At 61.6% G+C, this 43,397-nt stretch carries 43 protein-coding genes and 1 pseudogene; 19 read left to right on the forward strand and 25 right to left on the reverse strand.

All coding sequences use genetic code 11. From position 1 onward, the window contains the following. From Y708_RS30710 to Y708_RS0102435, 3 genes are all read left to right on the forward strand, one after another. Positions 1–136: alpha-isopropylmalate synthase regulatory domain-containing protein (locus Y708_RS30710; protein ID WP_035775014.1), on the forward strand; the 136-nt coding region annotated here is incomplete at its 5' end. A 78-nt stretch (positions 137–214) separates the two neighbouring features. Beyond that, the gene (gene recO / locus Y708_RS0102430) at positions 215–964 is read left to right on the forward strand and encodes a DNA repair protein RecO (RefSeq protein WP_028278682.1); all 750 of its coding nucleotides are present in this window, start codon (positions 215–217) and stop codon (positions 962–964) included. Continuing rightward, positions 961–1,755, forward strand: coding sequence for an isoprenyl transferase (locus Y708_RS0102435; protein WP_028278683.1), 795 nt, complete (start codon positions 961–963; stop codon positions 1,753–1,755). Before recO ends, Y708_RS0102435 begins: the two co-directional genes overlap by 4 nt. Here Y708_RS0102435 and Y708_RS0102440 read toward each other — a convergent pair. Further along, positions 1,737–2,789 carry an alpha/beta hydrolase gene (locus tag Y708_RS0102440; RefSeq protein WP_035775015.1) on the reverse strand — a complete coding sequence of 351 codons (1,053 nt, stop codon included), beginning with the start codon at positions 2,787–2,789 and terminating at the stop codon, positions 1,737–1,739. The two genes, Y708_RS0102435 and Y708_RS0102440, sit on opposite strands and share 19 nt — an antisense overlap. A 62-nt stretch (positions 2,790–2,851) precedes the next feature. On the opposite strand from Y708_RS0102440, the gene Y708_RS0102445 reads away from it, so the two are divergent. Then, complete coding sequence (locus Y708_RS0102445) at positions 2,852–3,940, forward strand: quinone-dependent dihydroorotate dehydrogenase (RefSeq protein ID WP_028278685.1); 1,089 nt, start codon at positions 2,852–2,854, stop codon at positions 3,938–3,940. An 85-nt stretch (positions 3,941–4,025) separates the two neighbouring features. Here the strand turns inward: Y708_RS0102445 and Y708_RS0102450 are convergent, their stop codons facing one another. Continuing rightward, positions 4,026–4,613: a DUF3043 domain-containing protein gene (locus tag Y708_RS0102450; protein ID WP_028278686.1), complete on the reverse strand. Its 588-nt coding sequence runs from the start codon at positions 4,611–4,613 to the stop codon at positions 4,026–4,028. 105 nt (positions 4,614–4,718) lie between these two features. Here Y708_RS0102450 and Y708_RS0102455 point away from each other — a divergent pair, with 105 nt between their 5' ends. The 6 genes from Y708_RS0102455 to Y708_RS0102480 all read left to right on the forward strand — a co-directional run bounded on the left by Y708_RS0102455 (position 4,719) and on the right by Y708_RS0102480 (position 10,838). Then, positions 4,719–6,122, forward strand: coding sequence for a dipeptidase (locus tag Y708_RS0102455; RefSeq protein ID WP_028278687.1), 1,404 nt, complete (start codon positions 4,719–4,721; stop codon positions 6,120–6,122). Positions 6,123–6,323: 201 nt separating this feature from the next. Beyond that, positions 6,324–6,716: a HesB/IscA family protein gene (locus Y708_RS0102460; RefSeq protein ID WP_028278688.1), complete on the forward strand. Its 393-nt coding sequence runs from the start codon at positions 6,324–6,326 to the stop codon at positions 6,714–6,716. Positions 6,717–6,902: 186 nt separating this feature from the next. After that, on the forward strand, positions 6,903–7,754 hold the full coding sequence (gene coxB / locus Y708_RS0102465; RefSeq protein ID WP_028278689.1) for an aa3-type cytochrome oxidase subunit II: 852 nt from the start codon (positions 6,903–6,905) through the stop codon (positions 7,752–7,754). Between the two features lie 18 nt (positions 7,755–7,772). Beyond that, positions 7,773–9,497, forward strand: coding sequence for an aa3-type cytochrome oxidase subunit I (ctaD, locus tag Y708_RS0102470; RefSeq protein ID WP_028278690.1), 1,725 nt, complete (start codon positions 7,773–7,775; stop codon positions 9,495–9,497). 2 nt (positions 9,498–9,499) lie between these two features. Next, on the forward strand, positions 9,500–9,901 hold the full coding sequence (locus Y708_RS0102475; RefSeq protein ID WP_028278691.1) for a cytochrome c oxidase subunit 4: 402 nt from the start codon (positions 9,500–9,502) through the stop codon (positions 9,899–9,901). 145 nt (positions 9,902–10,046) lie between these two features. Further along, positions 10,047–10,838: a GntR family transcriptional regulator gene (locus Y708_RS0102480; RefSeq protein ID WP_028278692.1), complete on the forward strand. Its 792-nt coding sequence runs from the start codon at positions 10,047–10,049 to the stop codon at positions 10,836–10,838. A gap of 90 nt (positions 10,839–10,928) precedes the next feature. On the opposite strand, the gene Y708_RS0102485 is transcribed toward Y708_RS0102480, so the two are convergent. The 4 genes from Y708_RS0102485 to Y708_RS0102500 all read right to left on the reverse strand — a co-directional run bounded on the left by Y708_RS0102485 (position 10,929) and on the right by Y708_RS0102500 (position 15,253). Then, complete coding sequence (locus tag Y708_RS0102485; RefSeq protein WP_028278693.1) at positions 10,929–12,614, reverse strand: cytochrome bc1 complex cytochrome b subunit; 1,686 nt, start codon at positions 12,612–12,614, stop codon at positions 10,929–10,931. Between the two features lies 1 nt (position 12,615). Further along, complete coding sequence (locus Y708_RS0102490; protein ID WP_028278694.1) at positions 12,616–13,641, reverse strand: cytochrome bc1 complex Rieske iron-sulfur subunit; 1,026 nt, start codon at positions 13,639–13,641, stop codon at positions 12,616–12,618. 67 nt (positions 13,642–13,708) lie between these two features. Continuing rightward, positions 13,709–14,503: a cytochrome bc1 complex diheme cytochrome c subunit gene (locus Y708_RS0102495; RefSeq protein WP_028278695.1), complete on the reverse strand. Its 795-nt coding sequence runs from the start codon at positions 14,501–14,503 to the stop codon at positions 13,709–13,711. A gap of 111 nt (positions 14,504–14,614) precedes the next feature. Beyond that, on the reverse strand, positions 14,615–15,253 hold the full coding sequence (locus Y708_RS0102500) for an aa3-type cytochrome oxidase subunit III (RefSeq protein WP_035775016.1): 639 nt from the start codon (positions 15,251–15,253) through the stop codon (positions 14,615–14,617). A 149-nt stretch (positions 15,254–15,402) separates the two neighbouring features. Between Y708_RS0102500 and trpD the strand changes: the two genes are divergently transcribed. Continuing rightward, positions 15,403–16,461, forward strand: a complete 1,059-nt coding sequence (gene trpD / locus Y708_RS0102505) for an anthranilate phosphoribosyltransferase (RefSeq protein WP_051478474.1) — start codon at positions 15,403–15,405, stop codon at positions 16,459–16,461. Positions 16,462–16,505: 44 nt separating this feature from the next. Here the strand turns inward: trpD and Y708_RS0102510 are convergent, their stop codons facing one another. Continuing rightward, entirely contained in the window at positions 16,506–17,231 is a 726-nt protein-coding gene (locus Y708_RS0102510) for a copper homeostasis protein CutC (RefSeq protein WP_028278698.1), read from the reverse strand. After that, a complete protein-coding gene (locus tag Y708_RS0102515) occupies positions 17,232–17,513 on the reverse strand; it encodes an Lrp/AsnC family transcriptional regulator (RefSeq protein WP_028278699.1) in 282 nt (93 codons plus the stop codon). 549 nt (positions 17,514–18,062) lie between these two features. On the opposite strand from Y708_RS0102515, the gene Y708_RS0102520 reads away from it, so the two are divergent. Further along, a complete protein-coding gene (locus tag Y708_RS0102520) occupies positions 18,063–18,335 on the forward strand; it encodes a DUF2277 domain-containing protein (RefSeq protein ID WP_028278700.1) in 273 nt (90 codons plus the stop codon). Between the two features lie 37 nt (positions 18,336–18,372). On the opposite strand, the gene Y708_RS0102525 is transcribed toward Y708_RS0102520, so the two are convergent. Next, positions 18,373–18,981 carry a LysE/ArgO family amino acid transporter gene (locus tag Y708_RS0102525; RefSeq protein WP_155853636.1) on the reverse strand — a complete coding sequence of 203 codons (609 nt, stop codon included), beginning with the start codon at positions 18,979–18,981 and terminating at the stop codon, positions 18,373–18,375. Between the two features lie 68 nt (positions 18,982–19,049). Between Y708_RS0102525 and Y708_RS0102530 the strand changes: the two genes are divergently transcribed. Beyond that, positions 19,050–19,949 carry a LysR family transcriptional regulator ArgP gene (locus Y708_RS0102530; protein ID WP_028278702.1) on the forward strand — a complete coding sequence of 300 codons (900 nt, stop codon included), beginning with the start codon at positions 19,050–19,052 and terminating at the stop codon, positions 19,947–19,949. Between the two features lie 98 nt (positions 19,950–20,047). Then, on the forward strand, positions 20,048–20,467 hold the full coding sequence (locus tag Y708_RS0102535; protein ID WP_028278703.1) for a VOC family protein: 420 nt from the start codon (positions 20,048–20,050) through the stop codon (positions 20,465–20,467). Between the two features lie 368 nt (positions 20,468–20,835). Here the strand turns inward: Y708_RS0102535 and Y708_RS0102540 are convergent, their stop codons facing one another. Beyond that, positions 20,836–23,226, reverse strand: coding sequence for an ATP-binding cassette domain-containing protein (locus tag Y708_RS0102540; RefSeq protein ID WP_028278704.1), 2,391 nt, complete (start codon positions 23,224–23,226; stop codon positions 20,836–20,838). A 122-nt stretch (positions 23,227–23,348) separates the two neighbouring features. Here Y708_RS0102540 and Y708_RS0102545 point away from each other — a divergent pair, with 122 nt between their 5' ends. Next, the gene (locus tag Y708_RS0102545) at positions 23,349–23,978 is read left to right on the forward strand and encodes a peptide deformylase (protein WP_028278705.1); all 630 of its coding nucleotides are present in this window, start codon (positions 23,349–23,351) and stop codon (positions 23,976–23,978) included. On the opposite strand, the gene Y708_RS0102550 is transcribed toward Y708_RS0102545, so the two are convergent. Beyond that, positions 23,975–25,981, reverse strand: coding sequence for a S9 family peptidase (locus tag Y708_RS0102550; RefSeq protein WP_081746432.1), 2,007 nt, complete (start codon positions 25,979–25,981; stop codon positions 23,975–23,977). The genes Y708_RS0102545 and Y708_RS0102550 overlap by 4 nt on opposite strands. 81 nt (positions 25,982–26,062) lie before the next feature. On the opposite strand from Y708_RS0102550, the gene Y708_RS0102555 reads away from it, so the two are divergent. The 4 genes from Y708_RS0102555 (at position 26,063) to Y708_RS0102570 (ending at position 29,101) form a co-directional block, all read left to right on the forward strand. Beyond that, on the forward strand, positions 26,063–26,896 hold the full coding sequence (locus Y708_RS0102555; protein WP_028278707.1) for a putative RNA methyltransferase: 834 nt from the start codon (positions 26,063–26,065) through the stop codon (positions 26,894–26,896). Positions 26,897–27,034: 138 nt separating this feature from the next. Further along, positions 27,035–27,514, forward strand: coding sequence for an NfeD family protein (locus Y708_RS22410; RefSeq protein WP_035775096.1), 480 nt, complete (start codon positions 27,035–27,037; stop codon positions 27,512–27,514). 47 nt (positions 27,515–27,561) lie between these two features. Beyond that, positions 27,562–28,497: an SPFH domain-containing protein gene (locus Y708_RS22415; protein WP_051478476.1), complete on the forward strand. Its 936-nt coding sequence runs from the start codon at positions 27,562–27,564 to the stop codon at positions 28,495–28,497. 256 nt (positions 28,498–28,753) lie between these two features. Beyond that, positions 28,754–29,101: an RNA polymerase-binding protein RbpA gene (locus tag Y708_RS0102570; RefSeq protein WP_028278708.1), complete on the forward strand. Its 348-nt coding sequence runs from the start codon at positions 28,754–28,756 to the stop codon at positions 29,099–29,101. A 71-nt stretch (positions 29,102–29,172) separates the two neighbouring features. Here Y708_RS0102570 and Y708_RS0102575 read toward each other — a convergent pair whose 3' ends face one another. The 14 genes and pseudogenes from Y708_RS0102575 to Y708_RS30295 all read right to left on the reverse strand — a co-directional run. Beyond that, positions 29,173–29,895 (reverse strand): polyprenol monophosphomannose synthase, encoded by a 723-nt coding sequence (locus tag Y708_RS0102575; protein WP_028278709.1) that lies wholly within the window; start codon positions 29,893–29,895, stop codon positions 29,173–29,175. A 449-nt stretch (positions 29,896–30,344) separates the two neighbouring features. Beyond that, on the reverse strand, positions 30,345–31,970 hold the full coding sequence (locus Y708_RS0102580; protein WP_028278710.1) for an amidohydrolase: 1,626 nt from the start codon (positions 31,968–31,970) through the stop codon (positions 30,345–30,347). A 27-nt stretch (positions 31,971–31,997) separates the two neighbouring features. Then, complete coding sequence (locus Y708_RS0102585) at positions 31,998–34,811, reverse strand: DEAD/DEAH box helicase (protein ID WP_028278711.1); 2,814 nt, start codon at positions 34,809–34,811, stop codon at positions 31,998–32,000. Positions 34,812–34,862: 51 nt separating this feature from the next. Continuing rightward, positions 34,863–35,648 carry a twin-arginine translocase subunit TatC gene (tatC, locus tag Y708_RS0102590; protein WP_028278712.1) on the reverse strand — a complete coding sequence of 262 codons (786 nt, stop codon included), beginning with the start codon at positions 35,646–35,648 and terminating at the stop codon, positions 34,863–34,865. Positions 35,649–35,695: 47 nt separating this feature from the next. Then, positions 35,696–35,995 carry a Sec-independent protein translocase subunit TatA gene (gene tatA, locus Y708_RS0102595; RefSeq protein ID WP_028278713.1) on the reverse strand — a complete coding sequence of 100 codons (300 nt, stop codon included), beginning with the start codon at positions 35,993–35,995 and terminating at the stop codon, positions 35,696–35,698. A 37-nt stretch (positions 35,996–36,032) separates the two neighbouring features. Further along, a complete protein-coding gene (locus tag Y708_RS0102600) occupies positions 36,033–36,368 on the reverse strand; it encodes a hypothetical protein (protein WP_028278714.1) in 336 nt (111 codons plus the stop codon). A gap of 57 nt (positions 36,369–36,425) precedes the next feature. Beyond that, complete coding sequence (locus Y708_RS0102605; protein ID WP_028278715.1) at positions 36,426–38,405, reverse strand: helix-turn-helix transcriptional regulator; 1,980 nt, start codon at positions 38,403–38,405, stop codon at positions 36,426–36,428. 104 nt (positions 38,406–38,509) lie between these two features. Further along, positions 38,510–38,905, reverse strand: a complete 396-nt coding sequence (locus tag Y708_RS0102610; protein ID WP_028278716.1) for an FKBP-type peptidyl-prolyl cis-trans isomerase — start codon at positions 38,903–38,905, stop codon at positions 38,510–38,512. 8 nt (positions 38,906–38,913) lie between these two features. After that, positions 38,914–39,876: an FKBP-type peptidyl-prolyl cis-trans isomerase gene (locus tag Y708_RS31390; RefSeq protein ID WP_028278717.1), complete on the reverse strand. Its 963-nt coding sequence runs from the start codon at positions 39,874–39,876 to the stop codon at positions 38,914–38,916. A 129-nt stretch (positions 39,877–40,005) separates the two neighbouring features. Further along, the gene (gene pafA / locus Y708_RS0102620) at positions 40,006–41,367 is read right to left on the reverse strand and encodes a Pup--protein ligase (protein ID WP_028278718.1); all 1,362 of its coding nucleotides are present in this window, start codon (positions 41,365–41,367) and stop codon (positions 40,006–40,008) included. Positions 41,368–41,371: 4 nt separating this feature from the next. Further along, positions 41,372–42,097: a proteasome subunit alpha gene (prcA, locus tag Y708_RS0102625; RefSeq protein ID WP_028278719.1), complete on the reverse strand. Its 726-nt coding sequence runs from the start codon at positions 42,095–42,097 to the stop codon at positions 41,372–41,374. 3 nt (positions 42,098–42,100) lie between these two features. Beyond that, positions 42,101–42,922: a proteasome subunit beta gene (gene prcB, locus Y708_RS0102630; protein WP_051478484.1), complete on the reverse strand. Its 822-nt coding sequence runs from the start codon at positions 42,920–42,922 to the stop codon at positions 42,101–42,103. Between the two features lie 3 nt (positions 42,923–42,925). Beyond that, the gene (locus tag Y708_RS0102635; protein ID WP_028278721.1) at positions 42,926–43,135 is read right to left on the reverse strand and encodes a ubiquitin-like protein Pup; all 210 of its coding nucleotides are present in this window, start codon (positions 43,133–43,135) and stop codon (positions 42,926–42,928) included. Positions 43,136–43,173: 38 nt separating this feature from the next. Then, a pseudogene (locus tag Y708_RS30295) lies at positions 43,174–43,397 on the reverse strand (proteasome accessory factor PafA2); the annotation flags it as partial.

Raw genomic sequence — 43,397 nt, forward strand, 5'->3', positions numbered from 1 at the left:
CCGAGCCGCTGCCTACGTCGAATGCGCGGTGGGTGAGCGGGTTCTCTGGGGCGTGGGCATCGATTCCAACACCACCATGTCCTCGCTCAAAGCCGTGATCTCAGCCGTCAACCGCGCCATCCGGGACCGCGGCTAGACCGCTGCCGGCAGGTCCGCCGCAATTTTCGACGGCGCGCCAGCACACACGATCGCGATCAAGTGGGAAAATAATACGGTGTCCAAGTCATTCGCGTCGCGCAGCTACCGGACCGAAGGTGTGGTCCTGCGTACCTACAAACTTGGCGAGGCGGACCGCATCATCGTCCTGCTGACGCGCGAACACGGGCAGGTGAGGGCAGTCGCTAAAGGCATCCGCCGCACCAGCAGTAAGTTTGGTGCGCGGCTGGAACCCTTCATGACCGTTGATCTGCAACTCGTTGCGGGACGCACGCTTGACGTGGTGACGCAGGTGGAGACCAAGGGTGCATACGGGCATGGAATCGCTTCGGATTACTCCCGGTACACGGCTGCGGCCGCCATCGCGGAGACCGCCGAGCGGCTAACGGACGCCGACGGCGAGTCGGCGGCCGCGCAGTACAACCTGGTTGTCGGCGCTCTCTCTGCGCTCAGCAGGGGCCTGCATCCCGCCGAGCTGATCCTCGACTCGTACCTCCTGCGGGCGCTCGCAACCGCTGGCTGGGCTCCAAACTTCACCGACTGTGCCCGATGCGGTGCCGTTGGGCCGCACACCGCGTTTTCGGCGCCGCTTGGTGGAGCGGTGTGCGCGGGCTGCCGTCCCCCCGGGTCGGCATCGCCGTCTCCTGAGTCCATGATCCTGCTCGCTGCGCTGCTCTCGGGTGACTGGTCCACGGCCGACACGTCGGAAAATCAGGAACGCCGTGAAAGTGCCGGTCTGGTCGCCGCCTATCTCCAATGGCACCTTGAACGGGCCGTAAAGTCTCTCAAATACGTGGAGCGTGTGTGAAAAATAAGCCATCAGTCCCCGTCCCGCCATGGCCGCATCCCTCCGGTGCCGTGCCGCCTTCGGTTCCACCCGAGCTGGTGCCAGGCCATGTGGCCATTGTCATGGATGGCAACGGGCGCTGGGCCAACAGCCGTGGGCTGCCGCGCACCGAGGGCCACCGGGCGGGTGAAGCCGCGCTCCTGGACGTCATGGCCGGAGCCATCGAGATAGGTGTCCGGCACGTCTCGGTCTACGCCTTCTCCACAGAGAATTGGAAGCGGTCGCCGGAGGAGGTCCGGTTCCTGATGGGGTTCAGCAAGGATGTCCTCCGCAGGCAGCGTGACCAGCTTAACCAGTGGGGAGTGCGGATCCGTTGGTCGGGCCGCCGTCCCCGCCTCTGGCGGTCGGTGATCAATGAACTGGAGATCGCCGAGGAGCAGACCAGGTACAACTCCGCCTGCACCCTGACCATGTGCGTCAATTACGGCGGCCGGGCAGAGATAGCCGATGCGGCCAAGGCCATCGCCGAAGAGGTGCGGGCGGGTAGGTTGAAAGCCTCCGCCGTGTCGGAGAAAACCATCCAGAAGTATCTGGACGAACCGGACCTTCCGGACGTGGACCTGTTCCTCCGGACGTCGGGCGAGCAGCGCATTTCCAATTTCATGCTCTGGCAGTCCGCCTACGCCGAGATGGTCTTCATGGACACGCTGTGGCCCGATGTGGACCGCCGGACGCTGTGGGCCGCCGTGCAGGAGTTCGCGTCCCGCGACCGGCGTTACGGCGGTGCCGTGGATCAGTCCGCGACAGGCTGACCGGTGTGCAGATAACAGGAGATCCAGCGGTCCAACTCGTTGTATACCTGGCTGCGAACGGCGGGTGCTGAGAGCAGGACGTCGTGCAGGGCACCATCAAACCTGCAGACGGTGACGTGCGATCCCAGCTGCAGTGCGCGCTGGGTCATGAGTGTTACGTCAAGCACGCTGTCGGTGGTGAGCATCGAGTTGCTCCATGCGGCGCTCACCGTCGACTTCGCCGAAGCGAGGACGAGGACCGGAACATCGACGGAGAGACCGCGGCGCACCTGAGCGTGCCCAAGCATCACTGCGGTCAGCCACCCGGCACGAATGGGAAAGCCAAATTGCGGTCTCCACTGCGGATCAAGCTCCCATTCGCCGTCGCCCGCATTGCTGATGCTCCACCAGTAGAACCCAAACTCGGGAAGTTTCAGCCGGGCCTTCGGCCGGAAGCGGGTGATCGGATCCAGCAGTCCCTGCGTGGTGGTTCGTAGAATCGAGCTGCCCTGCACATCCAGCCAGGGGCTGTTGAGGATCAGGGAGCGGATCCTCCCCGGAAAGCGGTGGACCCACAGTGCGGCCACCAACGCGCCGGTTGAATGGGCCATGATGGAAATGCTCTCGGGCCCCACACCATGTTTCTCCACTACGTCGGGCGCCAGAGTGTCGAGCGCCGCGCTGATGTCGGCGTCATACTCGGTCAGATCCGCAACGTAACCGGGCGTCTGCCACGGGCGGAGACTGCGGCCGTACTTCCTCAGGTCCAGTGCGTAGAACGCTGTCCCACGCGTTGAGAAAAACGAGGCAAGCTCCCGTTGGAAGAAGTAGTCGCTCCACCCATGGATGTAAAGAACGGCCGGAACGGACCCGCGCGGTTTCCCTGCTCCGGTAAGCCGCCGGTAAAAAGCCTCCAGATGGCCTGGAAGTTCCTTCGGTGGCTGAGTGTAGGAGACCAGAGTGGCTGGGCTGGGCCCCTCATCGTCGCTCCCGAGGTCAAGTTCCACGCAGGCGTAACCGTCACCCAGGTGATCCGGTTTCCAATCGATGACCATGCTTGAGAGTATCCCGCCCCGCCGAGTTGTTCAGGCGGCGACAAGCATGGCAACTTTAGACCATGCGCATTTATCCCGCCTTCTTCCGGCTCGTTCTCAGTGGCATGGATGCCGAAAGGGCGCACCGAATCGGATTCAACCTGATCCGCCTGGCCGGACGGACACCCGCATCGGCAGTGCTGAGGCGGATCGCAACCCCGCATGTGGGATTGCAGACCACCGCGTTCGGTATAACCTTTCCCTCGCCCTTCGGCCTGGCTGCCGGCTTCGACAAGGAAGGTCACGGCATTGCCGCGCTGACGGATCTCGGATTTGGCCATGTCGAGGTGGGAACCATCACCGGCCGGGCGCAGCCCGGCAACCCGAAGCCAAGGCTGTTCCGTCTGGTGGAGGACAAGGCGGTCATCAACCGGATGGGATTCAACAACGACGGCGCCGCCGCCGTGGCCCCGCGCCTCGCGCGTGCCCGCGGAGTGCTGGAGCGCCGCTACCGCGCGAACAGGCCGATTGTGGGAGTGAACATCGGCAAGACCAAATCCGTGGACCTGTCTGACGCTGTGGAGGACTACCTGATATCCACGAGGGAACTTGCTCCGGTGGCGGACTATTTGGTGGTGAACGTCAGCTCACCCAACACCCCCGGGCTTCGGCTGCTGCAGAGCGTCAAGTCCCTGAGACCCCTGCTCAGCGCTGTACGCGTGGCCGCGGACTCAAGTGCTGGCAGGCATGTCCCCCTGCTGGTGAAGATTGCGCCCGATCTGACCGATCAGGACATCGATGATGTTGCTGCGCTTGCACTGGAACTGGGGCTGGACGGCATCATTGCCACCAACACCACAATTACCCGTGAGGGCTTGTCCAGCCCGGATGCAGAAGTGATGGAGTGCGGGGTGGGTGGTTTGAGCGGAGCGCCGCTGCGTGCGAGGTCCCTCCAGGTGCTGAAGCGGCTAAGAACCGCAGCGGGCCCCGACCTCGCAATCGTTGCGGTAGGGGGAGTGGAGAGTGCGGCAGACGTCCTGGAGAGACTGGATGCCGGAGCCACCCTGGTTCAGGGCTACACGGCATTCCTCTATGAAGGTCCTTTTTGGGCTGCGCGGATCAACCGGCAGCTGGAACGCCTGCTGCGTCTGCGCCCGCATGGGGCGTCGTAGGCACGCAGAGCGTCGTAGGCACACGGGGCCCCGTAAGGTCACGGGGCGGCGTGGGTCCTGGCCAGGACCGGAGGCAAGGTCCAGGCTAGGACGGCGCCTGACCGCGTCCAACCTGGGGCTTCGGAAGACGCAGACGACGAATCTGGAGTGCCCGGGTGATGCCGTACCACAGGTCACCGCGCATCGGTTCGCCGAACTTCTCAGTCAGCCGCGACTTCAGCTTCCTCCTCAGGAGGATGCAGTCCAGGACCACCGCCACAATGATCACCCAGAACGCGAGCATGACAATGCTCTGAACGCTCAGGCTCGGGATGAAGCTGAACACCACAAAGACCAGAGCGGCAATCATCAGGAACTCACCGAGATTCCACCGCGCATCGACGGTATCCCGCACAAACCGGCGGTTCGGTCCCTTGTCTCGGAAGGGGAGGAAACGCTCATCACCGGTGTCGAGGGCCTGGCGCATGCGGAGCCGCTCTTCCCGCTGGGCTGTACGGCCCGCTTCTTTGGCGGCCTTCCGGTCATTGGGTACCAGGGGACGCCTGCGCGCTGCCTCCTGCGCGCTCCGCTTGGGAGTGGGCACCCCTTTACCCGCAGCATGCAGTGACTGCTCCGCGGTCAATTGGTCGAGAACATCCTGGGCAGCGGGGGCTTCTTTTTTTCGTCCAAACACCCTTCAAGGATACCCGCCGTGCCGAACCAGCCGGACACTGCTCCGCGGGACGGAACGGTGTGCGTCCACCGGCGGCCGGACGGCTGCTGTGTAGGCTGAATTGCTATGAACCATGAACCTGATGATCAACAGTCCGGCATCAACGTGGATGCCTTCCGCTCCAGCGTCGAGGACAACTTCGACCAGACCGTGCGGGAGCTGACATCGCTCGTAGCCATCCCCGGCATTGCCTGGGAAGCATTCGATGCCGCTGAGCTTGACCGGAGCGCTGAGGCCGTTGCCGCGCTGATCCGTGCCGCCGGCATCGAAGATGTCCGCATCCTGCGGGTGGATAACAATGGCGTTCCCGGTGGTCCCGCCGTCGTCGCGCGCCGTCCCGCGAAGGAAGGCAGGCCCACGGTGCTCCTGTACGCGCACCACGATGTTCAGCCTCCGGGCGCGGCTGAACTGTGGGACAGCAGCCCCTTTGAAGCGACGGAAAGGAACGGGCGGTTGTACGGACGGGGCGCGGCAGATGACAAGGCCGGCATCATGGCGCACATCGCAGCTCTTCGGGCGGTTGACGACGTTCTGGGCGTCGACTTTGGCGTAGGTGTCACCTTGTTCATCGAAGGCGAGGAGGAAGCGGGATCCCCGACATTCCGGCGGTTCCTGGAGGAGTACAAGGACCTCCTGCATTCCGACGTCATTGTCGTGGCCGACTCAAGCAACTGGAAGGTGGGCACTCCGGCGCTCACTACGAGCCTGCGCGGGCTGGTTGACGGCACCGTGGAGGTGAAGGTTCTTGAGCATGCCGTTCACTCGGGAATGTTCGGTGGACCGGTCCTGGACGCACCGACGCTGCTCGCGCGCCTGATCTCGACCTTCCATAACGACGACGGCGATGTTGCGATCGCCGGTCTCACCCGCCGAGATGACGCCGCCGTGGAGTACCCGGAGGCTGACTACCGCATGGATGCTTCAGTCCTGGATGGTGTGAGGCTGGCCGGAACCGGCTCAATAGCGTCACGGTTGTGGACCAAGCCCGCGCTGTCCATCATCGGGTTCGATGCACCCTCCGTTGCCGTCTCCTCCAACACGCTTCTCCCGAGCGCGCGCGCAAAGTTCAGCCTGCGGCTGGCGCCCGGTGACAATCCCGTCAAAGCGATGGAAGCCGTGAAACGCCATGTCGTCGACCACGCACCGTTTGGTGCGTACGTGGTCTTCACGCCGGGGGAGTCGGGCAACGCCTTCGCCACGGATACCTCTGCGCCGGCGGCCCGCATTGCTCTGTGGGCACTCGAGCAGTCCTGGGGTGTTGCACCGGTCGAGGCGGGAATGGGTGGATCCATTCCGTTCATTGCGGACTTGACTGAACTCTTCCCCGCCGCGCAGATTCTCATTACAGGTGTGGAGGACCCCGATTCACGTGCGCATAGCGCCAACGAGTCGCTTCACCTGGTGGAATTCAGCAAGGCCGTGCTGGCCGAGGCACTACTGCTTGCGCGCATCGACGCGGACGGACTATAGCCGCGCATCAACCGAGGGACAGGGTCAGGACAAGGGCGCCGGAATGATCCCGTTGCCTCTGTCGTTGTTCCCAATGCAGGCAACCGTCGTACCATGGAAAGGGATCGTTCCACGCGGCGTCGGTGCGCAGGACCACAACGGCCAGGCCAGCCACACGCAAAGATCGCACCCGGCCAGGCAACAGCAAGGAGAACCCAGAACATGAGCACTTCCACCAGCGAATCCAGTTCCGTCGTCACTGAGGAATCCACAGACAGCGGGCTCCCTGTCCATGAAGTAAATCTCTCCGATGTCGCAGCGGACAAAGTACGCAGCCTGCTTGAGCAGGAAGGCAGGCTGGATCTACGCCTGCGGGTGGCAGTTCAACCCGGCGGCTGTTCAGGCCTCATCTACCAGCTCTACTTCGACGAACGCGTTCTGGATGGAGATGCAGTCCGCGGGTTCGACGGCGTTGAGGTCATTGTTGACAAGATGAGTGTTCCCTACCTCGCAGGGGCTTCCATCGACTTCGAGGACACCATTTCCAAGCAGGGTTTCACCATCGACAACCCCAACGCGGGCGGATCCTGCGCTTGCGGAGACTCCTTCCACTAACACGCCGGACCCGACCGCGCAAAACGGCAATTTACGCCGTGCGGCGGGTCCGCAGTTGTCACAGGATGGCCTACGTTACGGGTAAGCTCTACAGTGAGTAGTAAAACTGAATGTGCACGCTTTCGGTGCACGGGAGCCGTTGCCGCCCAAGGGCGGTGAAGCACGTAAGAAAAGGAAGGGCCGTCTGTGAGTTCGCAGGACCGAACCGGCAGCCGACGCGCAAAGATCCTCAAGATCTCCAGCCTCATGTTGGTGGGCGCGCTGTTTTTGTCGGGATGTTCATCAGAAGTCCAAAAGGGATGGTTGCCTGCTGAGCGGGACAATACCAACCACACCGGCCGAATCATCGATTTGTGGGTGAATTCCTGGATCGCAGTCCTCGTAGTGGGTGTGATTACGTGGGGCCTGATTATCTGGTGCATCGTGGCCTACCGCCGCCGTCGCAATGAGACCGGCTATCCCCGCCAGATCAGCTATAACCTCCCACTGGAGGTTTTCTACCTGACCATCCCGCTGTTCATGGTGTTGGTCTTCTTCTACTTCACAGACCGCGACCAGCAGGTGATTGACGCCCGCGTCGACAACCCGGACGTCATAGTGGACGTCCGCGGCAAGCAGTGGTCCTGGGACTTCAACTATGTGAATGAGAACAAGTACGACGCCGGTGTGCAGGCGCAGCTCGATGGCGAAGAGGGAGTGCCTGCAACCCTTCCCACTCTGTACCTTCCGGTGAATCAGACGGTCGAATTCCAGCTGAACTCACGTGACGTCATCCACTCATTCTGGATACCGGCGTTCCTCCAAAAGAGGGACATGATCCCGCAGCGCACCAACTACATCACGTTGACTCCCACCAGGGAAGGTACCTTCGAGGGTAAGTGCGCCGAGTTGTGCGGCGAGTCTCACTCGGAGATGCTGTTCAATGTCCGAGTTGTGTCCCAGGCGGAGTATGAAGCCCACTTGGAGACGCTTGAGGATGGCCAGCTTGGCGAAGAATACGACCGCAATCCGCAGCCAGCTCTCGAAGACGAAGAGTAGAGGGGACAGGAGAAACTGATGTCTACCTACGAATACACCGCTGAGGATACCGGGACCACCGTTGCGCCGCGGGTCGTTCCGCGGTCCAAGGGACGGATTGTGGTCAACTGGATCACCACCACCGACCATAAGACCATCGGGTACATGTACCTGATTGCTTCGTTCATCTTCTTCTGCCTTGGCGGAGTGATGGCGCTTGTCATCCGCGCTGAGCTGTTTGAGCCCGGGATGCAGATCCTGCAGACCAAGGAACAGTACAACCAGCTGTTCACGATGCACGGAACAGTCATGTTGCTGCTTTTCGCCACTCCGTTGTTCGCTGGTTTCGCGAACGCGATCATGCCGCTGCAGATTGGTGCGCCGGATGTTGCTTTTCCTCGGTTAAATGCGCTGGCCTTCTGGTTTTTCCTGTTTGGCGGCATCATCACGGTGTCCGGCTTTATCACTCCGCAGGGCGCAGCGTCCTTCGGCTGGTTTGCCTATGCGCCCTTATCAAACACCACGTTCTCCCCGGGGGTAGGAGGGGACCTATGGGTCTTTGGTCTGGCCTTGACCGGTTTCGGGACCATTCTCGGTGCGGTGAACTTCATCACGACCATCATCTGTATGCGGGCACCGGGTATGACCATGTGGCGGATGCCGATCTTCACCTGGAACACGCTGGTGACCTCCATCCTGGTGCTGATGGCGTTCCCACCACTGGCTGCCGCACTCTTTGCACTGGGCGCCGACCGCCGGTTTGGAGCACACATCTTCGATCCGGACAACGGGGGGGCCATACTCTGGCAGCACCTTTTCTGGTTCTTCGGACACCCCGAGGTGTACATTATCGCATTGCCCTTCTTCGGTATTGTGTCCGAGATCTTCCCCGTCTTTAGCCGGAAACCGATCTTTGGCTACAAGGGACTTGTCTACGCCACCATCGCCATCGCAGCGCTCTCAGTCACGGTATGGGCGCACCACATGTACGTGACCGGGGCCGTACTACTGCCCTTCTTCGCCTTCATGAGCATGTTGATCGCCGTGCCCACCGGCGTGAAGTTCTTCAACTGGATAGGCACCATGTGGCGGGGGTCGCTCACCTTCGAAACTCCGATGCTCTGGAGCCTCGGCTTCCTGGTGACGTTCCTCTTCGGCGGATTGACGGGCATCATCCTCGCGTCCCCGCCACTCGATTTCCATGTGTCGGACACCTACTTCGTGGTGGCGCATTTCCACTACGTGGTCTTCGGAACCGTGGTGTTCGCAATGTTCGCCGGATTCTACTTCTGGTGGCCAAAATGGACCGGAAAAATGCTGAATGAACGTCTGGGCAAGATTCATTTCTGGATGCTGTTCCTCGGGTTCCACGGCACGTTCCTCATCCAACACTGGCTCGGCGTGATCGGAATGCCCAGGCGTTACGCCGATTATCTGCCGGAGGACATGTTCACCGCAATGAACCAGTTCTCCACCATCGCTTCGTTTGTGCTCGGTGCCTCCTTGATTCCATTCTTCTGGAACATCTATGTCACGTGGCGAAGCGGTACCAAAGTAGAGGTAGACGATCCCTGGGGCTTCGGCGCCTCACTGGAGTGGGCGACATCCTGCCCACCACCACGGCACAACTTCACGTCGCTGCCGCGTATCCGTTCGGAACGCCCCGCCTTGGACCTGCATCATCCGGAGCTTGCGCAGTGGCACACTCCCAACGAGTCTGCAGCGGGAGCACTGCTTGGTGCGGCCGACAGGAAGGACGCCTGAGCATGAAGATTGAAACCAAGCTCTTCCTCTGGGGAGTACCCTTCTTTGTCCCCGTTGCGCTGGTTTACGGATTTCTCACCAACTGGTCCGAGTGGGTAGGCATCCTGGGTCTCATGCTGGTCGGTGGGCTCGCCGGAATGATCGGCTTCTATCTGGGCTTCACCGGCCGGCGGGTGGGCATGCGCCCCGAGGATCGCCTGGATGGGGAAATCCACGAGGGCGCCGGTGAACAAGGGCACTTCAGCCCGTGGAGCTGGTGGCCGCTGATGCTGGGCCTGGCCGCCGCCGGCGGTTTCCTTGGACTGGCCGTGGGATGGTGGATCCTTTACATCAGTGCGGGGCTGGCAGCGATCGCCCTGGTTGGTTGGGTGTACGAATACAGCCGCGGTGATCACGCGCACTAATAGGACATTGTTTTGAAAGGGGTCCGCACGGTTGAGTGGGCCCCTTCAACAGTTAACGTTCAAAAAATTTAGCGGGACCGTGACGGATTGGCGATGCCTAGACTTAGGTAAGTGGCCAAAAGGGCCTCAGGAAGAGGCGCATCAAATGGTATCGGGTCAGCTCCAGTCCATTGCGGGTTCCCTTGACCCGGACTCTGCCGTAGCCAAACACGTACAACTGCGGGAAATACTGCGGAGCTTTGTGATGGGGCATGCCGAGCCCGGAACCGCCATTCCATCTGAACGCGAGCTCACTGTGCACTTCGGCGTAGCCCGGATGACTGTCCGTCATGCAATAGATGCGCTCGTGGCCGAGGAGGTCCTCGAACGCATCGTGGGTCTGGGAACCTTTGTTGCACACACAAAGCTCGACCTACAGATGAAGCTCACCTCCTATAGCGAGGAAATGCACCGCCGAGGCATGGTGCCAGATGCCCGGGTGCTGAGTTTCGAGCAGATGGCCGCCACACCGCTTATTGCCAGGGAACTGCAACTGGAGCAGGGTCAACCGGTTATCAGGTTTCGACGACAGCTCCTCGCTGACGGGGAACCCATGAGTGTGGACGAGAATTTCATTCCAGCGCACCGGGTGCCCGGCATCCTTGACGATTCTCCGCCAACCTCCCTGTACAACGTGCTCAGTGAGCGCTTTGGGCTGGTTATGGAGTGGGGAGAGGACACCATCGAGGCAACTGCCGCATCACCGTCGATTGCCCGGCTCCTCAACGTGGAGATGGGTGCCCCGTTGCTGAAAATTCAGCGCCACGCCTATGTTGCGCGCGCGATGGTGGACTACTCGGTCTCCTATTACCGCGCGGACCGTTACAAGCTCTGGGTGCCGTTGCAGAGGCCGGGAGTGCGGACTCCGCGTGCGTACAGCTCAAAACGCCTGGGCTGAATTTCCTGATCCCAAGAATCTTGGTTCAAAAGAATGAGGGACCGTTCGCCCGGTTCGGGCGAACGGTCCCTCATCAGCCTTGGATGTCCATCAGTGGCTTGAGATGGACGCCTTATCGTGCTCTCCAGCTACCTCACCGTGGTGACCATGGGAGTGGGCGGCCTCAAGCTCAGCCGGCGTAACAGGAGCAACACGGTCCTCAAAGAAGAACTTCGAGATCCAGGCACGCCGTTTCTCATTTTTGGGCACGTGCCCATTCACATCCGCTTCCGCAGGCAAAACCTCATGCGACTCGAAGTTCACCAACGTGTAGCGCTTGTAGGCGTCAACCTGTTCGTGTACTTCGATGAACTCGCCGTGGGGGAGACGCACAATTCGTCCGGTCTCCCTTCCGTGGAGGGCTATCTCGCGGTCCTTGCGCTGCAGGGCCAGAGCAATGCGGCGCGCGACAATGAATCCGATGAATGGACCGATCACAAACAACACACGCAGCCAGTACGTGACGTCGTTCAGCGAAACCATGAAGTGGGTTGCAATCAGATCGGAGCTGGCTGCTGCCCACATGACGCAGTAGAAGACCACGCCAGCCACGCCGACCGCAGTGCGCGCGGGCGCGTTACGGGGCCGGTCGAGCAAATGGTGTTCACGCTTGTCCTTGGTAATCCAGGACTCGATCCACGGCCACGCGAACATGAGGGTGAAGACTAGTCCTGCTGGCACCAGTGCCGGGAGGAGGACGTTGAGGGAGAGCGTGTTCACGCCCCAGGGGAACGGGATCTCCCACTCCAATGGAATTCCAGCAATAATGCCCGGCATCAAACGAAGGGCACCATCAACCCAGCCGATGTACCAGTCAGGCTGGGTTCCAGCAGACACCGGTGATGGGTCGTAAGGACCGTAATTCCAAATCGGGTTGATGGTGAATGCAGCGGATATAGCTGCGACCACACCGAAGACAATGAAGAAGAAGCCGCCGGCTTTGGCTGCATAGACAGGGCCAACCGGGTATCCGACTACATTGTCATTGGTGCGCCCCGGGCCGGGGAACTGAGTGTGCTTGTGAGCAACCACCATGAACAGGTGGATAGCGATCAGCAGCAGGATCAACGCAGGGATCAGCAGGATGTGGAGGACGTACAGCCGGGGGATGATGACTGTTCCCGGAAATTCCCCGCCAAAGAGGAAGAAGCTGATGTAGGTGCCGATGACGGGGATCGACTTGATGACACCGTCGATGATGCGCAGCCCGTTACCCGAGAGCAGGTCATCCGGGAGGGAGTAACCCGTGAATCCCGCTGCCATTGCCAGGATCAGCAGTACGCTGCCTACTACCCAGTTCAGTTCGCGGGGCTTCCGGAAGGCTCCGGTGAAGAATACGCGAAGCATATGCACGGAGACCGCTGCTACAAACAGGAGCGCTGACCAGTGATGCACTTGCCGCATGAACAGACCGCCGCGGATATCAAACGAAATGTCCAGCGAAGACGCATACGCCGCTGACATCTCTATGCCGCGCAGAGGCACGTAGCTTCCGTCGTAGGCAACCTCCGTCATGGAGGGGTCAAAGAAGAATGTCAGGAAGGTACCGGACAACAGCAAAATGACAAACGTGTACAGCGCGACTTCACCAAACATGAACGTCCAGTGATCAGGAAATATCTTGCGGCCAAATTCTTTGACCATGGCGGAGCCACCCACACGGGAGTCCACAAAGTTGGTGATACGCCCAACGCTGGTCTTAGGTTGGTACTCGTTGACGACGGTTGAGCTGCTCATGTCAGCCACGCTCCCAGAAACTCGGTCCTACTGGCTCTTGGAAATCGCTCGTGGCTACCAGATAACCTTCATCGTCAACTGAGATGGGTAACTGGGGGAGCGGACGAACGGCCGGGCCGAAGATAACCTTGCATTCCTGAGTCAGGTCAAAGGTTGACTGGTGGCACGGACACAGCAGATGGTGGGTCTGCTGTTCGTAGAGGGCCACGGGACAGCCCACATGCGTGCAGATCTTGGAGTAGGCGACAATTCCCTCGTAACCCCAGTCCTCGCGGCCCGGCGAAGGAGCCAGAGACTCAGGGTTCAAACGCATCAAAAGAACCACCGCTTTGGCTTTTTCTTCCAGCTTGTGTTCAAGATCGTTCAAGCCATCCGGGATTACGTGAAACGCTGATCCAATGGTCACGTCTGAGGCCCTGATCGGCGTTCCGCTGGGGTCCCTGGTGAGGCGGACGCCTTCATCCCACATGGTGTGTTTCAGCACGTCACCGGGCAGTGGTCCAAGATCGCGGAAGATAGCAATGGCGGGAAGAACAGCCAATACTCCAGCACCGAGGAGGGTGTTGCGGATCAACGGCCGGCGTTTAATTCCGGTTTCCTCCAGGATGTCGCCCACTATCTTCTCCGCGTCAACCCTGTCCGCTTCCGAGCGAAGCACATGGCGGTCCTCGGAAACCTCGTGATCCGGCATCAGAGTTTTGGCCCAGTGAACAATGCCTACACCGATCCCGAGCATCGCGAAGGCGGTTCCCAGCCCAAGGAGCAGGTTCTGCAAGCGTAAGGTGGCAATGGTCTCGTCCAGCGGGATAAAGAAGTAACCGAAGAAGAAGATCAGTGTTCCAAGAATCGACACCGTGAACAGCATGCCCACTTGGCGCTCGGCCCGCTTCTCCGCGCGCGGGTCCACGTCCGCCAGGCGCGGGCGGTGCGGCGGAAGGCCCGGATCCTGGAACTTCTGCACCTCGCCCTGACCAGGCTTAGCAACGGTGCCCGAGTGCTCCGGACTGCCGTGACTACGATCGGCCATGATCCCTCTCATCCTTCGTGTGATGCTTCATAGTGGTCCTGTGTGTAAATTGCGGTGACAGCCCAGGTCAGGAGGACCTGGATGTCAGCCAGACGGTAAAGGCAATAATCACGCCGAGTCCTGCAACCCAGATGAACAATCCCTCGGAGACCGGCCCAAGGGCTCCCAGATCGGCTCCGCCCGGTGAGCCCTGCTCATCAATAACCTCGAGGAATGCGATGATGTCCTGCTTTTCCTCCGGGGTGATGTTTGCGTCGTTGAAGACTGGCATGTTCTGGGGCCCGGTAACCATAGCTTCGTAGGTGTGCTTCGCGCTCACACCTTCCAGGCCTGGAGCAAACTTGCCTCTGGTGAGTGCGCCACCGGCCGCTGCGGCATTGTGACACATGGCGCAGTTGACGCGAAACAATTCGCCGCCATTGGCAGGATCCACTCCCTCACCGGTGGTGTCGAGCACCTCTTCGCCCGGAATCGCCGGCCCGGCTCCCAAGGAAGCCACGTAAGCCGCCATCTGGCGCGTCTGCTCGTCGGTGAACTGCGGTGGCTTGACCTGCGCCTGTGGGCCCTGCATCTGGAGCGGCATGCGTCCGGTACCAACCTGGAAATCGACCGAGGCGGCGCCGACACCGACCAGGGACGGGCCGTCCTCCGTGCCGGAGGCTCCCATTCCGTGACAGGTTGCGCAGTTGGCTACGAAGAGTTTTTCGCCTTCCTCCACATCGCTGGCAGAAACGGCGGTTTGAGCCTGGGCCTCGTTAGCCGTGCTCGCAACGGCGTAAATGCCGCCCGTTACTAACAGTCCCATCAGGAGCAGAGCTATCGCTGCCAGAGGATGACGTCGCCTTTGCGAAAGTGCCTTCACGTGCTGGTTCCTGCCTTCTGTATTGCTTTGATCCTGTGCACAGCCTCTGCCGCATTCTGCCTGCACTGCCACGCCAATTCTACACCGGGTAGAAAACGGTTCAAGTAAAAACTACTTCAAGAAATAGATAATGATGAACAGCCCGATCCATACCACGTCGACAAAGTGCCAATAGTAGGAGGTGACGATGGCGGAGGTCGCCTCGAAGTGGCCGAAACGTTTAGCCGCGTAAGCGCGGCCAATGATGAAGAGGAAGGCTATTAGCCCGCCAAGGACGTGGATTCCGTGGAACCCGGTAGTGATATAGAACGACGAGCCGTAGGCATTGGAGGACAGGGACACGCCTTCAGACACCAGGACGGCATACTCATATCCCTGCACGGCGACGAACACGGAGCCCAGCAGGAAGGTCAGGAAGTACCACTCGACCATTCCCCACTTGGGCAGGGAGAACATGCTGCCGATGCGCCTTGGCTGCAGCCGCTCCGCTGCGAAGACGCCCATCTGGCACGTAAACGAGCTGGACACCAGAATGATCGTGTTCATCAGGGCAAACGGAACGTTCAGCTTCTCCGTCTCCAGTGCCCACATTTCTCCGGACGTGGAGCGGAGGGTGAAGTACATCGCGAACAGTCCCGCAAAGAACATCAATTCGCTGGAAAGCCATACAACGGTTCCCACCGAGACCATATTTGGCCGGTTCAACGTTGGATGCGCAGTGGTGCTGGGGGCATGGGTCGCTGTCGTCACAGACACATTATGTCTCTAAAACAGGGCACTTCACCAATGCGCAAACCCCATCGGCGCGTCCCGCGGAGTACGCAACCCGCTTTGCTCCCTGCAACGGCGCGGAAGTAAAGAAAAGAGGACTTTCTACAATTCGTAGATAACCTAGAGCTGTGACACGTAAATCGCTGCCGGAAGAGGTTCACACCACGTGGCCCGCACTGATCTCGAAACTCATTTCGGGACAGGACCTGAGTGCCGACCAGACCCGTTGGGCCATGGACACCATCATGGAGGGTGCAGCCACCCATGCCCAGGTTGCGGGCTTTCTGGTGGGCCTGCAGGCAAAGGGCGAATCAGTTGAGGAACTGGTGGGGCTGGTCGAAGCGATGCTTGCACGGGCGCACCGGATCCAGGTCTCGGGAGCTGCGCTCGACATCGTGGGCACCGGCGGCGACGGCTTGAACACGTTGAACATTTCGACCATGTCCTCACTGGTTGCAGTTGGGGCCGGCGCCAAGGTGGTCAAGCATGGCAACCGCAGTGCTTCCTCGTCTGCGGGTGCCGCCGATGTCATTGAAGCTCTCGGCGTGCGCTTGGATCTCTCGATCGACGACGTTGCCCGCTCGGCGGAGGAGGCGGGCATCACCTTTTGTTTTGCACAGGTTTTTCACCCATCGATGCGCCACGTCGCTGTTCCGCGCCGGGAACTTGGCGTGCCGACCGCCTTCAACTTCCTCGGACCGCTCAGCAATCCCGCAGGTGTTGAAGCGCAGGCACTGGGCTGTGCCAACGAACGCATGGCACCCCTGATGGCGGGTGTCCTGGCCGCACGGGGTATCCGGGCCCTGGTTTTCCGGGGGAGCGACGGGCGGGACAAACTGACCACCAGCGGTTCGTCCACCATCTGGGAGGTCCGCGGCGGAACCGTCACGGAACATTCAGTCCATCCGGAGGATTTCGGTATCCCGGTAGCGTCCGTCGATGCTCTCCGCGGCTCCGACGCCGCCAGCAACGCTGACGTGGTGCGCGCACTCCTGAGGGGCGTTCACGGACCCGTGCGCGACGCCGTCGTCCTCAATGCCGCAGCAGGACTAGTAGCGCTGGATAACGGCCACAACACGCCGCTGATGGAGCGGATCAAGGACAGCATGGCCCGCGCGGAGGAATCCATTGATTCCGGTGCCGCGCAGGAGGTCCTCAACCGTTGGATCCGCGTCACCAGCTCCTAGGGGATCCGCGTTACCAGCTCCTAGGGGATCCGCGTTACCAGCTCCTAGGGAAGGGAAGAGCCAAGTTCGACGGCGGCGGCAACCTGCTGTGGATCGGTCACCTGGTGGTTAGCGCCGTCGTGATCAGCGTTGCCCAGCGGAACACTCCTTCCTGTGCCGCCGCGAACTGTCTTCGCCGAAAGGTGGACGTCCCGGATTCCCGCGGCGGACAGTGCGGGAAGGTCCTCAATCCGCACCCCGCCGCCAGCCATCACCGTCACCGTGCCGGCTAGCGAAACCATTGCCTGCAGCGTCCGGATGCCCTGCCCTGCGGCAGGCGCACCTCCCGAGCTCAGCACCCGGTGCAGCCCAAGTTCCTGCAGCGCAGCCAGCGAATCCACCGGAGAGGCGGTTTGGTCGATTGCGCGGTGGAAAGTGCATTCGAGCTGTCCTGCTGCAGTGACCAGGCGCCGCACAGCCTCCGCATCGACGAGTCGGTCCGTTGTCAGGGCACCGAGGACAACGCCTGCAGCGCCGAGGTCGGAGACATGGCGAATATCGGCTTCCATAACGTTGAGTTCCGCGGGGGAGTAGTCAAACCCTCCCGGACGGGGCCTGATGAGAACGTGGACCTGCAGCCCCGGCAGTTCCGCCCGCACCGCCTCGAGCAGACCAAGCGAGGGTGTGAGGCCGCCGAGGGGAAGTCCCACGCACAATTCAACACGCTGCGCGCCGCCGTCGTGCGCTATCTGCGCACCCTCGACGTCCTGAACCGCAATTTCTACACGCACTCAGCCCTCGAAGCCGAGGGAGAACGCAGCGTCGAGGTCATGCTTCGAATACGAGCGGAAAGCGATCTGCGTTGTGGTCGATTCCACACCGTCGATCTTGGACAGGCGGTCGGCGATGACGTCGGCAAGGTCTTCATGACGGTTCACCCGGGCGATGGCAATCAGATCCCATTCCCCGGTGACTGAGTACACCTCACTGATTCCTTCGATGTCGGAGATCTCCTGGGCGGATTCCGGAATGCGTGATGCATTGGTCTGGATGAGGACGAAAGCAGTGATCATGTGTCGGCTCCTTGGTTCGGTTGGCGGGGGAGGTGGTCTGCGGCGCGGCAGGGCCCGCCGGGGATTTGCGGACGCTGAGCGCCGTTGCGGCGAGGGCGCGTGGAAGCAGGAGGAAGATCGCCAGCACAAGCAGGGTAACTACCTGGAAAGCCACCTCAACTCCACCGTCGAACAGTGCGCGGATTGCGAGGCCTCCGGCCGCGGTTCCCAACCAGATAACCACGCCGGAAGGCCATATAGCCTGTGGTGCCCGCCAGCCGCGTATAGCCGCCCAGCCAAGCAGGCAAGCGACCGCAAAGGGAGCCGCCGTCAGCAGGACGCCTCCTGCGTCCAGGCCATTGCCGTGCGAGGTCCGCCCCAACGCGGCAAAAGCGAGAATAAGCATAAGATCCAAGGCGAGCCAGAATGGCCAGGGTGCATGGTGCCGGCCGCGATGGACAGGGTGTTCTGCGGGTTTCTCCGGCGACATGTTCCAAGCCTAGTGGTTGGGCGCACCGCCTCCACACCCCGCTGTTTCAATAGCCGCGCACTGGTCCTACCCTTGACTACATGTGCAGAAACATCAGGACCCTTCACAATTTCGAGCCGGAAGCCACCAGCGACGAGGTGCACGCAGCGGCGCTCCAGTTTGTCCGGAAAGTCAGCGGTTCCACCAAGCCGTCAAAGACGAATCAGGAAGCATTCGACCAGGCCGTCATTGACATCGACGTGGTTACCACGCGTTTGCTGGCGCAGTTGGTGACCTCCGCGCCTCCCAAGGACCGCGAAGAGGAATCACTGAAGGCCAAGGAGCGCTCGGCCAAACGGTTTGCCACCGCGTAGGCGGACAACCGTACAACCGGACGACGGCGGTCCGGTCTCACACGCCCAGCGCCATTTTTGCGCCCAGTGCAATCATGACGAAGGCGACCGCACCGTCGAGGATCTGCCATGATCGGGGACGCGCGAAGAATCTCCGCAACGCGCGGGCTCCGAAGCCCAGCGCACTGAACCACAGCAGGCTGGCGGTGACGGCGCCTGCGCCGAACCACCAGCGGCCTGCAGGACCATTTTGGTTGGCAATCGTGCCCAGCAGAAGAACCGTGTCCAGGTAGACATGGGGATTGAGCCAGGTCAGCGCCAGGATGGTGAGCACGGCTGAGCGCGTGGTCTGTTGATTGTGTTCGACCGTGAGGGAGCCCGGACGGAAGACCCGGCGGGTGGCCATCGCGCCGTAGGCGAGAAGGAACGCCGCGCCGGCCCACCTGATGATCTCCACCGCTGCCGGCGCCGAGTCGAGCAGACGGCCGATTCCTGCGATGCCCGCAACGATCAGGACCGCGTCTGACAGCGCGCAAATGAGGACAACCACCGCAACCCTGTGTCCACGCAACCCGTGGCGGAGTACAAACGCGTTCTGTGCGCCGATGGCAACAATGAGCGCCAGCCCTGTTCCAAAACCGATGACGAGGTGCTGGATGAACATCATTCAGCAAACCTATTATCCGGAATCGAAGATGACCAGCTAATGTTTTTTACGATACCTAAGGGGTGCTTATGATAGATCTCCAGCTGGACCAGCTGCGTACTTTTGCCGTGGTCGTGGAGGAGGGCAGTTTTGAAGCGGCAGCGCGGCGCCTGAGCATCACAGCCTCGGCGGTTTCGCAGCGTATCAAGACGATGGAGCAGTCAATTGGAAAAGTGCTGGTGCGGCGCAGCTCACCCGTGGCGGCCACCGAGCCGGGCGAGGTGATCCTCCGCCTTGCCCGGCAGTTCCATCAACTCGAGTTGGACGCAGCGGGGGAGTTGAGTGCTGGGCAGGGGAGTGAGCAACCCGTCACCATTCCGCTCGCCGTCAACGCAGACTCGCTGGCCACCTGGTTCATGGAAGCTGTCGGTGGAATCACCGGCAGGCGGGCCGTGAGATTCGATCTTCGGCAGGACGATGAGAGGCATACAGCCATGATGCTCCGTTCCGGCAGTGTCATGGCAGCGGTGACCGCGGCCCCGGAAGTGGTGCAGGGCTGCAGCTCCCAGCTGCTCGGAATCATGCGCTACCGCGCTGTGGCAAGCCCGGAGTTTGTCGCGGAATGGCTGCCCGACGCTCCTGCACTGGGCGGACTCTCACGGGCGCCGATCGTCAATTTCGACCGCAAGGACACGCGGCAGGAGGAGTTCCTGTTGGCCGCCACGGGGAAACGGCCTCTTTTCCCAGCACACTACGTACCGTCGTCCGTCGAGTTTGCCGCCGCCATCACGTCCGGCCTGGGATGGGGGATGCTGCCCGAACTGCAATGCGTCGGGAGCTTGGATTCGGGGCGCCTGATCGACCTTGCGCCGTCGAGCCCGCAGGACGTGCCGCTGTATTGGCAACGATGGCGGATCGGGTCGCGGCTGTTGGATGTCGTATCGGATTCAGTGCGCTCGACGGCGCGCCGTCAGCTCATCCAGAAGTGATGGGCCGCTAACCTTTTCATCCGTCAGACGGTCCGCGATGATTGACCATGGGGCGCAAAAGTACTCCAACCGAGCGAGACAAAACCAGGAGGCCGGACATGACCACCAGACTGAATCCTTACCTGAGTTTCCGCGACAACGCACGCGAGGCCATGTCTTTTTACCATTCCGTTTTTGGCGGTGAACTCACGTCCGGCACGTTTGGTGAATTTCAGACCAGCGAAGATCCATCCGAGCAGGAAAAGATCATGCATTCGATGCTGGAAACCGACCGCGGCCTGGTGTTGATGGGCGCCGATACTCCAAATGGAATGGAGCTCAATCCTGGCAATTCCTGCTCCATTTCGCTCAGTGGCGAGGATGAAACCGAGCTGCGCGGCTCCTGGGAGAAGCTGTCCGACGGCGGAACTGTCGCCCTGCCGCTCGAGCCGGCGCCGTGGGGCGATTCTTTCGGAATGTGTACCGACAAATTCGGCGTCGACTGGCTGGTCAACATCGCGGGAAAGCCGGCGGAGTAATTGGAACGGACGCGACGCCACACCTGCGCGGAAATACAGTACTTGACATAATGTTGATTATCGGCACTTATCGAAGTGGCGGATTGGGTGCAATTCCCTTGCGTTGATGTGGTTGCGTCGATCTGCCTGGACCAACCCGTTCATACGAGGATGGCGGTGGCATTGAGCGTCGGATCTTATGGCGGCTTTCATGCAAGCGCAAACCAAGCCGCACAGTGGGCGGACGCACAGCAGGCGGAGTCGTCACGGAACTGCCTGAATCGCGGCACCGAAATTCTCAACACTTTCCAGCACGTAGAAGCATCAATTACTTGACATAATTCTGCGCCAACCGCGATATCCCGATATCCGCCGGAGATGCGTCCGCATCACGTGTTGACGTACGCCGCGAGGTGCCGTGCGGTGAGGGTCAAGCGGGCTCCAACAAGCTCGGCGGGCGTACCCTCAAAGACAACCCGGCCGCCGTCGTGGCCGGCGCCAGGGCCAAGGTCGATGATCCAGTCGGCGTGAGCCATGACCGCCTGGTGGTGCTCGATCACAACCACCGACTTGCCCGAATCGACCAACCGGTCAAGGAGACCGAGCAGCTGCTCAACATCGGCCAGGTGGAGGCCCGTGGTCGGCTCGTCAAGCACGTAGACGCCGCCCTTCTCACCCAGATGGGTAGCGAGCTTGAGCCGCTGCCGTTCGCCGCCGGACAACGTGGTGAGTGGCTGACCGAGGCGCAGGTAACCCAGGCCCACATCCACAAACCGGTCGAGGATTTTCGACGCCGCCGGGACTTTGGTCACACCGCCGCCAAAGAACTTCGCGGCCTCAGTCACCGGCATTGCCAGCACTTCGGCGATGTTCGAGTCGCCGAGTCGATATTCCAGCACTGACGCCTGGAACCGTTTGCCTTCGCACTCCTCGCAGGTGGATTCGACGGTGGCCATGACGCCCAGCTCGGTGTAGATCACACCGGCACCGTTGCATGCTGGGCAGGCTCCCTCGGAGTTCGAGCTGAACAGCGCGGCCTTGACGTCGTTCGCCTTCGCGAAGGCCTTACGTATCGGTTCGAGCAACCCGGTGTACGTTGCGGGATTGCTGCGCCGGGAACCGCGGATAGCACCCTGGTCGATTACCACCACGCCCGGCCGTCCTGCCACCGAACCGTGAATCAACGAACTCTTGCCGGAGCCGGCAACTCCCGTGACCACACAGAGCACCCCGAGCGGGATATCTACGTCCACCTCCTGCAGGTTGTGCGTCGACGCGCCACGGACTTCCAGCGCGCCGGACGAGGAACGCACTTCGTCCTTGAGGCGGGCGCTGTCGTCGAGGTGGCGTCCGGTTGTGGTGTCACTCCCCCGCAGCTCCTCCACCGTGCCCTCGAAGCAGACAGTCCCGCCCGCCGTACCGGCACCGGGACCCAGGTCGACCACGTGGTCACCGATCGCGATGGTCTCCGGCTTGTGCTCCACGACGAGCACAGTGTTCCCCTTGTCCCGCAGTTGCAGCAGCAGGTTGTTCATCCGCTCAATGTCGTGTGGATGCAGACCAATCGTGGGCTCGTCGAAGACATACGTGACATCGGTGAGGGACGAGCCAAGGTGCCGGATCATCTTGGTGCGCTGGGCTTCTCCGCCGGACAGAGTGCCGGACGGCCGGTCGAGCGCGAGGTAGCCCAGGCCAATCTCCGCAAACGAGTCGAGCAGGTGCTGGAGCCCGGCGACCAGTGGTGCCACCGACGGCTCGGCAATGCCACGGACCCACACGGCCAGATCGCTGATTTGCATCGAACAGACCTCCGCGATGTTCTTACCGTTGATTCGTGACGACCGGGCCTCCTTACTGAGCCGGGTGCCGTCGCATTCGGGGCAGGACGTGAACGTCACCGCCCGCTCCACGAAAGCGCGGATGTGCGGCTGCATCGCCTCCCGGTCCTTGGAGAGCATTGACTTCTGGATTTTCGGAATCACACCCTCGTACGTCAGGTTGATGCCCTCAACCTTGATCTTGGTTGGTTCCTTGTACAGCAGGTTGTCCAGTTCCTTTGGAGTGAACTCCCCGACGGGCTTGTCCATGTCGAGGCCCGCGCCGCTGAAGATGCGGCCATACCAGCCGTCCATGCTGTACCCGGGGATGGTGAGTGCGCCCTCACTGAGTGACTTGGTGTCGTCATACAGTGCGGTCCGGTCGAAGTCCGTCACCGAGCCCATGCCCTCACACTGCGGGCACATGCCGCCGAGGTAGACCGTGTTGCGCACCACATTTTTCTCGACCCTGCCGCCTTTCTCGGTGCTCATCACCCCGCTCGCCTTGCGCGTCGGAACATTAAATGAAAAGGCAGTTGGCGGCCCCACCTGTGGGTCGCCGAGCCTGCTGAACAGGATCCGCAACATCGCGTTGGCGTCCGTGGCGGTCCCCACGGTGGAGCGGGGGTTGGCGCCCATCCGCTCCTGGTCGACGATGATCGCGGTGGTCAGTCCCTCAAGGAAGTCAACGTCCGGCCGGGCAAGGTTCGGCATAAACCCCTGCACAAAGGCACTGTAGGTCTCGTTGATCATCCGCTGCGACTCCGCAGCGATTGTGCTGAATACCAGCGAGCTCTTTCCCGAGCCAGACACGCCGGTAAACACCGTCAGGCGGCGCTTCGGTATCTCCAAGCTGATGTCTTTGAGATTGTTCTCGCGCGCGCCCTGAATACGAATCAGGTCGTGATTGTCGGCTGCGTGCAGTTCGGGAGAGGGTGCGTCGCTGCTCGTATCCATGCTCATCATGTCTCCATCGGTAGGGCGGAGCAGCTTTCACAGTCATACTAACTGCGGCCTGCGAGCAGCGCTTCTCGATCCTGCCCGGAGTTTTCCGGCGCGGTTGTACCCGCGAATACGATAGAACCGTGTCCCTCACATCACCGGCCAATGTCCGCGACATTGTGCAGCTCGTCCTCAGCCAGGAAAGCCCGCCCATTGTGCAGCTTGGGCATCCTGCACTTCGGGGGCGGGCGATGGAATTCGACGGTCAATTATCCGACAGTGAACTCACCGCCCTTCTGGCCAAGATGCGGGAGGCAATGCACGCCGCACCCGGCGTCGGACTGGCTGCCCCACAGCTGGGCATCCCACTCAGGGTTGCCGTGATTGAAGATATCCTGATGCCCGACTCCGAGACAGCGCTGCACAGGGAACGGACCCCGCTCCCCTACTTCGCCGTCGTCAACCCGCGGTACACCGCGGTGGGTCGGGAGACGTCGTCGTTCTTTGAAGGTTGTCTCTCATTTGCAGGCTGGCAGGCGGTGGTGGAACGCGCAACGACCGTGCGACTGGACTGGACGATGCCAGACGGGACCGCCGCAACCCAGCAGTTCGCCGGCTGGCCTGCACGAATCATCCAGCATGAAACGGACCATCTCGACGGCGTCATTTACATCGACAAGGCAAGCTCGCGCTCCCTGATGAGCAGCGTCGAATACGGCGAACGCTGGGCCCGGCCCGGGATCGAGGAGGCCCAGCGCGCGCTCGGCTTCTAGGCGGCGGGCTGGTTGCCAGCGGTTGGCAGCCAGGTTGCCCACCAGCGCAGAATGTGTTCGAAGCGCTGGCGGCGGTGCCACGGCGATCCCGCGCGGGAGAGCTCATGGGTCTCGCCCGGGAAAACAAGCATCTTGGTGGGAACTCCCTGCAGTTTCAGCGCTGTGTAGTACCGCTGCGCCTGCTCCAACGGGCAGCGGAGATCTTCCTCCGAGTGCACCACAAAAGTGGGCGTTTGCACCTTGTCCACGTGTGCAAAAGGGCTCTGCGCCTGTATCTTGACTGGATCCTTGCCGGTGTACTCCTCGGAGAAGAACCAGCCGATATCGCTTGAGCCGGCAAATGATGCGGGGTCCAGATAGCCGCGCTCAACAATCGCTGCAGTGAAGCGGTGATCATGCGCGATGGTCCAGGCGGTGAGATACCCGCCGTAGGAACCGCCCATGATGCCAAGCCGCTCCCGGTCCATGTCCGGGTACTTGTCCAACGCGCCTTCCAAGAATCCCAGCACGTCGAGCAGATCCACCGTGCCCATTGCTTCCTTGATGACCCGGCCATGTTCCTGCCCGTAGCCTGCCGCCCCGCGTGGATTGCACATCACCACCGCGTAGCCAGCTTTGACGTATACCTGGGCCTCGTCGAAGTATCCCCAGCCATACTGCGCAAAAGGCCCCCCGTGGATGTTGAGCAGGACCGGGTGCGCTCCCGGCGTGTCCGGTCTGAGGACCCAGCCGTGCACGGGGTGTCCGTCGGATGCGGTGAAGGTCTCCTCAACCAGATCCGCCACGGCGCTCTTCTCCCTCAGCTCCGCCGAGAAGTCTGTGATGGGCTCCAGAGCGCCGTCCACTACGCGGGCCAGATCCCCCATTGTCTGTGGATCGGTATAAGCAACCACGACGACGCCGGCCGCACCGGCCGCACCGGTGACAATGAACTCGCCGGCGGCGAGGGTGGTGATCGTGCCGCCGGTGGTGATTTCGAGAAGCTCACCCGCCCCACGCGTGCGGCTGAAGACCATGACCGATTCTGGGCCGTTGGGCACAATGTCCCCCACCTCGCCGAGGTCCATGACATCCGCGTCGGTCAGGGGCTTTGCCTGATCGGGTGCCGAGGTTGGAGCTGCATACAGTGCGGTGTTCCTGGCCACAAAGTCGCGTCCGCTCTTGGACAGATCACTTCCGAGGTAGTAAAGCCACCGGCCGTCCGGGCTTTCCACGGGTCGCGCGCAGCCCACGTTGCCGCCGGACAGATTACTGAGCCGGCGGCAATCAGATCCATCGGTTCCCATTGAGTAGATGTCGGAACGCAGGGTGGAATCCGAGTTCTCCTCCAGCGATGCCTCGAACAAAATGCGGGTTCCGTCGCTGGAAAAGACCGGAGAGCCGTGGTCCGCATCCGCGTTGGTCAACTGGACCGCCTTGGGGAATCCGGTGGGCGTGTCCTTGCCTGCGGCTTCCTTGACACTTTCCTTGGCACGGCCAACAGGCTCAACATGCGGCTGTTCGTCGAGCGATGGAACCTCGAGGAGAAACACCTGGTTCCGTTTGTCGTTGGTGTAGCCCGTTCCGTTCATGCGGTACTTGAACCCGGTGATCAGGCGCGCATCCTCCAGCCCGGGGGACACGCCGTCAACCGTGCCGTAACGACCTTGTTCCGGCACCCGGGAGCTGAAGACGATGCGGCCGGATTCCGGCGACCAATCGAACCAGGAAACTCCGAGCAACTGGTCAGTGAGTCGGCGCGGCTCGCCGCCACGGCTGTCAACCACAAACAGTTGGGGCTTGTCGCCGGGCGTTGCACGAAGGAAGGCAATAACGGTGCCGTCCGGCGAATACATGGGGGAGACGTCGCGGAAGCCACGCGTGAGCCGACGGGCGTTCCTGCCGTCCACTGAAAGCTCCCATAGCTGGCCAACGTAGCTGTCGGCGTCGAAATCGGGCCGCGTCACCGAGACGACGCACCGCTGTGCGTCCGGGTGAAGTGCGGGTGCGCTGACGGAGTTCATAAGGTTCAATGTGTTTGGTTTCACCTTCCCGAGCGTAGACCGTGCTCCGCGGCCACCCCAAGCCGGGCCTAGGATTGGCACATGCCGCCAAGCTTCGACGAGATGTTGCTCTGTCCGGTGTGCTCCGCCAATCTGCGGGGCAGCGGTACGCGGAGGCTGGAATGCGGCGCCGGGCATCGATTCGATGCGGCGAGGCAGGGATACTTCAACCTGCTGTCCGGCCGTGGAACCGGATTCACCCCGGATTCCGCCGCCATGGTCCAGGCGAGAATCGATTTTCTGGCACGCGGCCATTATCAACCGTTGGCGGATACGGTTGCGGAAGCCGTGGTGGCACACGTCGGCCGGGAGCCGGTGATTCTCGACGCGGGCGCCGGGACGGGTTACTACCTCGATTCGGTGCTCAGGCGGACCCACGCCGCCCGGCCAATCGCGCTGGACATTTCGAAATTCGCCCTGCGGCGGGTTGCCAAAGCCATTCCCGACGGCGTCAGCCTGGTCTGGGATGTGTGGCGCACCTTGCCAGTGGCTGACCAGTGCGTGGATGCCACACTGAACGTATTTGCTCCCCGGAACGGGCCTGAGTTCCACAGAGTCACACGGGCGGGAGGAATTCTGGTGGTCGCCACTCCCCTGCCCGGGCATCTCCGTGAAATTCGCGAGGCTTTCTCAATGTTGGGAATCCGGCAGGATAAGGCCGCGGACGTTGCGCAGGGACTGGATGGATTGTTCGAGCGGCAGGCTCTTGCCCGTGTTGAGTTCACAATGAACCTGACGCCCGGCGACGCACTGAACGTTGCGCTGATGGGCCCGGCCGGCCACCACGCGGAGCGTGTGGCCCGGCAGCCGGACCTGCACGACGGCGTAGCGGTTACGGCAGCGTTCACTGTCCAGACCTTCCGGCGGAAAGCGTAGAAGGCAACGACCCTGACACCAAGATTGCTTGCAATGTCATAACAGCGGGGGTGCAGCACTCAGGCGCCCTAGGTTATGCAGCTCGGTTTTGGCATGATGGAGGTAGGCATGTATCTGTCCTATCCAAAGGGGAGCGCAATGTTTGACTGGCTTATCGAGAACGGCTGGATTCTCTGGCTTGTGCTGATGCTCGGACTCGCGGCGGTGGAGACCCTCACACTGGATCTCTTTTTCATCATGATGTCCATCGGAGCACTCGCGGCCCTTGCCGGAGCACTGTTCGGTGCGGCCTTCTTCCTTCAAGTCATAATATTCTGCGTGGTCTCGCTGATGATGGTCCTGCTGATCCGGCCACTCGCGTTGAAACACCTTAAGCGGGGAAACCCCGATCAACTCAGCAACATTGACCGTCTGCTTGGTGAGCACGCGTTAACTCTCGAGCCTGTCACGGGCCTTTCAGGAACCGTAAAGATCGGCGGGGATACGTGGACCGCCCGAACGGCTGACGGGTCAAGCGTTCCTGCGGGGCAGCGCGTTGCAGTGTCACGCATAGATGGAGCCACGGCCGTGGTCAGCCCGGTCACCCATCCCGAAACCACTGAGTCAGGCGCCATTTAAGCAGCTGGAACAGTAGTGTCATCCAAGTAATCGATAAAAGGGGAAACATGCCAAGCGACGCCGGAGCAATCGGCCTGACGATAGTGCTCATAGTTCTCATCATTTTCGTGCTTATTGTGCTTGTGAAATCGGTGCGGATTGTTCCGCAAGCGCGGGCTGGCGTCGTAGAGCGTCTCGGAAAATACCAGCGCACGCTCCAACCTGGCCTGACCATCCTGATTCCGTTTGTCGACAGGCTGCTTCCCTTGCTGGACCTTCGCGAGCAGGTGGTTTCCTTCCCCCCACAGCCGGTCATCACCGAGGACAACTTGGTGGTGTCGATCGACACGGTGGTCTACTTCCAGGTTACGGATCCACGCGCCGCAACCTATGAAATTGCAAACTACATCCAGGCGGTTGAGCAACTGACCACCACCACACTCCGCAACGTGGTGGGTGGACTGAACCTGGAAGAAGCGCTGACCTCCCGCGACCAGATCAACGGACAGCTCCGCGGTGTACTTGACGAGGCCACCGGCCGCTGGGGTATCCGCGTGTCCAGAGTCGAGCTGAAAGCCATCGATCCTCCCCTGTCCATCCAGGACTCCATGGAGAAGCAGATGCGTGCCGAACGTGACCGCCGGGCCGCAATCCTGACGGCTGAGGGCACCAAGCAGTCGCAGATCCTCACAGCCGAAGGCCAGCGCCAGGCGGCCATCCTCGCGGCGGAGGGTGACGCGAAGGCCGCAATTCTGCGCGCTGACGGAGAGTCGCAGGCCATCCAGAAGGTATTCGACGCAATCCACAAGGGGAACCCCACACAGAAACTGCTGGCCTACCAATACCTCCAGACCCTGCCCAAGCTGGCGAATGGCTCATCGAACAAGTTGTGGATCATCCCCAGCGAAGTTGGTGAAGCGCTCAAAGGTATTGGAAATGTCCTTGGCGACGCCACCGCTGATACAGCGCGTAATGACGAAACTGCGGGTACCGGACCGGTTTAGTAGCCTCGTTCTCATAGAGGAGGGCTCCCCTTGGGTGTCCTCCTCTGTTGATCTTTAATTACCGGCACAGCACACAAACGGGTATGATTGGGTGTTTGCCGGGAAACCGGACAGGTCGGGGAACATTGCCGTTTTTTCCAGCGTTATACAACATGTGAGTCGCGGCTGACCACCGTGGTGATGCGGATTGACAACAATCCGCCACAACAGAACGGCATCCTTTACCTTTGGGGTGCCACTTGAGTAGGGAGAGATCATGAGCGACCGTAGCCTGCGGGGTATGCGTCTTGGTGCGCAAAGCATGGAAACCGAGTCCGGTGTGGAGCCGGCACCCCGCCAGCGGATTGAATACCGCTGTGAGGACGGCGAGCGGGTTTTCGTCACGTTTGCCGCTGAAGCGGAGATCCCTCCTGTCTGGGTTTCCAAGACCGGGAAAGAGGCGCTTCTCGTTGATGGGGAGCGTCCAGACAATTCCAACGACAAGCCAGTGCGCACGCACTGGGACATGCTTCTAGAGCGCCGCTCAATGGATGAATTGGAGCAGATCCTTGAGGATCGGCTGAATATTCTCCGTGAGCGCAGGGGCGAGCGACGCTCGGCCTAACACTTTGTCATGCAGTGCCCGGGACATCTCACGTCGAGGTTCCTGGGCACAGCTCTTTAACACCGCCTCTATTAGCGCCGCGTCAGTTTGCTCCACCGCGCGGCCAGACCCCATCGGGTGACATTGCCGATCGCCTCAAGCACAATGTTGCCGCTCATTTTGGAATCGCCGAACTCGCGCTCAACAAAGGTGATGGGGACCTCAACTATCCGAAGACCAAGCTGCGCCACCCGGAATGTCATGTCCACCTGGAAGCCATAACCGACGGACTCCACCGTTGACAAGTCAACGCGTTCGAGCGTTTCCCGGCGGAAAGCGCGGTATCCGGCCGTGATATCGCGGACACCGATTCCCAGCATGACACGCGAGTAGGTGCTGCCCGCCTGTGAGAGCAGCTTTCGGTGCGACGGCCAGTTGACGACGCTTCCACCGGGAACCCAGCGGGATCCGATCACGAGATCCGCACTGTCCAGTGCGTCCAGCAGTGACTGTAGTTCCTCCGGTCGGTGCGAACCGTCTGCATCCATTTCAACCAGGACGTCATAGCCCTGGTCGAGTGCCCAGCGGAACCCCGCGATGTATGCGGCGCCCAGGCCGGCTTTCCCCTCCCGGTGCAGTACATGGATCTGTGAGTCAGCCTCTGCGCGCTCGGCGGCGAGTCCGCCGGTTCCGTCGGGGCTATTGTCGTCCACTATCAGGACATCCGTGTGCGGAACCGCCCTGCGCAGACGGTCAAGAGTCCGTGGCAGGGATTCGAGCTCATTGAAGGTGGGAATGATGGTGACGGCACGCACGCAGGAACCTTTCGTGGGACTGGGGATGCGCAGGGCGCAGATGGCCCGGGAACCTCCGGGACCAAGAAATCAGTCTATGGGACCGCACTGTGCGCACCTGCCTGAGGAGGCACGGCAGGAAAAATGGGTAGGTTCGTACGCCTTCGGGCCAGCAAGGGTCCACGGACCAATGCTGTTTTCTACTGACGCACGAACCTACCCGTTATGAGTACCGAGTCCGCCGGCGCAAAGAAAACCCATCAGTCACGTGGTGGTCTCCCTGCATCGTTGCTGTGTGTGCGGTCTCGGCCAGGTTTATCCGTTGAAAGGATTTGCAACCCGTAGATCTAAAATCTTACGTGCTGTGCAGGAACTGTCAACAGCGCTGTGACCTGCACAAACGTGCATTTGTGCAGGTCAGAACCATGTAGGCGGATGGAGTGGGATGTGCCGCCGCGATGCCGCTCAAGTCAGATACCAACCTCCGGTGCCCGATACAGGAGTTTTCCCCAATGAACTGTCTCGAGGCACCGGGGATTGGTCCCGGTATCCAGGGCAGGCAATAGCGGGGTGCCTGCCCGTGGATCCGTGCTCCAAGACTGGACACGGCTGTCGGGAGTCTGAACCATCAGCTCGTCGATCTCCCACACGGCATAGGATGAGGGCGCGCCGGGAACAAGCTGCCCCAGCAGCGGGTGGTGTGAGCCGGTTGCCCGCCAACCCGCGCGGGTATGCGCGATGAAAGCGGCACGGGCGGAGATGCGTTCGTTTGGTGTACCGTGCTGCACGCAGGCGCGGACGGAATTCCAGGGGTCCAACGGAGTGACCGGGCTGTCCGACCCAAGGCACAGGGGCACCCCGGCAGAGAGCATTGAACCAAATCGATTCATCGTGGTGTATCTGGTCGCGCCGAGGCGCTGTTCGTATAGCGCACCCGGCCCACTCCACAGGGCATCGAAGGCAGGCTGCGCGCTGACGGTCACGCCGAAATGCACCAGCTGGCCAATGGCCCGGTCGTCGGCCATCTCCACGTGTTCCAGCCGGTGACGCGCACGTCGAACCGCTTCCAGACCGTTGGACGCGGCAACCTGTTCCAGACCTTCCAGCACGGTATCCAGGCCGGCATCGCCGATGACATGGAAACCCGCCTGGACACCCGCCGTCGTCGTGACGGCCAGATGCGCTGCGACATCCTCCACGCTCAGGAAAGCCGACCCGGACTCGTGTGGCGCGTCCGTGTACGGTTCGCGCAGCGAGGCCGTGCGTGAACCGAGGGAGCCGTCCACGTTCAGGTCCCCGGCAAGCCCAAGAAGACGTCCATCAAATGATGCAAGAACCGCCTGCAGTTCCTCCTCTGACCGCACAAGCTGACCCCAGTACGGCAGGACCTCGGGGACATTGCTGCCGAGTGAGAGCAGGTTGAGCAGATCGGACTCGGGCACAATGTGCGGCGCTGCCATCTCGGCGACAGCAACTATTCCCTGCGAGGCGGCGTGGCTCAGGGCTGCTTGCTGCAGATCCTGCCGCCGCCCGTCGCTGAAGTCCCTGGACGCAGTGCGCGCGGCTGTGTGTGCCTGACGCACAACAAAACCACTGTCCCAGCCCTCAAGCCTCTGCAGACCGAAGGATGCCGACATGGCCCCCGAGACTACGGCCGAGTGCACGTCGGCGCGGGCGAGATAGACATGGGCCCCTCTGGATGCTGCATCCAATTCGGCTGCACTGGGCGGCCTCCTCTCGGGCCACCGCGATTCATCCCAACCATGTCCAATGATCATTCCATCGACGTGCTTGGCTGCTGCCTCGACCTGCTGAAGAACCTGGGCAAGGCTTTCGGCATTGGAGAGATCGATCGACTCGAGGGCGAGGCCCGTCTCAGTGGTGTGCACGTGGGAGTCGACAAATCCGGGAGCTATCAGCGCGCCCTTTAGGTCCACCACCCGCATGGTGCCATCCTGGAGCGATTCAGCGGCATGCTCGGAGCCGACCCAGGCGATGGTGTCCCCGTCCACAAGCATGGCGGTGGCAAACGGATCAGCCGCGCTGTAGACCGAACCATTGCGGTACAGGATGGGACGCTGGACATCATGGGGCACGGTGGGAGTCTCTCTGAGGGGCATGGACTATTCAGTGACGGCAGAGTAGGCCACAACTCCGCGGCGTACCAAACCAATGGCTTCGCCGCACAGCCTGCGCAGCTGTGGCGGGAGATCGTGCACTTTTGCCAGCTGGTCGATCAGGTCAATGACCTGCTTTGCCCACCGTACAAAATCGCCGGCGGCAAGATCTGTGGACTTGAGGGAATTCTGCAGTGACTTACCGCTGGCCCACTTGTACATCGGCCAGATTAGACCAAGCTCGGGCTCGGCGGTTACCGTCAACCGCTGCTGCTCCTCAAGGTCGGTCAGCAGCGACCATTGGCGGACCACGGTGTCGATCGCAGATTCCAGGGCCACGCTTGGCATTCTGGGGCGCAGTCCGCGCTCCTCGCGCTTCGCCTGAAAGACGAGGGCGGCCACCAGTGCTGCCAGTTCCACGGCGTCGAGATCTTCGAAGGCACCGTGCTCCAGACACAAGGCCACCAGCAGGTCCTTCTCGCCGTAGATCCTCCGCAGCCGCTGGCCCTGCGGCGTGACAGACTTCATACCAGGGGTGAGTGCTTCCAGGTACCCGTAGTGCGCCAGCACCTCGGATACCCGGTCAAACGTCTTGGCGATCGTATTCGTCCTGCCGCGGATCTGACCGGACAGACGGTCCGTTTCCCGACGCAGCTTCCACCAGCGTTCCGACCACCGGGCATGTTGCTCCCGGTCGCTGCAGCCATGGCACGGATGGGCCCGCAGCCGCCTGCGAAGCTCGGTAATTGCTTTCTCATGGCGGTCGATGCCCGCAGTGCGGAAGCCCTCGTCCCTCCCCCGTTGCGCGGGGCGCTGATCATGCAGTGCGTTGCGCAGCGACGAGGCCAGATCCCGCCTGTCCTTGGGTTTACGCGCGTCGAACTGCTTTGGGATCCGAATCCGTGAGAGGACCTCCACTGGACCGTCGAGGTCCTGGACACCAAGACGGCGCACCTGCTTCTCCAACGTGAGGACGGTCGGCCGGGGCTCCCGGGCAGTGTCCTTGGAGAGCACCACGGCAAAACCCTCCACGCGGCCGGCAGGCACATCGATCACGTCGCCTGGACGAAGGTTCTCCAGTGACAACGCGGCGGCCGATTTCTTGCTTCTGGCTCCCGCCTTGGCCGCCGTGGCTTCCAGATCAGTGAGTTCCCGCCGCAGCGCGGCGTACTCCCTGAAGTCACCAAGATGGCAGGTCATGGATTCCTCGTAGCCGCCCAGGGACTCTTCGCGGCTTCGCACCTGCCGGGCGAGACCAACCACTGAGCGGTCGGTCTGGAATTGGGCAAACGAGGTCTCCAGAATTTCGCGGGACCGGTCCTGGCCAAACTGCGCAATGAGATTGATGCTCATGTTGTACGTAGGCCGGAAACTGGAGTTCAGCGGGTAGGTCCGGCGGGATGCGAGACCCGCTACAGCTCCGGGATCCGTACCCGGCTGCCACAGCACCACGGCATGGCCCTCGACATCGATTCCCCGGCGCCCCGCCCTGCCTGTCAGCTGCGTGTACTCCCCTGCCGTGATGTTGACATGCGCTTCACCGTTGAACTTGTCCAGCTTCTCAAGCACCACCGATCTGGCAGGCATGTTCACACCCAGGGCCAGGGTCTCGGTGGCGAAGACAGCCTTCACCAGCCCCACTTCGAACAGCTTCTCCACCACCTCCTTGAAGGTTGGAAGCATGCCCGCATGGTGGGCAGCGAACCCGCGCAACAGTCCCTCCCGCCATGCCCAGAATCCAAGGATCTCCAGGTCATCCTCCGGGATGTCGAGCGCGGCCTCTTCAACCCGGCGTAGGATGAGCCCCCGCTCGTGCTCAGTTGTCAGCCACAGGCCGGCGTCAAGGCACTGGGTGACAGCGGCTTCGCAGCCGTTTCTTGAGAAGATGAAGGTTATTGCGGGAAGCAAACCATTCCGGTCCAGTGCAGCAATAACCTGCGGCCTGCTTGCCCGCCGCACCCGTGAGACCTGCCCGGCCCGCTGCGGGTTTCCACGACCCCTCCGGCCACCTGCGCCCCACCGGGCCCGCTGGTTCAGCCGAAGCTCCGTGGTGGCCAGCTCCAACAGCTCGGGATTCACGTCATACCGGTCGTCCGCGCCGGTTGCTGAACCCTCGGGCGCTGCTTCATCGAATGCCACTTCGCCAGCGAACAGGTCAAGCATGTCCTGTCCAACCATGACGTGCTGCCAGAGTGGAACCGGCCGATGTTCGGAGACGATGACGTCCGTGTGTCCACGCACGGTGTCGAGCCACGCACCAAATTCCTCTGCGTTGGACACCGTTGCGCTCAGCGATACCAGCCGCACTTCGGTGGGAAGGTGGATGATCACTTCTTCCCAAACGGCTCCGCGGAAGCGGTCAGCCAGGTAGTGCACCTCGTCCATCACCACGTAGCCCAGATCATTCAGGGTGTCCGAGTTTGCGTACAGCATGTTGCGCAGGACTTCAGTGGTCATCACGACGACGGCGGCATCAGGGTTGATACTCGTGTCACCGGTGAGCAGGCCTACCCTGTCCGCACCATGGATAGCGGAGAGTTCGGCATACTTCTGGTTGCTGAGAGCCTTGATGGGGGTGGTGTAGAACGCCTTCAGATTGTCGGCAAGTGCCATAAAGATGGCAAACTCACCCACCACCGTTTTGCCCGCGCCCGTGGGCGCCGCCACCAGCACTCCCCTGCCCGCTTCAAGCGATACGCAGGATTCACGCTGGAAGTCGTCGAGATCGAATCCGAGGCTTTGCTCAAACTGGTGCAGCCGCGTCCTCGAATGATCGTTGCGTGCCCGCGCGGCCTGGTACTGCTCGGCTGGGGAGGTCATAGTTCAAGCCTAGACTCTTCGGCCGGTGTTCCCGTCACCCGCCTGTGTGGCCTACAACCCGTCGATTGAGGAAGCTTTGTCCGCATTTGCTTCAAGATCCGCGTCCCGTGACGCGGTCCTGCGGTCACGGCGCCTGTCGTTCAGTAGGCATAAGCCGATGGCTATAAAGAACAGCAGGAGCATGGGTGCAGCCAGGTAGAACATACTCATGGCATCGGCACCCGGCGCAGCCATCGCCGCGAAAAGGCAGACGAGGAAGACTGTGATCCGCCATGCCTTCAGCACCTGCTTCCCGGTGACAAGGCCGACCATGTTCAGCCCAAAAAGCACCACGGGAAGGAGGAAGGCGATTCCGAAGGCCAGCATCAGGCGCAGCAAAAACGTGATGTAAACCGTCACGGTGATGATGTTGGCGAAACCCTCCGGCGTGAAGTCCGTCAGGACCAGGACCGCGTTGGGAAGGATCAGCCAAGCCAGATAAATGCCGGCCAGGAAGAGCGGAACGGCGGCGGCGATGAAGCCGAGTGCTGTGCGGCGTTCCTTCTGCCTCAGGCCCGGCGTCACGAACGCCCACAGTTGGTACAACCAGACGGGGCTTGAAACGACAATGCCGAGAAAGACCGAAATCTGGATCATCAGGTCGAATGGCGAGCCAACGCCGTCGAAGTTAAGCTCCGCGGTGCGGCCGGTGCGTTCGCCGATTTCCTGAATCGGCTGCGACAGCGCAACCAAAACCGGATTGTAGATGAAGAATCCAACCACTGTGCCCAGCACAAGTGCAATAGCAGATTTGAAGAGCCTGTTACGGGCTTCCTTTAGGTGCTCCTTGAGCGCCATCCTCCCTTCAGGGTTGGATTTGCGCCCCTTTCCCCGCGACATTGGCCTTAGGGATTAGTGGGAGTATTGCCGGCACCCGGCTGGCGCGGCGGGCTGCCTGCATCCGAGTCGGCATCACGGGGGTGGGTGGTGCCGTGGGGTGGATTCACAACCTTGCCTTCGACGGGTGAGGAACCCTGCGCGTCCGGATCATCCGTGTTGTTCTCGTCCTTCATCTGCTTCACTTCGGACTTGAAAATCCGCAGGGACTGCCCCACACTCCGTGCCAGGCCCGGCAGCTTGGGTGCCCCGAACAGGAGGATCGCAATGGCAATGATGATAATGATGTGCCAGCCTTCAAGCCGCATGATGGTGTTCCTCTCGTGGGTCTTGGTTAAGTCTAGTTTATAGGTGGGGCATATCACGCAGCAGTTGGGGTTGTCCGCGATGCGTCCGCCGTCTAATCCGTCGTTGGGATCTCGCCCGCGCCCGCAGAGCGGCTTTCAACCTGTTTTGGGACCTCACATCAGCAGGATCGAGGAACACGGCGGCAGACGGCTGGTCCGGATTCGCTCCTGTGTCCGGCGTGCGCTCCGAAAGCGCAAACAGCTGGCTGGCTCCTTCGACGTCCCGCAGGACCGCCATCACCTGACGGAAGATCCTGAATCCCAGGAACCCCAGGAAGAGGGCGCTCACCAACACCAAAACCACCCACAGCACGATCCAGAACCACCAAGGCATATGGCCAGTGTAGATCAGTGGCGACAACGGATGGAAAGCGCCCACCACTGAACATGATCATGCGTAGTGGGACACCGCCGAGTCTATGACGCGCGCGGCGCGCTCCCGCAGTGGTTCCGGAGCCGCGATCGTGGCGGCTCCTCCGAGACTGGCGACGAGCCCAGGGACCCAGGTGCTGGTGGCGACCCTGATCTCGGCCGCCAGCCGGCCGTCGTCGAGCAGAGCAGTCCGCTCCGCTCCGTAGCTTTCGGCCACCCAGGCAGCACCTGGAGCCAGCACCAGGGTCACCAGTTCATCCGTCGAGGACGGCTCGAAGAGTGCTCCGGGGAACCCTCCCGATGACTGGCTGGACCGGTGTTCGGCGGGCACATCAGTTAGTTCGACGGACTGCATGCGGTCAAGCCGGAAGTTCCGCTTCGACTCCGCCGTCAGGCACCATGCCTCGAGGTACCAGACATCATTGTGGAGGAAAGCACGAACCGGCTCTATCTCCCGATGGGTGATCTCATCGCGGGCGGGAACCAGGTACGTCAGCTTGATCCGCACACCGGCCGCTATCCCGGACCGGATGCGCTCAAGTGTGGGCGTGACATCCTCCTCGGCAAGGCTGGTGGCGATGGAGCTCCCTATCCGTCCGGCGTCCCCGGCCGCCTCCATCAGCTTGGCCTGTGCGGTGGCAACCGCAGAGTCCTCTTCAAGCCCGGGAAGGTTCCGCAGCGTGTCAAGCCCGACGATGAGGGTGCACGCCTCGTCCATGCCCAAGCGCACCGGTTCTGCGAGTCCCTGCGGATTGCTGATGTGGATCCGGTCATCCTCAAGCTGGATATCGATAAGTCCGTCGGGGTAATACCGTGGCCCGCTGACGAAAAGGAGCCTGAGATCGCTCTCGAGTTCGGTCCTGGTCACCCCGAAGTTCGCTGCGGCCGAGTCAATGTGGACCCCCGGGTTGTTCATGAGATAGGGCACGAGGTCCAGCAGACGCCTCAGGTGTGCCTCTGCTGACGATTTTCGGGGCAGGGCCCGGGGTGGCGGGGGGATCGGAAAGCTGAACGACGGCGGCGCCTCCCTCAGCGCGGAGCCCGCAGCTCCCAGCCGGGCCTTGACGGAGCGCACCAGGCTGGAGGGCATCTTTACCACGGCATGCGGTCCGAGGGAGGCGATCCGGGCGGCGGCGGCTGGCTCGTCGCCGTATGGGTAGCGCACCGTGTCCCACCCATCTCCGGTATCTTCTTCGATCGTTGCACCGTGCATGGTCCGCAAAATCTGGCAGGTCAGAGACCGCACTGAAACACGCGCCTGATGTGTGTCGCCCACCCGATCCAGATCCGCCAGGGATACGGACATGGAAAAGTCTGCCGGCACGGTGTAGGTGCCCTCCACCACGGCGGGGGCGGATGTCATCCGTGACAGCCTGAACCACCGCTCGCTGCTGCGTGCCGCATCGAATCCCACCAGGTACCAGTGCCCAAAACGGGTACCCATTCCCCAGGGATGAACCGTGCGGCCCTGCTCTTCTCCGGTACTGGCGGCGCGATATGTAAACCGGATGATCCGGCGCGACGTCGTTGCCCGCCACACTTCTTCCCAGTGCGGTTCGTTGGTACGAATTCTCGGTTCGAGCGCCCGGCCGGTACCCGCATCCGGAGCAACCCCCCGGGCTTGAAGCTTTCGCATCGCGCGTGTGGCCGCGGAATCAAGTGAAGCCTGATCCCACATTCCCGCGGCGAGGGCAAGAGCGGCGGATTCGGCCGGTGTGAACACCATGCCTGGCAGGCGGTACTCCTCGGCGTTAATGCGGTACCGGCGGGCTGAGTTGTCATTCTCGAACAGTGCATCGTCGCTGAACGATTCGATCGGAATGCCCTGCTCGCGGAGGATCGCCTTATCACGGTCAAAAAGCTTCTCCCGCGCCGCCGCGGACGAGGCCTGCGCGTACAACTCGATCTCGCGGAAAAGTTCTTCCTTGGTGTAGCCGCGGCGTGTGGACAGCAACAGCACCACCAGCGTGAGAAGTCGTTCGGTTCGTTTTGCGGACACGCTGGCTACGTTACCCCGAAGCCGCAGCGCTTAACACACGAATGGGGTGCGGAAGGGACACATGTGTGTCCTTCCGCACCCCGAACAGGCAGGCACTGCTGTGGTCAGCGGACGCCCATCAGGTCGACAACGAAGATCAGCGACTCTCCGGGTGCTATGGCCGAGCCCGCGCCGCGGTCCCCATAGGCAAGGTGGGAGGGAATCTCAAGCCGACGGCGCCCGCCGACCTTCATTCCCGGAATCCCCTGGTCCCAGCCCTGGATGACCTGTCCAACGCCCACGCGGAAATCAAGCGGGGCTCCGCGGTTCCAGGAGGAATCGAACTCTTCGCCGGTGGAGAATGCCACGCCAACATAGTGGGCCGACACGGTGTCTCCGGCCTGGGCCTCCCGGCCGTCGCCGTCGATCAGGTCCTTGATGACCAGATCTTCCGGTGTCTCTGCTCCCGGGAACTCCACCTCGGGCTTCTGGCGGTCATACTCACGTTGTCCAAAAGACATGATGCTCCTTACTCCGCTGCTGCTTTCTCAACAATTTCCACATAGAACGCCAGTGGTCCGGCTGGCTGGCCACCCGTCGGCGCATCTCCATAGGCAAGTTCCGACGGGATCACCAGCAGCACCTTGGCGCCGACCTTCTGTCCCGAGAGGCCCTGTGTCCAGCCGGGGATGACTCCGGTCAGTGGAAACTCGATGGGTTCGCCTCCGGCGAAGCTGGAGTCGAACTCCTCGCCGCCCCAGCTCCAACCGGTGTAGTTGGCTGAGATGGTGTCCGCTTCAGTGACTTCCTCACCCGTGCCTTCCTCAAGCACCTTGACCACCAGGTCAGCCGGGGCCTCATTCTCCGGGAACTCGATGGACGGTACACCATCATCGCCAACGGTGATGGTCGGCAGTTCTCCGGCGTCATCCAGCTGTGCCACTTCCTCGGGTGTGAGGACCTCCGGAGGTGGCGGCGGCACCTCAGCACTCAACACCTTGAAAACCAGAAGGCGGTTCTGTGATGCTTCCTGTCCCTCCTGCGCCTCGATGGGTGCTGTGTAAGCCACCTGCGCGCCGACCTTGGTTCCTACCAGCACCTCATACAAGACGGGATCAGCCGTTTTGAGTTCTTCGGTTACCTGGATTTTTTGCGGCTGCCCCTCGGAATAGGAATCCTGGAGCACAGTGCCGTCATCGGCGTTGAGGAACATCAGGTGAAGCGAAACCTCGTTTCCGGCCTCGATGACTGCACCGTCCCCTTCTGTGACCGCACGCGCAGCGGTTTCAGTGATGGTCAGTGGAGAGTCAAACTCCACTGTGGGGGCAGTTTCATCTCCGGCGTCGGTGACCCGGACGGATTCAAGGGACTCTGCGGCTCCGGCCGTCTTGCCGTCGGTGTAGACGTCGGCCTCCGATTGGCCGCCGCCGCCGCCGCCGCAGGCCGTCAGGAACAGCAGGACGGGCAGAAGGATGGCTAATACTTTTCGCACGGTGCATCTTTCAACGTTGGTGGGGATGCGTTGTGTAGCATCCGCGCCGGTACCCATTGAAGGACCGGACTTACCTAGCCTAACGGGTTGGCTGGGTAAGTTTCTCCCTGGAAACTTCATGTGTTGGTCCTACAAATGCTCGAGGAGCGCGTCCACCCGCTCGTCAACGGAGGCGAAAGGATCCTTGCAGAGGATGGTCTGTTGCGCCCGGTCATTGAGTTTCAGGTGCACCCAATCCACCGTGAAGTCCCGGTTGGCCTCTTTGGCTCGGCGCACAAAATCTCCGCGCAGCCGCGCCCGCGTGGTCTGCGGAGGTACATCAACGGCGGACTTGATGTCGACGTCCTCCACCACCCGTTCGGCTTCACCGCGGGCCTGCAGCATGAAGAACAAACCTCGGGTACGGGAGATGTCGTGATATGTCAGGTCAAGCTGCGCCGCCCGCGCGGAATCAAGATCCAGTCCGTTCTTTAGCAGGTATCGGTCCAAGAGCTTCTTTTTGATGGCCCAGTCGATCTCCCTGTCCACCGTGGAATGGTCGCCGCTCTCGACTGCGGTGAGGGTCCTGTCCCACAAATCAAGAATCCGCTCGATGTGCGGCGTGTGCGCACCCTCCGCGTCGATAAACTTTTTTGCGCGGGCAAGGTACTCCCGCTGGATCTGGGCGGCGGAGATCCTCCGCCCATTCGCCAGTTTCAGCGGTTGCCGCCCGGTCAGGTCGTGGGAGATTTCCCGAATGCTTCGGATGGGATTCTCCAGCCTGAAGTCCCGCATGATCACGCCTGCCTCGATCATCCGCAAAAGGAGGTCAACCGTGCCGACCTTCAAGAGCGTAGTGGTCTCCGACATGTTGGAGTCGCCTGCGATGACGTGGAGCCTCCGGTAGTACTCGGCGTCCGCGTGCGGCTCATCCCGTGTGTTGATGATGGGACGCGACCGGGTGGTGGCCGACGAGACGCCTTCCCAGATATGGTCGGCGCGCTGCGAGAACGCGTAGATAGAGCCGGTTTGGGTCTTAAGCACCTTCCCGGCACCAACGAGGAGCTGCCTGGTCACGAGGAACGGGATCAGGATGTCCGCAAGGCGCGAAAACTCCAGCTTGCGCGGAATGAGATAGTTTTCGTGGCTGCCATAGGAGTTGCCTGCGGAATCGGTGTTGTTTTTGAACAGATAGACACTTCCGTCGTAGCCCTCCTGACCCAGCTTTCGCTGAGCCTCGGCCACCAGATCCTCAAGGATCAGTTCACCCGCGCGGTCGTGCGCAATCAGCTGCGCGACGTCGTCGCACTCGGCCGTTGCATACTCAGGGTGTGAGCCCACGTCCAAATATAGCCGCGAGCCGTTGGTGAGGAAAACGTTCGACGACCTTCCCCAGCTCACCACCTTCCGGAACAGGTAGCGGGCAACCTCCTCCGGCGACAGTGGGCGCGAGTTGGGTCCGGAATATGCAATGCCAAATTCCGTTTCAATTCCGAAGATGCGGCGGTCCATGGCCTTAGCGCTCCGTCACGGCCAGGACCGCGTCCACTTCCGCAGGCGTGATGCGGCGGAAAGCCCTCCGCGTGCCGCGGGAGGACAGCGGATCGCGGTCCAATACCGCAATCTCCAAAGAACCGGAGTCGAGTCCAGGACGCGGCTCCCCGGAGGTTCCGCCGTCGTACCTCAGCGAATCCACCGCCGCACGCACAACCTGGCTGAAATCCAATTCCGCCGACCAACGCCCGGACAGGGCATCCACCACCGCACCGGCCTGGCCACCCATGACAATAAAGCGGCGCTCATCTGCGATGGAACCGTCAAAGGTCAGGCGGTACAGATGGTCATGCTGCGCCGATTTACCCACTTCAGCGACGGCCAGCTCCACTTCAAACGGTTTGCTCTCGGCGGTGAAGACGGCGCCGAGACTCTGTGCGTAGACGCTGGCAAGCCCTCGGGCGGTGACATCCTCACGGTCGTAGGAGTAGCCCCGGACGTCGGCATACCGGATGCCGGCCTGCCGAAGGCTTTCAAATTCGTTGTACTTACCCACGGCGGCGAAGGCGATGCGGTCGTAGATTTCGCCGACCTTGTGCAGGGAAGGCGAGGGATTCTCGGCAACCAGTGCTATGCCGTCCCGGCAACTGAGTACCAGCACTGAGCGGCCGCGGCCGATTCCCTTCCGCGCAAAATCAGCGCGGTCCTTCATCAACTGTTCCGGTGAGACATAGAACTGCTGCGTCATGGGTCACGCCTCCCTTCCGGAAACAGACCGCGAGGCGATGACCTCGCCGGCCGCCTGGGCGAGATCCCGTTCCGGGATCCGCCGCGAACCCGCACCGTTCACTGTGTATACAACGGGCCACAGCTGGCGAACGACGTCGGGGCCCCCGGTTGCTGAATCGTCGTCGGCTGCGTCATAGAGCGCTTCAACGGCCACTTTGACCGCCTGCCCTTCATCCAGATTGGGTCTCCAAAGCTTCTTGAGCGCACCGCGTGCAAATGACGAACCGGATCCGACACTGTGATGTTCCTGTTCCTCATAGCGGCCGCCCGTCACATCGAAGGAGAACAGGCGCCCCTCCCGGCGGGCCGTATCGAATCCAGCCAAGAGCGGAACCACAGCGAGTCCCTGCAGCGCAAGTGGCAAGTTGGCCCGAATCATGGCGGCCAGCCTGTTGGCCTTCCCATCCAGGCTCATCAACGTGCCTTCGATCTTCTCGTAGTGTTCCAGTTCCACCTGAAACAGGCGCGTGATGTCCAGAGCGATCCCGGCACTGCCTGCAATGCCGAGCACGGAAAACATGTCGGCGGGAAAGACCTTCTCGATGTGCCTGCTCGCAATGATGTTTCCCATGGTGGCGCGGCGGTCCCCCGCCATCAGCACTCCACCGGCGAACGTCATCGAAACAATCGTGGTTGCGTGCGGGGCAATATCGCCGGAGGAGGTTGACCCTGGCCCCAGATTAAGTCCCGAGGGCAGGAGCTCGGGACTGTGCCTACCCACGTATTCGGAAAATGACGTGGAGGCGGCGCGTCCGATGGCCGCGGCAGCGTCTTCCGGGAGCATGCGTTACTGTCCGCCCTTCTGGACGAAGCCCCGCACAAACTCCTCCGCGTTGGATTCGAGCACACCGTCAATTTCGTCCAGGAGATCGTCCACGCCCTCAGTCTGAGTGGTGTCCTGCGCCTGCCCGGCGTCACCGGCGGGCACGGGGTCCTGATCCACGTCCTCCTGCTCTTCGGCGCGTGATCCGGTGTTCCGGTGTTCCTGTGTTGCCATGATGAGAGCCCTTCCTCGCGGCCGGTTTGCTGCTACTTCTATGGTGCCATGCTGGGTTCTGGACCGCTCAAAAGCCGGGCAACGAATTGTTCCGCGTCCGCCGATCCGGCAAAGAGGTTCTCCGTGAGTTCTGCCGTGCCGCGGAGCGGCTCGCGCGTTTGAATTCGTTGAAGGCGCCGTTGGGAGGCGAGCTCAAAGATGATCGAGTCCCAACTCGCGCCCACAACCTCACGGGGGAAGCGGGTGATGCATGTTCCGCGGA

The sequence above is a fragment of the Arthrobacter sp. H5 genome, assembly GCF_000520595.1.
Taxonomy (GTDB): domain Bacteria; phylum Actinomycetota; class Actinomycetes; order Actinomycetales; family Micrococcaceae; genus Arthrobacter_D.

Bases quoted from the DNA above. Each gene is read 5' to 3' on its own strand.
- Y708_RS0102440 (WP_035775015.1), bottom strand. From the start codon at position 2,789: ATGGTCATCGATTGGAAACCGGATCACCTGGGTGACGGTTACGCCTGC.
- Y708_RS0102445 (WP_028278685.1), top strand. From the start codon at position 2,852: ATGCGCATTTATCCCGCCTTCTTCCGGCTCGTTCTCAGTGGCATGGAT.
- Y708_RS0102455 (WP_028278687.1), top strand. From the start codon at position 4,719: ATGAACCATGAACCTGATGATCAACAGTCCGGCATCAACGTGGATGCC.
- Y708_RS0102460 (WP_028278688.1), top strand. From the start codon at position 6,324: ATGAGCACTTCCACCAGCGAATCCAGTTCCGTCGTCACTGAGGAATCC.
- ctaD (WP_028278690.1), top strand. From the start codon at position 7,773: ATGTCTACCTACGAATACACCGCTGAGGATACCGGGACCACCGTTGCG.
- Y708_RS0102475 (WP_028278691.1), top strand. From the start codon at position 9,500: ATGAAGATTGAAACCAAGCTCTTCCTCTGGGGAGTACCCTTCTTTGTC.
- Y708_RS0102480 (WP_028278692.1), top strand. From the start codon at position 10,047: ATGGTATCGGGTCAGCTCCAGTCCATTGCGGGTTCCCTTGACCCGGAC.
- Y708_RS0102485 (WP_028278693.1), bottom strand. From the start codon at position 12,614: ATGAGCAGCTCAACCGTCGTCAACGAGTACCAACCTAAGACCAGCGTT.
- Y708_RS0102490 (WP_028278694.1), bottom strand. From the start codon at position 13,641: ATGGCCGATCGTAGTCACGGCAGTCCGGAGCACTCGGGCACCGTTGCT.
- Y708_RS0102515 (WP_028278699.1), bottom strand. From the start codon at position 17,513: ATGATCACTGCTTTCGTCCTCATCCAGACCAATGCATCACGCATTCCG.
- Y708_RS0102520 (WP_028278700.1), top strand. From the start codon at position 18,063: ATGTGCAGAAACATCAGGACCCTTCACAATTTCGAGCCGGAAGCCACC.
- Y708_RS0102525 (WP_155853636.1), bottom strand. From the start codon at position 18,981: ATGATGTTCATCCAGCACCTCGTCATCGGTTTTGGAACAGGGCTGGCG.
- Y708_RS0102530 (WP_028278702.1), top strand. From the start codon at position 19,050: ATGATAGATCTCCAGCTGGACCAGCTGCGTACTTTTGCCGTGGTCGTG.
- Y708_RS0102535 (WP_028278703.1), top strand. From the start codon at position 20,048: ATGACCACCAGACTGAATCCTTACCTGAGTTTCCGCGACAACGCACGC.
- Y708_RS0102540 (WP_028278704.1), bottom strand. From the start codon at position 23,226: ATGAGCATGGATACGAGCAGCGACGCACCCTCTCCCGAACTGCACGCA.
- Y708_RS0102550 (WP_081746432.1), bottom strand. From the start codon at position 25,981: ATGAACTCCGTCAGCGCACCCGCACTTCACCCGGACGCACAGCGGTGC.
- Y708_RS0102555 (WP_028278707.1), top strand. From the start codon at position 26,063: ATGCCGCCAAGCTTCGACGAGATGTTGCTCTGTCCGGTGTGCTCCGCC.
- Y708_RS22410 (WP_035775096.1), top strand. From the start codon at position 27,035: ATGTTTGACTGGCTTATCGAGAACGGCTGGATTCTCTGGCTTGTGCTG.
- Y708_RS22415 (WP_051478476.1), top strand. From the start codon at position 27,562: ATGCCAAGCGACGCCGGAGCAATCGGCCTGACGATAGTGCTCATAGTT.
- Y708_RS0102570 (WP_028278708.1), top strand. From the start codon at position 28,754: ATGAGCGACCGTAGCCTGCGGGGTATGCGTCTTGGTGCGCAAAGCATG.
- Y708_RS0102585 (WP_028278711.1), bottom strand. From the start codon at position 34,811: ATGACCTCCCCAGCCGAGCAGTACCAGGCCGCGCGGGCACGCAACGAT.
- tatC (WP_028278712.1), bottom strand. From the start codon at position 35,648: ATGGCGCTCAAGGAGCACCTAAAGGAAGCCCGTAACAGGCTCTTCAAA.
- tatA (WP_028278713.1), bottom strand. From the start codon at position 35,995: ATGCGGCTTGAAGGCTGGCACATCATTATCATCATTGCCATTGCGATC.
- Y708_RS0102600 (WP_028278714.1), bottom strand. From the start codon at position 36,368: ATGCCTTGGTGGTTCTGGATCGTGCTGTGGGTGGTTTTGGTGTTGGTG.
- Y708_RS0102610 (WP_028278716.1), bottom strand. From the start codon at position 38,905: ATGTCTTTTGGACAACGTGAGTATGACCGCCAGAAGCCCGAGGTGGAG.
- pafA (WP_028278718.1), bottom strand. From the start codon at position 41,367: ATGGACCGCCGCATCTTCGGAATTGAAACGGAATTTGGCATTGCATAT.
- prcA (WP_028278719.1), bottom strand. From the start codon at position 42,097: ATGACGCAGCAGTTCTATGTCTCACCGGAACAGTTGATGAAGGACCGC.
- prcB (WP_051478484.1), bottom strand. From the start codon at position 42,922: ATGCTCCCGGAAGACGCTGCCGCGGCCATCGGACGCGCCGCCTCCACG.
- Y708_RS0102635 (WP_028278721.1), bottom strand. From the start codon at position 43,135: ATGGCAACACAGGAACACCGGAACACCGGATCACGCGCCGAAGAGCAG.